51 protein-coding genes and 1 tRNA gene (2 of these 52 only partly in view) are annotated in these 56,612 nt (G+C 66.0%); 28 read left to right on the top strand and 24 right to left on the bottom strand.

Annotation, left to right across the window (positions count from 1 at the left end; translation table 11 throughout):
- Both L6Q67_RS02600 and argJ read left to right on the top strand, forming a co-directional pair.
- On the top strand, positions 1-1,191 hold the 3' portion of the coding sequence (locus L6Q67_RS02600; protein ID WP_296564820.1) for an FtsX-like permease family protein. It extends 27 nt beyond the left edge of the window; the window shows 1,191 of its 1,218 coding nt (coding positions 28-1,218); its start codon lies beyond the left edge, outside the window; its stop codon occupies positions 1,189-1,191.
- Between the two features lie 119 nt (positions 1,192-1,310).
- The gene (gene argJ, locus L6Q67_RS02605) at positions 1,311-2,549 is read left to right on the top strand and encodes a bifunctional glutamate N-acetyltransferase/amino-acid acetyltransferase ArgJ (RefSeq protein ID WP_296564821.1); all 1,239 of its coding nucleotides are present in this window, start codon (positions 1,311-1,313) and stop codon (positions 2,547-2,549) included.
- Between the two features lie 60 nt (positions 2,550-2,609).
- Here argJ and L6Q67_RS02610 read toward each other — a convergent pair whose 3' ends face one another.
- The 6 genes from L6Q67_RS02610 to mshL are packed head-to-tail and all read right to left on the bottom strand — an operon-like array spanning position 2,610 to position 10,365.
- Positions 2,610-3,200, bottom strand: a complete 591-nt coding sequence (locus tag L6Q67_RS02610; protein WP_296564824.1) for a hypothetical protein — start codon at positions 3,198-3,200, stop codon at positions 2,610-2,612.
- Positions 3,197-4,708, bottom strand: a complete 1,512-nt coding sequence (locus L6Q67_RS02615; RefSeq protein ID WP_296564826.1) for a hypothetical protein — start codon at positions 4,706-4,708, stop codon at positions 3,197-3,199. The genes L6Q67_RS02610 and L6Q67_RS02615 overlap by 4 nt, the downstream gene beginning before the upstream one ends.
- A 2-nt stretch (positions 4,709-4,710) precedes the next feature.
- Positions 4,711-5,913, bottom strand: coding sequence for a type II secretion system F family protein (locus L6Q67_RS02620; protein ID WP_296564828.1), 1,203 nt, complete (start codon positions 5,911-5,913; stop codon positions 4,711-4,713).
- Complete coding sequence (locus tag L6Q67_RS02625) at positions 5,910-7,622, bottom strand: GspE/PulE family protein (protein WP_296564834.1); 1,713 nt, start codon at positions 7,620-7,622, stop codon at positions 5,910-5,912. The genes L6Q67_RS02620 and L6Q67_RS02625 overlap by 4 nt, the downstream gene beginning before the upstream one ends.
- A complete protein-coding gene (locus L6Q67_RS02630; protein ID WP_296564837.1) occupies positions 7,619-8,512 on the bottom strand; it encodes a tetratricopeptide repeat protein in 894 nt (297 codons plus the stop codon). Before L6Q67_RS02630 ends, L6Q67_RS02625 begins: the two co-directional genes overlap by 4 nt.
- Positions 8,509-10,365: a pilus (MSHA type) biogenesis protein MshL gene (gene mshL / locus L6Q67_RS02635; protein ID WP_296564840.1), complete on the bottom strand. Its 1,857-nt coding sequence runs from the start codon at positions 10,363-10,365 to the stop codon at positions 8,509-8,511. The genes L6Q67_RS02630 and mshL overlap by 4 nt, the downstream gene beginning before the upstream one ends.
- A gap of 323 nt (positions 10,366-10,688) precedes the next feature.
- Here mshL and acs point away from each other — a divergent pair, with 323 nt between their 5' ends.
- From acs to L6Q67_RS02670, 7 genes are all read left to right on the top strand, one after another.
- A complete protein-coding gene (acs, locus tag L6Q67_RS02640) occupies positions 10,689-12,647 on the top strand; it encodes an acetate--CoA ligase (protein ID WP_296564844.1) in 1,959 nt (652 codons plus the stop codon).
- A 381-nt stretch (positions 12,648-13,028) separates the two neighbouring features.
- Positions 13,029-13,337, top strand: coding sequence for a DUF485 domain-containing protein (locus L6Q67_RS02645; RefSeq protein ID WP_296564846.1), 309 nt, complete (start codon positions 13,029-13,031; stop codon positions 13,335-13,337).
- Positions 13,337-15,106 (top strand): cation acetate symporter, encoded by a 1,770-nt coding sequence (locus L6Q67_RS02650; RefSeq protein WP_296564848.1) that lies wholly within the window; start codon positions 13,337-13,339, stop codon positions 15,104-15,106. The genes L6Q67_RS02645 and L6Q67_RS02650 overlap by 1 nt, the downstream gene beginning before the upstream one ends.
- 449 nt (positions 15,107-15,555) lie before the next feature.
- Entirely contained in the window at positions 15,556-16,230 is a 675-nt protein-coding gene (locus L6Q67_RS02655; protein ID WP_296564851.1) for a response regulator transcription factor, read from the top strand.
- Entirely contained in the window at positions 16,217-17,713 is a 1,497-nt protein-coding gene (locus L6Q67_RS02660) for a sensor histidine kinase (RefSeq protein ID WP_296564853.1), read from the top strand. Before L6Q67_RS02655 ends, L6Q67_RS02660 begins: the two co-directional genes overlap by 14 nt.
- 81 nt (positions 17,714-17,794) lie before the next feature.
- Positions 17,795-17,870 (top strand) — tRNA-Phe (locus tag L6Q67_RS02665).
- Positions 17,871-18,140: 270 nt separating this feature from the next.
- Complete coding sequence (locus L6Q67_RS02670; RefSeq protein WP_296564855.1) at positions 18,141-20,132, top strand: tetratricopeptide repeat protein; 1,992 nt, start codon at positions 18,141-18,143, stop codon at positions 20,130-20,132.
- A gap of 17 nt (positions 20,133-20,149) precedes the next feature.
- Here the strand turns inward: L6Q67_RS02670 and L6Q67_RS02675 are convergent, their stop codons facing one another.
- The 3 genes from L6Q67_RS02675 to L6Q67_RS02685 form a co-directional block, all read right to left on the bottom strand.
- Entirely contained in the window at positions 20,150-21,004 is an 855-nt protein-coding gene (locus tag L6Q67_RS02675) for a 3-keto-5-aminohexanoate cleavage protein (protein WP_296564858.1), read from the bottom strand.
- 1 nt (position 21,005) lies between these two features.
- Positions 21,006-21,674: an acetyltransferase gene (locus L6Q67_RS02680; RefSeq protein ID WP_296564861.1), complete on the bottom strand. Its 669-nt coding sequence runs from the start codon at positions 21,672-21,674 to the stop codon at positions 21,006-21,008.
- Between the two features lie 201 nt (positions 21,675-21,875).
- Positions 21,876-22,022, bottom strand: coding sequence for a hypothetical protein (locus L6Q67_RS02685; protein WP_296564863.1), 147 nt, complete (start codon positions 22,020-22,022; stop codon positions 21,876-21,878).
- A gap of 157 nt (positions 22,023-22,179) precedes the next feature.
- Between L6Q67_RS02685 and L6Q67_RS02690 the strand changes: the two genes are divergently transcribed.
- From L6Q67_RS02690 to grxD, 6 genes are all read left to right on the top strand, one after another.
- A complete protein-coding gene (locus tag L6Q67_RS02690) occupies positions 22,180-22,455 on the top strand; it encodes a LysR family transcriptional regulator (protein WP_296564866.1) in 276 nt (91 codons plus the stop codon).
- Positions 22,452-23,126: a LysR substrate-binding domain-containing protein gene (locus L6Q67_RS02695; RefSeq protein ID WP_296564868.1), complete on the top strand. Its 675-nt coding sequence runs from the start codon at positions 22,452-22,454 to the stop codon at positions 23,124-23,126. The genes L6Q67_RS02690 and L6Q67_RS02695 overlap by 4 nt, the downstream gene beginning before the upstream one ends.
- A gap of 147 nt (positions 23,127-23,273) precedes the next feature.
- Positions 23,274-24,527, top strand: a complete 1,254-nt coding sequence (gene hemA, locus L6Q67_RS02700) for a glutamyl-tRNA reductase (RefSeq protein WP_296564871.1) — start codon at positions 23,274-23,276, stop codon at positions 24,525-24,527.
- A gap of 48 nt (positions 24,528-24,575) precedes the next feature.
- A complete protein-coding gene (prfA, locus tag L6Q67_RS02705; protein ID WP_296564874.1) occupies positions 24,576-25,661 on the top strand; it encodes a peptide chain release factor 1 in 1,086 nt (361 codons plus the stop codon).
- 2 nt (positions 25,662-25,663) lie between these two features.
- Positions 25,664-26,494: a peptide chain release factor N(5)-glutamine methyltransferase gene (gene prmC, locus L6Q67_RS02710; RefSeq protein WP_296564877.1), complete on the top strand. Its 831-nt coding sequence runs from the start codon at positions 25,664-25,666 to the stop codon at positions 26,492-26,494.
- A gap of 61 nt (positions 26,495-26,555) precedes the next feature.
- Complete coding sequence (grxD, locus tag L6Q67_RS02715; protein ID WP_296564880.1) at positions 26,556-26,870, top strand: Grx4 family monothiol glutaredoxin; 315 nt, start codon at positions 26,556-26,558, stop codon at positions 26,868-26,870.
- Positions 26,871-26,896: 26 nt separating this feature from the next.
- Here grxD and L6Q67_RS02720 read toward each other — a convergent pair whose 3' ends face one another.
- From L6Q67_RS02720 to argH, 6 genes are all read right to left on the bottom strand, one after another.
- Complete coding sequence (locus tag L6Q67_RS02720) at positions 26,897-27,997, bottom strand: nucleotidyltransferase family protein (RefSeq protein ID WP_296564882.1); 1,101 nt, start codon at positions 27,995-27,997, stop codon at positions 26,897-26,899.
- On the bottom strand, positions 27,994-28,908 hold the full coding sequence (locus L6Q67_RS02725; RefSeq protein ID WP_296564885.1) for an HprK-related kinase A: 915 nt from the start codon (positions 28,906-28,908) through the stop codon (positions 27,994-27,996). The genes L6Q67_RS02720 and L6Q67_RS02725 overlap by 4 nt, the downstream gene beginning before the upstream one ends.
- Positions 28,905-29,219 carry a hypothetical protein gene (locus L6Q67_RS02730; RefSeq protein WP_296564887.1) on the bottom strand — a complete coding sequence of 105 codons (315 nt, stop codon included), beginning with the start codon at positions 29,217-29,219 and terminating at the stop codon, positions 28,905-28,907. Before L6Q67_RS02730 ends, L6Q67_RS02725 begins: the two co-directional genes overlap by 4 nt.
- A 16-nt stretch (positions 29,220-29,235) precedes the next feature.
- Positions 29,236-29,778 (bottom strand): hypothetical protein, encoded by a 543-nt coding sequence (locus tag L6Q67_RS02735; protein ID WP_296564890.1) that lies wholly within the window; start codon positions 29,776-29,778, stop codon positions 29,236-29,238.
- A gap of 244 nt (positions 29,779-30,022) precedes the next feature.
- Positions 30,023-31,303 (bottom strand): serine/threonine-protein kinase, encoded by a 1,281-nt coding sequence (locus L6Q67_RS02740; RefSeq protein ID WP_296564893.1) that lies wholly within the window; start codon positions 31,301-31,303, stop codon positions 30,023-30,025.
- 10 nt (positions 31,304-31,313) lie between these two features.
- Positions 31,314-32,768, bottom strand: coding sequence for an argininosuccinate lyase (argH, locus tag L6Q67_RS02745; RefSeq protein ID WP_296564895.1), 1,455 nt, complete (start codon positions 32,766-32,768; stop codon positions 31,314-31,316).
- Between the two features lie 84 nt (positions 32,769-32,852).
- On the opposite strand from argH, the gene L6Q67_RS02750 reads away from it, so the two are divergent.
- From L6Q67_RS02750 to L6Q67_RS02785, 8 genes are all read left to right on the top strand, one after another.
- The gene (locus tag L6Q67_RS02750) at positions 32,853-33,872 is read left to right on the top strand and encodes a sensor histidine kinase (RefSeq protein WP_296564898.1); all 1,020 of its coding nucleotides are present in this window, start codon (positions 32,853-32,855) and stop codon (positions 33,870-33,872) included.
- The gene (locus L6Q67_RS02755; RefSeq protein ID WP_296564901.1) at positions 33,869-34,645 is read left to right on the top strand and encodes a LytTR family DNA-binding domain-containing protein; all 777 of its coding nucleotides are present in this window, start codon (positions 33,869-33,871) and stop codon (positions 34,643-34,645) included. Before L6Q67_RS02750 ends, L6Q67_RS02755 begins: the two co-directional genes overlap by 4 nt.
- Before the next feature lie 144 nt (positions 34,646-34,789).
- The gene (locus tag L6Q67_RS02760) at positions 34,790-36,919 is read left to right on the top strand and encodes a YgiQ family radical SAM protein (protein WP_296565197.1); all 2,130 of its coding nucleotides are present in this window, start codon (positions 34,790-34,792) and stop codon (positions 36,917-36,919) included.
- Between the two features lie 222 nt (positions 36,920-37,141).
- On the top strand, positions 37,142-37,753 hold the full coding sequence (locus L6Q67_RS02765; RefSeq protein WP_296564904.1) for a hypothetical protein: 612 nt from the start codon (positions 37,142-37,144) through the stop codon (positions 37,751-37,753).
- On the top strand, positions 37,738-38,712 hold the full coding sequence (locus L6Q67_RS02770) for a hypothetical protein (protein WP_296564909.1): 975 nt from the start codon (positions 37,738-37,740) through the stop codon (positions 38,710-38,712). The genes L6Q67_RS02765 and L6Q67_RS02770 overlap by 16 nt, the downstream gene beginning before the upstream one ends.
- Before the next feature lie 137 nt (positions 38,713-38,849).
- Positions 38,850-39,956 (top strand): acyltransferase, encoded by a 1,107-nt coding sequence (locus L6Q67_RS02775; protein ID WP_296564910.1) that lies wholly within the window; start codon positions 38,850-38,852, stop codon positions 39,954-39,956.
- On the top strand, positions 39,949-41,160 hold the full coding sequence (locus L6Q67_RS02780) for a hypothetical protein (RefSeq protein ID WP_296564922.1): 1,212 nt from the start codon (positions 39,949-39,951) through the stop codon (positions 41,158-41,160). The genes L6Q67_RS02775 and L6Q67_RS02780 overlap by 8 nt, the downstream gene beginning before the upstream one ends.
- Before the next feature lie 74 nt (positions 41,161-41,234).
- Positions 41,235-42,293, top strand: coding sequence for a carboxysome shell carbonic anhydrase domain-containg protein (locus L6Q67_RS02785; RefSeq protein WP_296564926.1), 1,059 nt, complete (start codon positions 41,235-41,237; stop codon positions 42,291-42,293).
- Positions 42,294-42,299: 6 nt separating this feature from the next.
- On the opposite strand, the gene ppc is transcribed toward L6Q67_RS02785, so the two are convergent.
- Positions 42,300-45,062, bottom strand: a complete 2,763-nt coding sequence (ppc, locus tag L6Q67_RS02790) for a phosphoenolpyruvate carboxylase (RefSeq protein WP_296564929.1) — start codon at positions 45,060-45,062, stop codon at positions 42,300-42,302.
- Positions 45,063-45,265: 203 nt separating this feature from the next.
- Between ppc and hemC the strand changes: the two genes are divergently transcribed.
- From hemC to ahpC, 5 genes are all read left to right on the top strand, one after another.
- Positions 45,266-46,195, top strand: a complete 930-nt coding sequence (gene hemC, locus L6Q67_RS02795; RefSeq protein ID WP_296564931.1) for a hydroxymethylbilane synthase — start codon at positions 45,266-45,268, stop codon at positions 46,193-46,195.
- 12 nt (positions 46,196-46,207) lie between these two features.
- On the top strand, positions 46,208-46,999 hold the full coding sequence (locus L6Q67_RS02800; protein ID WP_296564936.1) for a uroporphyrinogen-III synthase: 792 nt from the start codon (positions 46,208-46,210) through the stop codon (positions 46,997-46,999).
- Between the two features lie 10 nt (positions 47,000-47,009).
- Positions 47,010-48,113: a uroporphyrinogen-III C-methyltransferase gene (locus L6Q67_RS02805; protein WP_296564940.1), complete on the top strand. Its 1,104-nt coding sequence runs from the start codon at positions 47,010-47,012 to the stop codon at positions 48,111-48,113.
- Positions 48,114-48,121: 8 nt separating this feature from the next.
- A complete protein-coding gene (locus L6Q67_RS02810) occupies positions 48,122-49,297 on the top strand; it encodes a heme biosynthesis HemY N-terminal domain-containing protein (RefSeq protein ID WP_296564942.1) in 1,176 nt (391 codons plus the stop codon).
- Between the two features lie 194 nt (positions 49,298-49,491).
- Positions 49,492-50,055, top strand: coding sequence for an alkyl hydroperoxide reductase subunit C (gene ahpC, locus L6Q67_RS02815; RefSeq protein ID WP_296564944.1), 564 nt, complete (start codon positions 49,492-49,494; stop codon positions 50,053-50,055).
- A 95-nt stretch (positions 50,056-50,150) separates the two neighbouring features.
- On the opposite strand, the gene hemF is transcribed toward ahpC, so the two are convergent.
- The 8 genes from hemF to aroE all read right to left on the bottom strand — a co-directional run.
- Positions 50,151-51,059 (bottom strand): oxygen-dependent coproporphyrinogen oxidase, encoded by a 909-nt coding sequence (hemF, locus tag L6Q67_RS02820; RefSeq protein ID WP_296564946.1) that lies wholly within the window; start codon positions 51,057-51,059, stop codon positions 50,151-50,153.
- Positions 51,060-51,128: 69 nt separating this feature from the next.
- Positions 51,129-51,494, bottom strand: a complete 366-nt coding sequence (locus tag L6Q67_RS02825) for a 5-carboxymethyl-2-hydroxymuconate Delta-isomerase (protein ID WP_296564949.1) — start codon at positions 51,492-51,494, stop codon at positions 51,129-51,131.
- An 89-nt stretch (positions 51,495-51,583) separates the two neighbouring features.
- Positions 51,584-52,873, bottom strand: a complete 1,290-nt coding sequence (purD, locus tag L6Q67_RS02830) for a phosphoribosylamine--glycine ligase (protein ID WP_296564952.1) — start codon at positions 52,871-52,873, stop codon at positions 51,584-51,586.
- A gap of 13 nt (positions 52,874-52,886) precedes the next feature.
- Positions 52,887-54,467 (bottom strand): bifunctional phosphoribosylaminoimidazolecarboxamide formyltransferase/IMP cyclohydrolase, encoded by a 1,581-nt coding sequence (gene purH, locus L6Q67_RS02835; RefSeq protein ID WP_296564955.1) that lies wholly within the window; start codon positions 54,465-54,467, stop codon positions 52,887-52,889.
- Positions 54,468-54,520: 53 nt separating this feature from the next.
- Entirely contained in the window at positions 54,521-54,760 is a 240-nt protein-coding gene (locus tag L6Q67_RS02840; protein WP_296564958.1) for a helix-turn-helix domain-containing protein, read from the bottom strand.
- Complete coding sequence (gene dusB / locus L6Q67_RS02845) at positions 54,757-55,785, bottom strand: tRNA dihydrouridine synthase DusB (RefSeq protein WP_296564960.1); 1,029 nt, start codon at positions 55,783-55,785, stop codon at positions 54,757-54,759. Before dusB ends, L6Q67_RS02840 begins: the two co-directional genes overlap by 4 nt.
- Positions 55,786-55,897: 112 nt before the next feature.
- Positions 55,898-56,590, bottom strand: coding sequence for a monofunctional biosynthetic peptidoglycan transglycosylase (gene mtgA / locus L6Q67_RS02850; protein WP_296564963.1), 693 nt, complete (start codon positions 56,588-56,590; stop codon positions 55,898-55,900).
- A gap of 11 nt (positions 56,591-56,601) precedes the next feature.
- Positions 56,602-56,612, bottom strand: the end of a protein-coding gene (aroE, locus tag L6Q67_RS02855) for a shikimate dehydrogenase (protein ID WP_296564965.1). It continues 811 nt past the right edge of the window; only the last 11 of its 822 coding nucleotides appear in the window; the start codon falls outside the window, past its right edge; its stop codon occupies positions 56,602-56,604.

Below are 56,612 nucleotides of genomic sequence, written 5' to 3' on the forward strand. Positions count from 1 at the left end.
CGGAATCTGCTCCGCAATCGTATCCGGACGGCCATCACCCTGGGCGCCATCGTTTTCGGGGTGTGCGGGCTGATTGTCTCCGGCGGCTTCGTCAGGGACATCTTCGTGCAGTTGGCGGAGGCTCTCATCCATTCCCAGAGCGGGCATGCCCAGGTGGGGCAGGAGGCCATCTTTGGTGCCGGCTCCCGCTCGCCGGAGCGCTATCTGCTGAAGGACCCCGACACCCTGAGAAAGACGCTGCAGGCCGATCCCGAGGTGAAGGACGTGATGGCCCGGATCACCTTTTCGGGGCTTCTGAACAACGGCAAGACGGATTACGCGATCATCGCCGAGGGGATCGAGCCTGATCGGGAGCTGGCCCTCGGTACCCATCTGCGGGTGCTGTCCGGGCGGATGCTGAAGGATTCGGACCGCTTTGGGGCCATGCTCGGTGAGGGGGTGGCTGCCGCCATGAACCTGGCACCCGGCGATCAGGCGACACTGGTGGTGAGCACTCTGGACGGGGCCACCAACACCCTTGATATCGAGGTGGTGGGGGTCTTCCAGAGCTTTTCCAAGGATTTTGACGCCCGTGCGGTGCGGATTTCCCTTGGGGCGGCCCAGGATCTGCTGCTGACCAAGGGTGTGGGCAAGCTGGTCGTGTCCCTCCGCTCTACCGATGGCACCGATGCGTTCATCGACCGGATGAAGCCCCAGCTTGCCGCGGATCTGCGCATTCTTGACTGGCGGACGCTGAACGACTTCTATCAGAAGACCGTGGATATCTACCAGCAGCAGTTCGGTTTTCTCCAGGCCATGGTCCTGCTGATGGTGTGCCTCAGCGTGATCAATACCCTCAACATGAGCCTGCTCGAGCGTGGCTGGGAGTTTGGCACCATGCGGGCTCTGGGCAACCGGAGCAAGACCATCGTCTCCCTGATCGTGCTGGAGTCTCTGGTGCTCGGGGTGGTGGGGGCCACCCTGGGGTTACTGCTGGGGCTGGCTCTGGCCATGCTGATTTCCGGTGTGGGCATCCCCATGCCGCCGCCACCCAATGCCGAGATCGGCTACGACGCTTACATCCGCATCGTGCCCGCGGTCCTTCTGCAGTCCTGGGTCGTCGGTATTGTTGCGACCCTGCTCGCCTCCCTTTATCCGGCATTCCGCTCTTCGCGGGTGCCGATCATCGATGCCCTGAGAAGCCGCGCCTGAAGGCGCGGCGCCTGCTTTCCCCCGCCCGGAGGGCCTCGCATCCCGAGGGTGCGTCTGAAACACATCCGGGCTTATCATCGTAGCCTTTGCCGACCGGCCTCGTTTCTGGAGTTTTCGTCATGCCCGTTTTGCTTTCCTCCCCCGATGCTGCTGCACTGCTGCCGGTTCCTGGTGTCCGACTCGGGGTGACCGAAGCGGCCATCCGCAAGCTCAACCGCAAGGATCTGACCCTCATCGAGCTCGCACCCGGCGCCCGGGTGGCCGGCGTGTTTACCCAGAACCGCTTCTGCGCCGCCCCGGTCCAGGTGTGCAAGGCACATCTGCCGGAGGGCAAGGTGCGTGCTCTGGTCATCAATACCGGGGTCGCCAATGCGGGCACCGGCGAGCCCGGCCTGGCCACTGCACGGGCCACCTGCGAAGCGGTAGCCGGCCTGTTGGGGATTCAGGCCAGCCAGGTGCTGCCCTTCTCCACTGGGGTCATTCTCGAACCCCTGCCGGTGGACAAATTGATCGCCGGGCTTCCGGCGGCGCGGGATGCCCTCAAGGTCGATGGCTGGTACGAGGCCTGTCACGGCATCATGACCACCGACACGGTGCCCAAGGCGGCGTCCCGCCAGGTGAGCATCGGCGGCAAGACCGTGACGCTGACGGGCATCTCCAAGGGGGCGGGCATGATCAGGCCGAACATGGCGACCATGCTGGGCTTCCTAGCGACCGATGCCGATGTGGCCCAGCCGCTGCTGGATGCCCTGGTCAAGGAGGCGGCGGATCTGTCCTTCAACAGCATCACCGTCGACGGCGACACTTCCACCAACGACAGCTTCATTCTGATGGCGACCGGCCAGGCCGGTAACGCAACCCTCGTCGATGCCCAGTCGGCCGATTACGCCGCTTTCCGGGCCGCCGTCCTGGATCTGTCCATCTGGCTGGCCCAGGCCATCGTCAGGGATGGGGAAGGGGCAACGAAGTTCATTACCCTGCAGATCGAGGGGGGCAAGGATCGGGAGGAGTGTCGCAAGGTGGGCTATGCCGTCGGCCATTCGCCGCTGGTGAAAACAGCCTTCTTTGCTTCCGACCCCAACCTGGGGCGCATTCTGGCTGCCATCGGCTATGCCGGCATCGATGATCTGGATGTGTCCCGTCTGCGTGTCTGGCTGGGGAGCGCCGGTGAAGAGGTGCTGGTGGCCGAGAAGGGCGGACGGGCGGAGTCGTACCGCGAGGATGCAGGCGCCCGCGTCATGCAGGAGGCGGAAATCACCGTGCGCGTCGATCTGGCGCGTGGCGCTGCTGCCGCTACCCTGTGGTCCTGCGATTTTTCCTACGATTACGTGAAGATCAACGCTGACTACCGCTCCTGAGGGCCCCCCGGAAGGGGGCGTAGTCATTGCCAAGGCGCCTCGATGGGCGCCTTTTTTTCGTCATGAGCCAGGGAGGCGGAGGTGTATCCAGTCCATGTCGCAACGGGTGATCAGAGCGGGGGCCCTGCCCGGTTCTTCCTGGCGTGACAGCTGGCAGCGGCTTGGTCTGATGGTGGGGCGGAGCTTGTGGAGCGTGTTGATGAATTCAAGGACGGCATCCTCGTGGGGCAGATCGGCACGCACGTGCAGGGTGTGTGCAAACAGGACGGGGGGCGCATCGGCGGAGGGCGCCGTGGGTTGGAGCGGGTGTTCGGGAGTGATCTCGTAGTCGAGCAGCGGGATCGCCAAGCTCGTCCGGAGGGATTCGAGCTGTTCCATCCAGGCCACCCTGTCTACGGGACTGCTGATGCCGGTGCGCAGAATACTGGCGTGACGGCTCAGGGCTTCCCGGGTCTGGCTGGCGACCTGTTCCGCCTCCTGGAGCCTGTGTTGGGTTTGTGTGAGGCTTTGGGCCGCCATTTGAGCCCTGTTCCGGGCCGTTTGTAGCAGGTGATGACTGCCTGCTGCCAGCCCGATCGCGCTGATGAGCATGAGGGCGCCCAGGAAGATGGGGGTGCGCAGGTGCAGGGCGGGGGTGGTGGAAGGCGTCATGGCGGGGAGACGGGAAGGCTGACACGGACTTCAAGTTGAGGCTCGGTGTCGCCGGGGAGCGATTCTGCGATGCGCATGGGCTCGGATGAGGCCATTTCCGCAGGCTGCCGTAACACCTGGATCTTCGCTCCGGACAGGGTTCCCAGGGCTGCTAGAAGGGTTTGGGCCCGTAAGGCACGCTCCCGGGCTTGCCCGGCGCCGGAGGGGAGATGGAAGCGCATCCGCAAGGTCTGGTTGAGCGGGGCGGGCTCGGCGGGTGGAGGGTTCTGGGGGGCGGCTGTCCACTCCAGCTCCTGCAGCTTGAAACCGGGAGCGGATGCGAGGGCTGCTGTCAGCTGGCGCAATGCGGGCTCGGGCCCGGTGTTGCTGGTGGCAAGGGCGTGGACCCGGTCGAGGGTCTGGTTGAGGCGTTCGAGGGGGAGCGGGGTGGTGGGTGTTGCCGCGATCACGTCTTCAAGACGGGCCTCCTGCAGGGCTGCTTCGCGCAGGCTCGCCTCGGCAAGGCTGCGTTGCTCGCGGGCGGCGAGCAGGTTGAGACTGGTGTAGCTCAGGCAGGCGAGGAAGAGTGCGCCGGCAAGAACGCCGGCGATGCGCCCGATCTGTTGCTGGCGGTGTCCGCTGAGTGCTTCGGCCGGGGCGAACTGGGGGAGTCGGGGTTGGGCGGCAAGTGCCTGAAGCAGGAGGGGCAGGCTGTCGGTGTGGCTGGCGTCGTACTGCAGTTTCAGGGCGAGGGCCGCCTGCTTCAGGTGCATGGGCTGGAGATCGAGCCCTGCGCTGGCGGCCGTGGCCGTGGCGGGGAGAGGGGCTGGGACCTCGTGGGGGCTCAGGAGCAGTACCCGGGTGGATCGGTCGCGGGGCACGACGCGCTGGCTGAGCAGGTAGTCGAAGCTGCGTCGGATCTCGTCGCGCACGAAACCGGGATCAGGGCTGGCATGGGCGCCCTGGCTGGCGGTGAGGCGGCTGAAGCGGAGTTGTCCGTGCTCGAAGCAGGACACCCGCAGGCCTGCGGGCGTGGTGTGTGCGAGGAGAAAGGGCGCTGTGCCTGAATGGAGGGGGGCGGCCAGCGCCTGGGACAGGAAAGAGGCGCTCACCACCTGGGTCAGGATGCACGGCGAGTGCAGGATTCGTTGCAGCCAGGGCTGGATGGCGCCGGGCCGGGTGAGTGCTGCGAAGAGGATCCGCTCGTCCCTTCGGCCGGTGGGCTCCCGGCCGAGGGACAGGTGGCTGCGGAAAGGCGTGTCGCCAAACAGGTGATCCTGGCGGCGGGCCAGCATGGGCCGGCGGTCACGCCCCCTGACAAAGGGCAGGGTTTCGAGGTGATGGGCTTCGTCCGGCAGGTCTGCCAGCAGGCTGATGCGGGTGCCGGCTGCCAGGCCCGCCAGGAAGGCCTCGAAGCGCGGTAACCCGTCGTCCAGGGCGAAGTGCTGATGGAGTTCGACGCCGCTGCGGCCGACGATGAAGGCGGTAAGGCCGGCGGGGTTGAGGTAGAGGATATAGGGAGAGGCCATGCTCACAGCTTCATCCGAGTGATGATGTCGTAGACCGGCATCATGACAGCGCCCATGATGGCGAGGAGCAGCCCCCCCAGCACCAGGGTGAGGGTGGGCTCAATGCTGGCCTGCAGTTTTTCGATGGCCTCCCGTACGTCCCGATCGTAGAAGTAGCTGACGTTGGCGAGGGCCGTGTCGAGGGCGCCGGTGCTTTCGCCCACTCGCAGCATGCGGGTGACCAGGGGCGGGAACAGCTCGACCGTGCGGAAAGCATCCGACACCTTGCTGCCCTGGGTGATTTCACGCCCGACGTGCTGCAGGCCCTGGCGCAGGGCGGTGTTGCCAACCACGTCCTCCGCGGACTGGATGGCGTCGATGACTGTGATGCCCGAGGCGTACATCATGGCGAACAGGCCTGTGAAGCGGGCCATGATGATCTTGCGCCGGACGGCACCGAGCAGGGGCAGGCGGAGGAGGGCGGCATCGAAGCGGAGCCGCAGGCCCGGGCGGATCGAGATAGCGTGACGTACCAGTACTACTCCGACGATGCCTCCGAGCACGAGGAGCCAGCCGTAGTCGATGACAAAGCCGGACAGAGCGATGAGGATGCGTGTCTGCCAAGGCAGGGCTTGCCCGGCGCTCTGGAACAGGCGGGCGAGCTCGGGGACGACGTGGACCAGTGCGACGCCCAGGGCGGCGGTGATCACGAGGGCCACGATGGCCGGGTAGATGGCGATGCGCCGGGCGTAGGCAGCGAGCTCGTCGTCGCGCTTGAGGGTCTCGGTGAGGGCGCCGAGCACTTCGGGCAGCCGACCCGTGTGTTCCCCGGCCCGGACCAGGCTGCAGAACACGCCGTTGAATACGTCCGGGTGGCGCTGCAGGGCCTGGGATAGACCGAGCCCGCCTTCGATGGCCTCGACGACGTCACCGATGACCTGCCTGAAGCGGGCCCGGTGGAGGGAGTCGCGCAGGTCGGTCAGGCTGTCGATGATCGGTACGCCGGCGCGCAGGAACTGCTCGAGGTGAAAGCAGAAGTTGATGAGCTCCCGCCGGCCGATGGGGCGTTGCCGCTGCCAGGTGATCCGCCGGACCGGGTTGGCGTGGAGCAGGTCGAGGCCGAGGCGGCGCAGACGCAGCTCAAGGTCGTCGAGGTTGGCCGCGTCCATGCGGCCGCGCACGGTGTGGCCGCGGGGGTTCATGGCCCGGTAGCTGAAGGTGCTCATGGGAACAGTCGGTCCGTCAGGTCGACGACCCGCGCCAGTTCCTCGAGGGAGGTGTCGCCGGCGATGACACGCCGGGTGCCGTCGTCGGCCAGGCGGGTGAAGCCCCGGGCGGCGGCGGCTTGCTGCAGTTCCCGGGCGGTGGCGCGCCGGGCGATCAGCTCATCCAGGTCGGCGTCCAGGCGCAGCAGTTCCATGATGGCCAGGCGCCCCCGGTAGCCCTGATAGTCGCATTGGGGGCAGCCCACAGGCCGGTACAGGGTGGGGCGTGCGGGCTGGTCGGCGATACCAAGCAGGCGCATTTCGGGGTCGGTTGCCGGGTAGGCCTCGCGGCAGTGGGGGCACAGGCGGCGGACCAGGCGCTGGGCGACGATGCCGATCAGGTTGCCAGCCAGGATGTCGGGCACGATGCCCAGATCGAGCAGGCGTGGGATGGCGCCGATGGCCGAGCTGGTGTGCAGGGTGGAGTAGACCTGGTGGCCGGTCATGGCGGCCTGGAAGGCCATGCGGGCGGTATCTCCGTCGCGGATCTCGCCCACCAGGATCACGTCCGGGTCCTGGCGCAGCATGGCCCGTACGCCATTGGCAAAATCCAGCCGGGCCGCCTCGGAGACGGCTGTCTGGCGGATCTGCGCCATGGGGTACTCCACCGGGTCTTCGAGGGTCATGATGTTGACGCCCTCGGCGTTGATGTGACCGAGGATGGAGTACAGCGTGGTGGTCTTGCCGCTGCCGGTGGGGCCGGTGACGAGGATCAGCCCCTCCGGCCGGGCGATCATCAGTTTGAGCAGGTCCAGCCGGGTGTCACTGAGCCCCAGTTCGTGCAGGCCGACGATGCCTTTCTGGCGGTCCAGCACCCGCAGCACGATGTTCTCGCCATGGATGGTGGGTTGTGTCGAGACGCGGAAGTCCACCGGGCGGCCGCTGACGCTGAGGGAGATCCGGCCATCCTGGGGGGCGCGGGTTTCGGCGATGTTGAGCCCCGCCATGACCTTGATGCGCACGGCCATGGCGGGCCAGTAGGATTTGTGCAGGGCGCGGATCTGGCGCAGCAGGCCATCGATGCGGTAGCGGATGCGCAGGAAGGCGGTTTCCGGTTCGAAGTGCAGGTCGGAAGCCCCCCGTTTGACCGCGTCGGCGAGCAGGGCGTCGATCAGGCGCACGACGGGCTGGGCATAGGTGTCGGCCCGCCCCGTGAGACTGGTGGTGTCGGCCTCTCCGGTTTCGATCTCGTGAAGAATCCCGTCGATGGACAGCTCGTGTCCGTACAGCAGATCGATGGCGCAGGCGATTTCGGAGTCGCCGGCCAGGCGCAGTTCGACCGTGGCGCCACCAGGCAGCAGGCTGCGCAGTTGGTCCTGGGCCACGATGTCGGCCGTGTTGCTGGCGGCGGCGACCAGGTGGCATTGCTGGGCGTCATAGCTGAGGGGGATCAGGCCGAGGCGTCGTGCCGCCTGGCGGGGGACCAGGGCCAGGGCTTCGGCATCGGGCAGCAGGCCGGACAGGTCGGCACTGGCCTGGTCGAGGCTGCGGGCCAGCGCATCGCGCAGCGTGGCCTCGGAGAGAAAGCCCAGGCGCACGAGCTGCCGGCCGATGATCTCCCGGGTCCGGGTCTGTTCGCGCAGGGCGATATGGAGCTGGTCGGTGCTGATCAGGCCCAGGGCGATCAGGGTCTGGCCAAGGGGCTGATGGGCATGGGGGGCACGGTTCATGGTGACGGATCCTGGGCGGTGAGGGTGCGCAGGCGTGAGGCACTTTCGGCCTGGTTGAAGCGTGCGGGACTGCGTGTGGCGAGCGTCAGGGCCTGGCGGTAGTGGTTTGCGGCGGCCCCGGGCTGGCCTGCCCGGTCGAGGGCGACGGCCAGGTTGTAGCTGAGATCGGGGTCGTCGGGCGCGATGCTGCGGGCATGGGAGTAGGTGCGCCCGGCTTCGGCCCAGCGGTGCTGGCGCGCCAGCGTGGTGCCGAGGCCACGCAGGGCGTCAAGGTCGTCTGGCTCGGCCTGAAGGGCCTCCCGGTACAGCATTTCGGCCTGGGAAACCCTGTTGCCGAGATAGGCGGCATGGGCCAGGGACGTGGTGTTGCCGGTGCCTGCGCCAGGCTGCAGGTGGATGGCTGTGTCCGGCTGGGGGGTGGTGGACCGATCTTGGGGTGCGCTCTTGCGAGTCGTGTTCCCGGGAGCCTGGCGGATCGGCGTGTCCGGGCGTTCGGCTGTGTGGGAAGGCGGGAAGGGAGGGGGCTCAGGGGCTGCTTCGGGAGGGCGCGTCACTGCGGCCCGCGCCCTCGGGTGTGGGGGCTCGGGCAGGGCCAGGGGCCGCATCTCGAACCAGATGCCGATGGCCAGTGCGCCAAGGGCCGTGGTGCCGAGGAGGCCGACTGTCAGGGCGTGACGCGGGGGTGGCTCGGTCGGTACTGTTCTGCCAGCGGGCTCGCTTTTTGCCTCTTGGGGGAGCTTGTCTGCGGTGGCGGCAGGGGCCGGTGCGCAAGGTGGCGGAGCGATGAGTGGTTCAAGCTCGAGTCGTGATTCCGGTACCTCGGGTGTGTGAGGCACAGGCCCGTGCGTGCCGTTACCGGTACGGCGCAGGGCATCCATGAGGAGGCTCACGGTTGGGGGCTTTCCGTGGCGGTGCCGGCTCTAGCCTCGGACGGGAAGTTCGGTGCCCCCGGCGACGGTCCCTTACTGAAGAAGCCGGCGTCCGGGAGCCTGTCCCGCAGTGGTGTCAGAGCGCTGACGAGTCGGGTGTCGGTGACGACCACCGGGCGCAGAAAGATGACCAGCTCGGTTTTCTGTATGCCGTTGTCGCGGTTGGTGAAGAGCTCACCGAGCAGCGGGAGTTGCCCGATCAGCGGGACGCGGCCGGTCTTGTAATCGATGCGGTCTTCCATCAGGCCGCCCAGCACCGCGGTTTCGCCGTTCTCGATGCGCAGCACGGATTCGATCTCGCGGGTCCGGATCTGTGGGACCAGATTTGCGATGCTGCTGGGTATGCTCGGGTTCGGGTCGCGGCGAAAATCCGAGATGCTGGAAATGGTGGGGCGGACGTTGAGGATGACTTCGTCGCTGTCGCTGATCTGGGGCGTGACGGTCATCACCAGGCCCACCGAAACCGACTGGGGCGTGGTGGTGACGGTGGTCAGGGCGCCGGCATTGGTGGTCTGGGTGGTGTCGGCCTTGACGCTGAAGTAGACGTACTCCTCGACCACCTTGATGGCTGCGGTCTGGTTGTTGAGTACCGATAGCTTCGGGCTGGACAGGACCTTGACCGTGCCGAAGCTCTCCAGCAGCTTGACGGTGGCGTCAATGCCTTCCTCGCTCTTGTAGGCGACGCTGAAAGGGGTGGTCGCATTGCCGGCCGTGCTGCCAAGCCCGGGACCGCTGATGCCGAAGCGTGTACCGCTGGTCAGGATCCGGCTCCATTCGATGCCCTGCCGGTAGGTGTCCCCCAGGCTGACTTCGACGATGGTGGCTTCTATGAGCACCTGACGTCGGGCGGCAGTTGTTACCCGTTCGATGAACTCGCTTACCTTCTCGTGCTGGCGGGCGGTGGCCCTTACCGTAAGGACCCCCGTCTCGCGGTTGACGATGACCGATGCCGCTTCGCGGAAAGTGGACTTATGCACCGTTGTGGTGGTGTTGTTCTGCATCGAACTGGGGGCGTTGGGAGCGAGGACCTGGGGCTGGGCGCCGGTGCGGCCGCGGGCGCGGGGCTTGTTCGCGGCTGCGGCGCCAAACCCCGTGCCGGGGCCGCTGCTGCTGGCTGTTTCAACGTTCTCGATCACGGTCTCACTGGATCCTTCGGGCAGGATCTTGTCCGTCTCCCGGAGCAGATCCCGTAGGTTTTTCTCGACGGATTCCCACAGCTGGTTGCGGGACGTGTTCTCGATCCGGGTGGCGGAAACATTGCCGCCCGCGGTCAGGGCCCCGGTTCCGGTGCCGGCCCCTCCTGCCATGCTGCTCGTCCCGCTGGTGGCGATCTGCGTGTTGGTCGAGACGGTGCCCGTCATGCTGCGATTGAGGTTGACGTAGTCCAGCCGGTAGCTGCGCAGGAACGGGGAGTCCGGCATCACGGCGAGATTCCTGCCGTTGATCTCGTAGCGCATGTCCACCTGCCGCGCCAGGCGATCCAGGATCTGCGGCAGGGTCTGGTCGATGGCATTGAGGGTGACGGTGCCGCTGAGGCCGGGATGAATGTCGATGTTGATCCGGGCATCCCTGGCCAGGGCGAACAGCAGGTCTTGCACACGTACCGCGGTGACCACTACGGAGTAAGTCTCCAGCCGGGCAGCCGGCTTGGGTGGCGTCAGGGGCAGGACTTCCGGCGGCGGGCTTGAAGCGGGCGGCGCCTGGGGCGACCGGGTGTTGGCGCGGATGTGGCTTGAGGAGGGGAGATCCGGTGGATGGGACGCACAAGCGGCCAGCAGCAGGGGCAGCAACAGGAGGAGGCGGTGAGCTGGCATTGCAGTGGGTTAGGTCTATGTATATGGCATTTATTCTATTGCACTTTTATTGTTTTTGAATAAGTGAGTGAGCCTGGCCTGCGAGGATGCATGTTCTGGGTGCGTTACGGGCTCCGCATGCCCGGAACGGGTGCCCGGCTTCCCGTGTGTAAGTCCTGTGTAAGATTGATCAACTTAAATGCCGGTCGGACCCAGGGCCGGAGCACCAGAAAGCGCCACCATAAGGCGCATGCATCCATGAGGCGTGAGCGGCCGGATTCCCCGCCAGCAAGGTTTCAGAGCTAACAACGTTGCACACTCATAACACGAGGAGAGGTGAAAAAATGACGAGCGAAACCACCCAGAAGTTCTACTATCCGTCTGAAGAGGTGGTGAAGAACGCGGCCGTGTCGGGCATGGATGCGTACAAGGCCTTGTGTGCCGAAGCCGAGAAGGATTACGAAGGCTTCTGGGGCGCCCGTGCCAAAGAGCTTCTCGACTGGCAGACCCCCTTCACCCAGGTCCTGGACGAGAGCAATGCTCCGTTCTTCAAGTGGTTTGCCGACGGCAAGCTGAACGTCTCCTACAACTGCCTTGATCGTCAGGTCAAAAATGGTCTGGGTGACAAAGTCGCCCTGATCTTCGAAGGCGACAAGGGCGACGTCACCAAGGTCACCTACTCCGATCTGCTCGGTCGCGTCAGCAAGTTTGCCAACGCGTTGAAGGCTCAGGGTGTCAAGAAGGGCGATCGCGTCGTCATCTATCTGCCGATGTCCATCGAAGGTGTGGTGGCCATGCAGGCCTGCGCCCGTATCGGCGCCACTCACTCCATCGTGTTCGGCGGCTTCTCCGCCCAGTCCCTGGCTGACCGCATCAATGATGCCGGTGCTGTCCTGCTGATTACCTCCGACGGCCAGAACCGTGGTGGCAAGGCGCTGCCCCTCAAGTCCATCGCCGACGAAGCGCTGGCCAGCGGCTGCCCCACCATCAAGAGCGTGATCGTGGTCAAGCGCACCGGCGCCGAGACCGCCATGGTCGCGGGCCGTGATCTCTGGGCCGACGATCTGGTTGCCCAGCAATCCGACGTCTGCGAACCGGAATGGGTCGAAGCCGAGCATCCCCTGTTCCTGCTCTACACGTCCGGCTCCACCGGCAAGCCGAAGGGCGTGCAGCACTCCACCGGTGGCTACCTGCTGCACGCCATCCTGACCATGAAGTACACCTTCGACATCAAGCCGGATGATGTCTTCTGGTGTACCGCCGACATCGGTTGGGTGACGGGTCACACCTACATCACCTACGGCCCCCTGGCCTGCGGTGCGACCGAAGTCGTCTTCGAAGGCGTGCCCACCTACCCGGACGCCGGCCGCTTTTGGAAGATGATCCAGGATCACAAGGTCACCGTGTTCTACACCGCCCCGACCGCGATCCGTTCGCTGATCAAGTCTGCGGACAACACCCCGGCCGTGCATCCCAAGAACTACGACATGTCCAGCCTGCGCATCCTGGGTTCGGTCGGTGAGCCGATCAATCCGGCGGCCTGGGAGTGGTACTACGAGAACGTCGGCGGCAGCCGCTGCCCGATCGTCGATACCTTCTGGCAGACCGAAACCGGTGGCCACATGATCACCCCGCTGCCCGGCGCGACCCCGCTGATCCCCGGTTCCTGCACGCTGCCCTTCCCGGGCATCCAGGCCGCCGTGGTCGACGAAACCGGCACCGAAGTGCCTTGGGGTCAAGGCGGCATCCTGGTCGTCAAGCGTCCGTGGCCGTCCATGATCCGCACCATCTGGGGCGATCCGGACCGTTTCGTGAAGTCCTACTATCCGGCCGACTTCCAGGGCAAGCTGTACTTGGCGGGCGACGGCGCTATCCGCGACAAGGACACCGGTTACTTCACCATCACCGGGCGTATCGATGACGTGCTGAACGTCTCCGGCCACCGCATGGGTACGATGGAAATCGAATCCGCCCTGGTTGCCCACGAGAAGGTTGCCGAAGCCGCCGTGGTTGGCCGTCCGGATGATCTGACTGGTGAAGCGATCGTGGCCTTCGTGGTGCTCAAGGGTGCCCGCCCCACCGGCGATGAAGCCGCCAAGGTGGTCAAGGAGCTGCAAAACTGGGTGGGTCAGGAAATTGGCCCCATTGCCAAGCCGAAGGACATCCGCTTCGGTGAGAACCTGCCCAAGACCCGTTCCGGCAAGATCATGCGCCGTCTGCTCCGTCAGCTGGCCAAGGGCGAGGAAATCACCCAGGACACCTCGACGCTGGAAAACCCGGCAATCCTGGAACAGCTCAAGTAAGAGACACATGCCCCGACTTTCAGGTCGGGGCGATTTGCAGCCGGCCTTTGCAGGAATGGCCGGAAATAAAAACAGCGCAAATCGAATAAAGAAAAAACAGGGGAGGAACCCGGCGCAGTCAGGCCGGGGGTAGAGGGGGAGAAAAAGGCGCGAAATTCGCGCCTTTTTTTCGTCCTGATTTCTTGCTCATTCGAACGCCTTGTTTTGAATGGTTTTTTTCAGGTTTTCGGATGTTGCAATGCAGTATTTGATTGTCCGCCATCAAGGCGGAAATTTCATTTGTCAGCGTAAGGTCGATGTAAGTGTGTGCCGGTAACTTGCCACTACCCCTAAAGGAGTCCCTTTGGCTCCTGGCAGGTTAATTCGAAGAGGAGGAGAAATATGAAAGACGACCTCGGCGACCGCATCCGGGCAAACCCGAAATACCAGGAGCTGGTCTCGAAACGCAATTCCTATGGCTGGGTCATGACCGCGCTGATGTTGATCGTTTACTACGGTTACATCCTGCTGGTGGCCTTCAACAAGGATTTCCTGGCACAGAAGACTGGTGCCGGTGTCATGTCCGTCGGGATTCCCATCGGCGTGGGTGTGATTCTGTTCACCATCATCATCACCGGTATCTACATTCGTCGTGCCAATACCGAGTTTGACGATCTGAAGGCTCAGGTCATCAAGGAGGCCACCAAGTGATGCGCAATTCCAAACTCTTGCTCGGCCTTGTGGCCATGCTGGCTTCCGGTGTCGCTCTTGCTGCCGGTGCCGACATCGGTCAGGCTGAGAAGCAGGCCACCAACTGGACGGCCATCGTCATGTTCGGCATTTTTGTTGCCGGCACGATGTTCATCACCAAGTGGGCTGCATCCAAGACCAAGTCGGCTGCCGACTTCTATACCGCGGGCGGTGGCATCACCGGCTTCCAGAACGGCCTGGCGATTGCCGGCGACTACATGTCCGCCGCGTCCTTCCTGGGTATTTCCGCTGCGGTGATGGCCAACGGCTACGACGGCCTGATCTTCGCAATCGGCTTCCTCGTGGGCTGGCCCATCATCACCTTCCTGATGGCAGAGCGTCTGCGCAACCTTGGCAAGTTCACCTTCGCCGACGTGGCCGGTTACCGCTTCCAGCAGACCCCGATCCGTGCCTTTGCTGCTTCCGGCACCCTGGTCGTGGTGGCCTTCTACCTCATCGCCCAGATGGTCGGTGCCGGTCAGCTGATCAAGCTGCTCTTCGGTCTCGAGTACTGGATGGCGGTGGTGATCGTGGGCGCGCTGATGATGGTTTACGTGCTCTTCGGCGGCATGACTGCCACCACCTGGGTGCAGATCATCAAGGCCGTGCTGCTGCTGGCCGGTGCTTCCTTCATGGCCTTCATGGTGCTCGTCAAGTTCGGCTTCAGCCCGGAAGCGATGTTCGCCAAGGCTGTCGAGATCAAGAGCGCCCTGGCTGCCAAGGATGCCAAGCTTATCGCCGATGCTGCCACCGCTGCTGCGGCTTCCGGCAAGGATGTGGCGGAAGTGACCGCCGCGATGGCCGCCAAGAAGGGTGACTCCATCATGGGGCCGGGCTCCTTCGTGAAGGACCCGATCTCCGCCATCTCCTTCGGTATGGCGCTGATGTTCGGTACCGCCGGCCTGCCCCACATCCTGATGCGCTTCTTCACCGTGCCGGATGCCAAGGAAGCCCGCAAGTCCGTGGGTTGGGCTACTGTCTGGATCGGCTACTTCTACATCCTGACCTTTGTCATCGGCTTCGGCGCCATCTGCTTCGTGCTGACCGATCCGACCTTCCTGGATGCCAAGGGCACCCTGAAGGGTGGCGGCAACATGGCGGCCATCCACCTGGCCAACGCAGTGGGCGGCAATATCTTCCTCGGCTTCATCTCCGCGGTTGCCTTCGCCACCATTCTGGCCGTGGTTGCTGGTCTGACCCTGTCCGGCGCTTCCGCCGTGTCCCATGACCTGTACGCCACCGTGTTCAAGAACGGCAATGCCGATTCCGCTTCCGAGCTGCGCGTCTCCCGCATCACCACCATCGTTCTGGGTGTGATCGCGGTGGTTCTGGGCATCGCCTTCGAGAAGCAGAACATCGCCTTCATGGTGTCCCTGGCCTTCGCCATCGCCGCGTCCGCCAACTTCCCGGTGCTCTTCATGAGCGTGCTGTGGAAGGACTGCACCACCAAGGGTGCGGTGATCGGTGGCTTCCTCGGCCTGATCAGCGCCGTGGTGATGACTGTGCTGTCGGATTCCGTGTGGGTTGCGACCCTGGGTAATCCGAAGGGCTCCGCTCCGTTCCCCTACACCTCGCCGGCCCTGTTCTCCATGACCATCGGCTTCGTGGGTATCTGGATCTTCTCGCTGCTCGATCGCAGCCCGAACGCCCAGCAGGAGCGTGCCGACTTCGCTGCCCAGCTGATCCGGTCCGAAACCGGTATCGGCGCAGCTGGCGCGTCGGGTCACTAAGCCGTACTCCCGGTTGGGCTCCGGCCCTCCCGGAGGCAAGGATAAAACCCCGGTCTGCCGAGAGGCAGCCGGGGTTTTTCAATGGCTGGCCGGAATGGTCTGCAGGGTGTCGTGCGTCATGCCGCGTTGACGCCAAGGAGCTTGCGGCAGGCTTGCACGAAGCCTGGCCGGCCCTGTGCTAGACTCGAACGGAATTTGTAATGAGAGTTTGCGCCGCTTGCGCCCGGGGTGCCCATGGGAATGCCGGGCACGGACGTTTGCAGCTATCGGTTTGGGGTTTGCCGAAAAAGACGGCGGGGGATGATCCGTCGGGCGGACCAACCCCCGAGGCGGTGTCGCAGCTTGCGCAGCGAACGTGCCCCCAAGACCGAGTAAAAGGAGAACAGCGGGTTGACTGTGCCGTATCCCGCTTACTTCAAACTTACACTTCTGCTTCCCACGAAAACGCCATGCGGATCCTGTTGGCCGAAGACGACCTGATTATTGCCGACGGCCTGTGCCGTGCGCTGAAGAAAGCCGGCTATGCGGTGGACCATGTCCCCAATGGTGCCGATGCCGATGCTGCTCTGCTGGTTCAGACCTTCGACCTCCTCATTCTGGATCTGGGGCTTCCCAAACTGGTCGGTATCGAAGTCCTGCGGCGCCTGCGCTCCCGCAAGTGCGCCATGCCCGTGCTCATCCTCACTGCTCAGGATGGCATCGAGGATCGGGTGCGTGGCCTGGATGCGGGGGCTGACGACTATCTGACCAAGCCCTTTGCGCTGCCCGAACTGGAGGCGCGCGTCCGTGCCCTGACCCGACGCGGAACCGGCCAGGCGAGATGCATCGAATATGCCCGGCTGGCTTATGATCAGGCGGACAGGGTCGTCAAGATTGACGGTCAGGTCGTCGAACTGTCTGCGCGTGAAGTCGGGTTGCTCGAGGTGCTGCTGCTGCGTGCAGGGCGTCTGGTGAGCAAGGAGCAACTGGTCGATCACCTGTGTGGCTGGGGTGAGGAAGTCTCCAACAATGCCATCGAAGTGTATGTGCATCGCCTGCGCAAGAAACTCGAGCAAAGCGGTGTGCAGATCGTGACCGTAAGAGGGCTGGGTTACTGCCTGGAAAAGCCTGATGTGGTCGCCTAGATGGCGTAAGGTGGCAGAAGAGGATGCCACTGATGGCAAGGCCTTCAACTCCCTGTTTGGGGAGATTCTCGACTGGATGCTGGCCCCCCTGCTGTTTCTGTGGCCAATTTCCATCATCGTCACCCACAACGTCGCCAACAGCATCGCCAACCAGCCCTACGACCAGGCCCTGGCGGTTAACGTGCGGGCCATCGCCCGTCTGGTCAAGCTCGAGAACGGGCAGGCCCGGGTGAACTTTCCTGCGCCGGCGCGCCTGATCCTGCGGGCTGACGAGGACGACACCGTGTATTACCAGGTGCTGGGCTTCAAGGGCGAGCTGCTGGCCGGTGACAAGGATATTCCCCCGATCGCCGCGCCGGAGAATGTGGTTCCCGACCTCGTGATGTTTCGCGATGAATCCATTGCAGGTGAAGAAGTGCGGGTGGCCTATCAGTTCGTACAGCCCATGGATAGCGTCCCTTCCAGGCTCGTGCTGCTCCAGGTCGCCGAAACGCGCAACAAGCGCAGCACCCTTGCCTCCCGGGTGGTGACGGGTGTGCTTCTGCCCCAGTTCGCCATCATCCCGATCGCGGTCATCCTGGTCTGGCTCGGCCTGTCCCGCGGCATCGCGCCCCTGAACCAGCTCCAGCGCCTCATCCGTCGCCGCCGCCCTTCCGATTTGTCGCCCATCTCGGTATCGGGGGTTCCGGAGGAGGTCCGGCCGCTGATCATTGCCTTCAACGAGATGATGGCCCGCCTGGAGGAGAATCTTCAGGCTCAGCAACGTTTCATCGCCGATGCGGCGCACCAGATGCGGACCCCGTTGACCGGCCTGCGCATGCAGACAGATCTCGCCCTGATGGAAACCGACCCCGCCCAGGTGCATCGGTCCCTGGTACATATCTCCCAGAGTGCGGAGCGAGCCGGGCATCTGATCAATCAGCTGCTCTCCCTTGCCCGGGCTGAAGCCAGTTACGAGAAAATCTATGCGGTGGAGCGGGTGGATCTGGAGGTGCTGCTGCGGGCAATGCTGAGTGATTTCTTCCCGCGCGCCAGACAGAAGAACATTGATTTTGGCCTGGAAACCACCGGCGAGCCGCTGATGATTGACGGCAACCCGGTTCTGCTTGGCGAACTGGTCAAGAATCTGATCGACAACGCGATCAAGTACACCCCTGGCGGGGGCTGCGTGACGGTTCGTACCATCGCCACGGAGCGCGCCATCCTGGAAGTGGAAGACACGGGTATTGGCGTGCCGGATGTGGACCGGGAGCGGGTTTTCGAGCGTTTCTATCGTGTGCTTGGAAGCACCGAAAGCGGTTCCGGCCTTGGCCTACCCATTGTCCGGGAGATTGCGGAGCTTCATCGCGCCAAGGTCAGCCTCATACCCAATCCCAGCGGCAAGGGTACTATCGCCCAGGTTGTCTTTCCGCGCAGCCGTGCGGGTGAGGACACCTTGACGCCTGAACCCCGTGCCCTCGCAGAACAGTTTCCCCCTGCATGAAGCGTGTCGATCCAGGGCTGCAAGAAATTGCATTTTCCCTTTGACGTGGGGCGATACCTTGCCTATAATGCGTTCCTCGTTGGCCAGTTAGCTCAGTTGGTAGAGCAGCGGATTGAAAATCCGCGTGTCCGTGGTTCGATTCCGCGACTGGCCACCAAGTAATTCAAGTAAAAACGCCGATCCATGTGGTCGGCGTTTTTACGTTCACGTCTTGATTGCCTGCATTTGCCGCTTGCGGCATTGGTCGTCGCTGCTGGTGGGCGCACATCGTGCCGTGCCAGGTATTTCCGCCCTCTATATCGGGGCAGGCTGGTGGAGCGATTGGAGCCCTGCCACCTGTGTGGCTAAACTGTACGCATCGTCAATAGCCCTGCAGGACATGCCCTGGTCCGGGTGTTCGAGCCAGGCGCGGCCCTTGCCAGCGTTCATGAAGCCAACCGTTCCTTTTTCGACCGCTCACCCGGCTTTTCTCCGCTGGCAGCAAGCTTGCGCGTCCGCTCGCCATGCCGACTGCCTGCTCCTCGCAGAGGAGATTGCCGGGCAGTGGGGAAATGATGGACTGGCGCTCCAGTTGCTGGGGGTTTCCCAGATGCTGATGGGGCATTTTCTGAAGGCCGTGCCAATACTCGAGCGGGCCTGCGCGCTGCGGAAGAACGATCCGCTGGTCTGGGATAACTACGGTGCCGCCTTGCAGCATGCGGGTCAGCGGGGCGGTGCGGCTCGCGCATTCCGACGCAGCCTGCAACTGGATCCGCGAGCGGCAGGGGTCTGGTGCAATGCGGCGACCAACGCGGTCCAGGATGGACAGCCGGAGGAGGGGCTGCGCCTGGCGGCACGGGCGCTGTCTCTGGATCCACGTCTGCCGCTCGCGCATGTGGCGCTGGGCACGGCACACGATGCAGCCGGACATCCGGCGGATGCGGAGGTGGCCTACCGCGCCGCCCTGGCTATTGATCCCGCCTGCGTGCCGGCGTTGACCAATCTGGGGCGCGTCTTGCAGGAGCGGGGCGACAATCGGGCTGCCTGCACGGTCCTCGAAAAGGCGGTCGCCTTGTCGCCGGGGTCGGTGGAGGGGAACGCCAATCTTGCTCTGGTTTGCAGCATGATGGGTGAGCTGGGGCGTTCGGCTGAGGCCTATCAGCGGGTGCTCGACAGCAAGCCCGATGCTTTTTTTGCGTGGAGTGGGCTGCTGTATTGCCATGCCCACGATGAGGCGCAGTCGCCGGAGGCCCTGTTCGCCGCCCACCGGGCGTTCGGCGAGGCGCTCGAAGCAAGCAGCTTGGTGGCGGCCGGTCATGAAAACGTGCGCGACCCCGAACGCCGCCTGCGCATCGGGTTCGTTTCTGCGGATCTGTGTGAGCACCCGGTTGCGCGTCTGATCGAGCCGATCTGGCGCACGCTCGACCGCGGAGCCTTTGCCATCCACGCTTACTTCAATCGTCGTGGGGCTGATGAGGTCAGTGTTCGCCTGCGTGGGTATTGCGATGTGTGGCGAGAGGTTGCCGGGATGAGTGATGCCGCCTTGAGCGCGTGCATCCGCTCGGATGCGGTGGATATCCTGGTCGACCTGTCCGGACACACGGCGGGGAATCGCCTTCCCGTTTTTGCCATGAAGCCGGCGCCGGTTCAGGTGGCGTGGATCGGCTATCCCGGAACGACAGGCCTGCGCGCTGTCGATTACCGGCTGGTTGATCCGGTGGTTGCACCGCCGGGGCGACTCGATGCCGGCTTTACCGAGCATCTGGCCTATTTGCCTGCCATGTCGGTGCTGGAGCGGCCGGATGACTTGCCGCCCGTGGCGCCGGCGCCCTTTCTGGCACGGGGCGCCATCACTTTTGGCAGTTTCAACCGTATGAACAAGATTGGCGATGGCTGCCTCCGCATGTGGGCCCGCCTGCTGGATGAGGTACCCGGGGCGCGCCTGCTGGTCGGGGGTGTTTCCGATGGCGACGGGGAGCGGATCGAGGCGCGATGCGTGGCCTGTGGCCTGGATCCGGCCCGGGTCGAGCTGCGGCCGCGGGTGCCGTTGGCGGCCTATCTCGAGCAGCATGCGGAGGTCGACATCCTGCTCGATACCTTTCCGTTCTCGAGTGGTACGACCGCCAATTACGGGCTGTGGATGGGGGTTCCGACGATCACCCTGGCCGGGAACTCCCTTCAGCAGCGCCAGTGTGCCAGCCGCCTGCACCGGGCTGGTCTGGCGGATTTCGTGGCGGAAACGGAGGCGGAGTATCTCCGGATTGCCGTGCGCCGGGCTGGCGATGCTGCGGCACTGGCTGCGCTGCGCCCGACGATCCGGGCGCGCATGCAGGCCGACATGGATGTGCTTCCGGTGGAGATGTCTGCTGCGCTGGGAACGCGTCTGCGCCAGATGTGGGAGCGCTGGTGTGCGGGCGAGCCGCCCTCCGTCCTGCGTTGAGTTGTACCCCTCTGGGTTTATCCGGCCGCACGCAGTCCGAGCCGCTGCCGTAGCCTGGCGGGGCTTTCCAGCGGTCGTTCCAACTCGGCGGCGAGACGCAGCATGCGCTTGATCAAACCGACGTTGCTGGCGGCCTCGCTGCGGCCGCTGTCCATCCACAGATTGTCCTCAAGGCCGATCCGGACCCCATCGGTAAGCAGCAGGCCCAGCGTATTGGCTGTGAGCTGGCTGCGGCCGATACCGGCAAGGGCTGTCACGCTGCCATCCGGCAGATTGGCGAGCAGCGCACCGAGGCTGAGCGGGTCGGCCTGGGCTCCGGCGATGTTGCCGAGCAGCAGGTTGACGTAGGGTGCGCGGGGAATGAGCCCTTCCCGCGAGAGCACCCGGCCGAAGTTCGCCATGCCCAGGTCGAACACTTCCAGCTCGGGCAGGATGCCGCGCGCCTGCATGTGTGCGGCGAGCTGTCGGATGGTGTCCGGCGCATTGATGCTGGCGGACTGAACGAAATTCAGGGAGCTCAGGGTGAGGCTGGCCATGTCCGGCTTTGCGTCGCCGTCGAGATCGAGGACCCGTGCCCGCGACGCAAAGGACGCATCCTTGCGGCCACTGGTCGTGACGCACAGGATGGCTTCACGGCCGCCAGGCAGGGCGCGGATCGATTCGATCAGGCGAGCGTAGGCTTCAGGGTCACCGGTCTGCACGCCTTCCGGGTCGCGGGCGTGGAGGTGCACCATCTGCACACCGAGTTCCAGGCAGCGGGCAACGTCATCGACGATCTCCGCGTGGCTGAGCGGGACATGCGGGTTCATCGCGCGGGTCGGGATGACGCCGGTGCAGGCCAGGTTGAGGATCAGGGGATCACCGCTGCGCATGTCAGCCTCCGGTCACATCGAGGGCGCTGCGGCCCGCTTTTTTGGCCGGATTGCCCACGTAAACACCGTCGGCCTCGGTGTCGCTGACGACGACCGCGCCGGCACCGATGAAGCTGCGTTCGGCAATGGCAAGGCCGTCGCGCAGGACGGCCCCGACACCGATGAAGGATTGCGCACCGATGGAGACATTGCCGCCCAGCGTTACGCCCGCCGCCACGAAGGCGTGGTCGCCGACGACGCAGTGGTGCGAGATATGGGCCGCACTGCGGATGATCGCGTTGTCGCCGATCCGGGCAAAGGGCTGGATGATCGCGTGTTCGTAGATCAGGGTGTTCTCGCCCACTTGAAGATCCGGCCAGACGCTCGCGCGGCTCGAAACGTAGCTTGCGAACCGGTAGCCGCGTGCCTTGCCCTCGAGGTAGCGGTCACGCCGGATGCTGTTGATGGCGTGATAGCCCAGGGGGATGATCAGATGTGCAGCCTCGGGGGGATGGCTTGCCTCGAGGTCCTCGAACGGCAGGACGGGCAGCCCCTCGTGCGTGTCTGCGTTCAGGAATCGTTGATCGACGGTGAAGGCAACGACTTGGTAAGGGCTGTCATGGGTAAGGCAATACCATGCCAGGCTGGCGAACGTGTTGTTGCCGAAGACGACGAGTGGAATGCGGCTCATTGAGGCACGCTCCAGGTGAGTGCCACCAGAATTCTCGAAGTCCAGAGTACAACATGTTGTTTCGCCCGAGGGAAGAGCCCGCAGCCATCATGGGGGCGGGCCCTTGGAGGTTGGCCCTGCTGAACGGCTTGTGGGTGGTGCCCTCGTTTCCCCCTCAGGAAGCGCCTGCCGCTGCCGGCGGTTTCCTTCGGGGGCTGTGGCTCAGAGGATCTGGCCGGCGAAGACTTCCTTGAAATAGGCTTCGAAGTCGAGCAGCCCGGCCGTGCGGGTGGCAAGGGCCTTGCGTTCGTCGGCGACGCGCTCGTTCAGCGGAGTCGTGATGAGTCTGCGGAGGTAGTCGAGGTTCATCTTGTTCTCCTTGTGTCATGGCAGAAAGGGCGCGGTCCGGTTTCCGGCAGAGGGGAGGGTTGTCAGAGACCGGACCTTGCTGTGCGCCTGAGCTAAATGTAGGTTTTGTGTTGCATTGCAGCAAACCACGTTTTCTGATGCTACGATTAAGTTTTACTTGATCGAAAACGTCATGGGCTATCGATTGCCGCCGCTGCCTGCCCTGCGTGCCTTTGAGGCGGCGGCACGCCATCTGAGCTTCAAGCGGGCGGCGGAGGAGTTGTTCGTCACCCCGGCTGCGGTGAGCCTGCAGATCAAGGCGTTGGAGGCTTATGTCGGCGCGCCGCTGTTTCGCCGTCTGCCTCGGGTGCTCGAGCTGTCGGAACACGGGAGGGGCTGGATTGCCTGGCTGCCGCGGTCGAGCTTGTGCGGGATCGGCCTGAGGGGCTATTGACCATCCATGCGCCGCCGTCCTTCGCCCAACGCTGGCTGGTGCCGCGCCTGTCCCGTTTCAACAGCCTGCACCCCGACGTGGAGCTGCGCCTGGCCAGCGATGTGTGCAACATCGACGGCCTGGGACGCAGTGCGGAGGGCTTGCTGACGGATCCACGGGAAGCGGGCAGTGCCGTGGCGGTGCGCTTCGGGCTTGGCGACTATCCGGGCCTCTGTCGTGATGTCTTGCTGGCCCCCGCCTATGTGCTGGTGTGCAGCCCGGCGTTGCTGGCTCGAACGGGGCCATTGGCCACGCCAACAGACTGGGGGCGACAGGTTTTCATCCATGACGAGTCGATCCCCGACGAGGCGATGCGGCCGAGCTGGGCGGAGTGGTTCCGTCTGGCAGGCGTGGCGAACGTGGACGCCAGCCGCGGCCCGCGTTTCTCAAGTGCGGTGCTGGTGCTGGAGGCGGCCATGGGGGGACAGGGTCTGGCCCTTGCCTTGTGGCCGCTGGTTGAGGCGGATGTCCGGTCGGGGCGCCTGGTGATGCCGGTCGCCACGATGCTGCCATCCCGCTATGTGTACAGCCTGGTGGTGCCGGAGGCACTGGCCGGGCGCACGCTGGTAAGAGACTTCCGTGCGTGGCTGCTGGCGGAGGCCGAGGTGCCTGCAGCGCTCACGACGCCATGAGGGGCTGCGTGCCGAAGGCGGGGCCTGCCCCTTTGTTCGATACCGTGGGGTCTTCGTGCGTCTGCCTTGATCCAGCCCCTGCTGTGCGCAAAAGGTCGGGTGATATAATCGCCGGCTGAAAAATTCCGCCCCTGCCTGGCGCCACCCATGCAGCTGTTTGCCCTAGGACTGAACCACCACACCGCGCCGCTTGCCATCCGTGAGCAGGTGGCGTTTCGCCCTGAGCGGCTGGTCCAGGCGCTGGCGGATTTTGTCCAGGCCAAGCCGGTCAAGGAAGCGGCCATCCTGTCCACCTGCAACCGCACCGAGCTGTACTTTGCCACCCAGCAGCCCCGTCATGCGGCCGACTGGTTTGCGGAGTATCACCGGGTGGCCCTGCAGGACTTGTCGCCCTACTTGTATACGTTGCCCCAGCGGGACGCTGTGCGCCACGTTTTCCGGGTGGCCAGCGGGCTCGATTCCATGGTGATCGGTGAGCCCCAGATCCTCGGCCAGATGAAGGACGCCGTGCGTCAGGCGGAAGAGGCCGGCACCCTCGGCGCCACCATGCACAAGCTCTTTCAGCGCACCTTCTCGGTGGCCAAGGAGGTGCGCTCCACCACGGCGATCGGCGCCAACATCGTGTCCATGGCGGCGGCGGCGGTGCATCTTTCCGAGCGGATTTTCGAGCGGGTCAGCGACCAGCGAGTGCTCTTCGTGGGCGCTGGCGAGATGATCGAGCTGTGTGCCGCCCACTTCGGTGGCGAAAAGCCCCGCCGCATCACCATTGCCAACCGTACGCTGGCCCGGGCCGAGGCTGTGGCCCAGCGCTTCGGCGGTGATGTGCTGCGCCTGGACCAGGTGGGCGAAGCCCTGCCGGGTTACGACATCGTTGTCTCCTGCACGGGCAGCCCGCTGCCGGTGATCGGCCTGGGCGTGGTGGAGCGGGCGCTCAAGGCACGCCGCCGCCGCCCCATGGTGATGGTGGATCTGGCCGTGCCGCGGGATATCGAGCCCGAAGTGGCCGAGCTTGACGATGTGTTCCTGTACACCGTCGATGACCTGGCCCAGGTGGTTGATTCGGGTCTTGAATCGCGTCAGGCGGCGGTGGTCGAGGCGGAAGGCATCATTGATGAGCGGGTCGATGGCTTCCTGCACTGGCTTGATAGCCGCGATACCGTTCCGACTATCCGGGCCTTGCGCGAGCATGCCGACCAGCTGCGCCAGGCCGAGCTCGAACGGGCTGTGCGCATGCTCGCCCGGGGCGACGATGCCCACAAGGTTCTGGAGTCCCTCAGCCAGGGGCTCACCAACAAGCTGATGCATGCCCCCACCCGCTTCCTGAGCGACGCGGAAGGCGACCACCGTGGCGATTGCGCCCAGCTGGTCCGGCGTCTCTTCAATCTCTCCAAGGACCACTAGCCCGTCGGGCCAGCGTCCTCATGCCTGCGGCCGCAGGCCGGTATCCCCATGAAACAGCGAATCCGCGACAAGCTGGACAATCTTGCCGACCGTCTCCAGGAGCTCGACCGCCTGCTGGCCACCAGCGAGGCCGCCAGCGACATGGACAACTATCGCAAGCTGACCCGCGAACACGCCGAGATCACGCCGGTTGTGACCCTCTACCAGGCCTTCTGTCAGGCCGTCGCCGATGAAGCCACGGCAAAGGAGCTGATCGGCGATCCGGAGATGAAGGAGCTGGCCGAGCTCGAGCTCGAAGCCGCGCGGGAGGCCCAAGCACGGATCGAGGCCGATCTGCAGACGGCGCTCCTGCCGCGGGACCCGAACGACGAGCGCAATCTCTTCCTTGAAATCCGCGCCGGCACGGGTGGTGACGAGGCGGCGCTCTTTGCGGGCGACCTGCTGCGCATGTACACCCGCTACGCCGAACGCCAGGGCTGGCGGGTGGAGACCATTTCGGCCAGCGATGCCGAACTCGGCGGGTTCAGGGAAGTGATTGTCCGGGTGGCAGGCAACGGTGCCTACTCGCGGCTCAAGTTCGAATCGGGCGGGCACCGGGTGCAGCGCGTACCGGCCACCGAGACCCAGGGGCGCATCCACACTTCGGCTTGCACGGTGGCGGTCATGCCCGAGGCGGATGAGGTCGGGGACGTGGAGCTCAACCCCGCGGACCTGCGCATCGACACCTTCCGGGCGTCCGGCGCCGGTGGCCAGCACATCAACAAGACCGATTCGGCCGTGCGCATCACCCACCTGCCCACCGGTATCGTGGCGGAGTGCCAGGACGGACGCTCCCAGCACCAGAACAAGGCCTCGGCCCTGCGCGTGCTGGCGGCCCGGATCAAGGACATCCAGGTGCGCGAGCAGCAGGCCCGGGAGGCCGCTACCCGCAAGAGCCTGGTGGGCAGCGGTGATCGCTCCGAACGCATCCGTACCTACAACTACCCCCAGGGGCGGCTGACCGACCACCGCATCAACCTGACCCTCTACAAGCTGGATGCGGTCATGCAGGGGGAATTGGACGAAGTGCTGGCGGCCCTGACCGCCGAGCACCAGGCGGAATTGCTGGCGGCGCTGGCGGACGAGGGGCACTGAGGGTGGCATTGGCGAACATCGGTGAGGCCCTGCAGGTGGCACGGGGCCGCATTCCGGCCAGCGAGGCGCGCCTCTTGCTGGGCAAGCTGCTGGGCTGTTCCACCGCCCAGATCGCCGCCTATCCGGAGCGGGGGCTCGCCGAGTCGACGGCGGCCCGTTTTGCCGACCTCCTCGAGCGCCGCGCTGCCGGTGAGCCGGTGGCCTACCTGCTGGGGCTGCGGGAGTTCTTCGGGCGCGATTTCCAGGTGACGCCGGCGGTGCTGATTCCCCGCCCAGAGACCGAGCTCATCGTCGAGCTGGTGCTTGGTCGAGTGGCGGAAGGTGCGGCGCCGAAGCTTCTCGACCTGGGGACCGGTAGCGGCGCACTGGCGGTCACACTGGCCCTCGAGCTGCAACTGGCCCGGGTGATGGCGGTTGATGTTTCGGCTGCGGCCCTCGAGGTGGCAGCGCAGAATGCAGAGACCCTCGGGGCCCGGGTGTGCTTCATCGAGAGCGACTGGTTTGCGGCGGTGGAGGAGACGGGTTTCGATTTCATCGTCAGCAACCCCCCTTACATCGCTGCCGGCGATCCGCATCTGGCGGAGGGGGATGTGCGTTTCGAGCCCGCGGGCGCGCTCGCATCCGGGGTTGCCGGCCTTGACGATCTGGCCCGCATCACGGCGACAGCGCCGGCTTTCCTGGTGCCCGGCGGCTGGTTGATGATGGAGCATGGATACGATCAGGCCGCCGCCGTCCGCGGTTTGCTCCGGGAGGCCGGTTTCGATTCGGTGACTTCGGCTCAGGATCTGGCCGGAATCGAGCGGGTCAGCCTTGGCTGCTGGCCCCGTTCTTGACGCGCCGCTCAAGCAGGCCTAGACTTTTCCGACTGAATTGCTCAACTATTGCGAGACAAAGATGGACGTCCAAAAGATCATTCACGACCAAGTTACCTCCAACCCGGTGGTTCTGTACATGAAGGGCTCCCCGGCCATGCCCCGCTGCGGCTTCTCGGCTAACGCCACGCAGATCCTGCGTGCCTGTGGCGTGACCGAGTTTGTGGCGGTTGACGTGCTGGCCGATGAGGCCATCCGCCAGGGCATCAAGGAATACGCCAGCTGGCCGACCATTCCCCAGCTCTACATCAAGGGCGAGTTTGTCGGCGGGTCGGACATCATGCGCGAGATGTATGAGTCCGGTGAGCTGAAGAAGCTCCTCGACGGCGTGGCCTGAAAGCTCGCACTCCCAAAAAAGGCGGCTCAGGCCGCCTTTTTTTCGTCCATCGGCGGCAACTCTTCCAGCTTGGGGGGAAAAATGGCCTTGTGGGCGAGGTGATAGGCCAGCAGCAGGGGGGGCATGCGCAGCCAGTGGGCCCGGATGTACAGGGCCTTGCGGGCCAGGGGGGTGAGGCGGTCTGCGGTGCTGGGATGCTGGGGGCGCAGCATCCGGCTGTAAAGCAGGTCCAGCAGGCGCTGCCCTGCACTGCCCGTGGTGTCATTGCCCACCTGTTTGCCGATGCGTGCCGGGATCGGGGTGTTCAGCAGACTCTCTGTGTAGCGCAGGGCGAGACCGAGCGGGCCTGAGAGTTGCAGCCGTCCGGCCCGGGCAAGGAGGGCGTCCCAGGCTGTGTCGTCCCGGCCCAGGTGCTGCAGCAGCAGGTCCAGGTCGGTAAGGTCGCGCAGCAGGTTGTCCGGCTCGCCTTCATGGAACAGGTGCGAGGCGCTGTGCAGGATCAGGTCTTCCAGGGCCAGGGTACGGACGCCGGGCAGGTCGGGAATCTCCACGCTGGCTTCGATCAGCAGCCGCGCGTCGGGCTTGAGGCGGGCGGTGGGGGGCAGGATGGTGTGATGCACATCCAGGGTGGTGCCCCGGAAAATGTGGCGCATGGCCGGCAGTTCGTGCATCCAGCGGCGGTAGTAGCGCTGATCGTAGGCGTCGGTCACGCTGCTCTGCCAGCCAGTGAGCATCAGCGCCGATTCGGCCGCGTCGAGGCGTTCGTGGGGAACCAGAATGTCGATGTCGGCAAACAGGCGCCCCTGGGCTGCGGGCAGTTTTCCGGCCACGTAGGCCGCCCCCTTGAGCAGGATCAGGGGGATCTCGTAGGGCGCCAGCGCGTCGCGCAGGAGGCGGGCTTCACGACGGATCGAGTACTGCTGCTGGGTGGCCATGATGGCGCCGGACTGCAGGTGGTTGCGGGGGCGCTGTGGAATGTCTGCTTCCAGCCCGGCGGCGCACAGGCGCTCGTAAAGGCGGCCGAGCAGGTTGGCATGCCGCGTCTGGCGGATGAGCAGATCCCACTGGCTTGGGGAGAGTTGCAGGACGGACTGCGGATCGCGCAGGGCGGCGAGCAGGTGGTTCACGTTTCGTCCCCGGCAAGCTGCTCAAAAACGGCAATGGCGTCGTCCAGCCGGCTGTACTCGAAACTGAAGTTGCGGCACTGATCGACGGTACGGCCGACAGCCTCAAACCCCCGCGCACCAAGGATATGGTAGTTCATGGCGTTATCGGCCAACTGCATGAAGGCGGCACCGTTGCCCATGGGCGTGAGGCGGGCGTCGGAGCCAGCCTGGTAGCGGGGCAGCACCATCCAGGCGGCACGCGTTGGCGTGTCGACGGCCTCGACGCTGGCCTGCGTGGGGGCCATCAGGGCGACGGTGCCCTTGGTGGTGTCGAGCACCGGCTGGGTCAGGAAGGCATCCGGCGCGTAGTTGCGGATGATGTCGATGGAGGCGTTCTTGAGACTGACCGGGCGTGCCAGACCCATCAGCTCGCCGGTGTCCAGGCGGATCAGGGTGAGTTCGTCCGACAGCAGGCGCCAGCCGCGATTGACCAGAGCCGCGCACAGGGTGCTTTTGCCTGAGCCGGGTGGGGCGGGCAGGATGGCTGCCCGGTTGCCACGGGCCACCGACGCGGCGTGGATGACCAGAATGTGCTGGCTGTATGCCGTGATGCACCAGTTCAGCCCCCATTCGAGCATGGGCAGGGATTGATCCCGCGGGAGGGGCGTGAAGGGCTCGATGGAATCGACGATGAAGCGGGCCTGGGGGCGCAGCCAGCGCCGCACGCCGTGACCAGGCTGGATGCCGACGTGGAAATCCACGAATTGGGTGTCGTCGATCAGCGGGTGGTGGGCGTAAAGGCGGGAGAGTTCGCCGGCAATTTCCGGCACGCCGCTCTGCAGCCGGCAGTTGAAGGGGCCGGCGGCCAGTCGAATGCCGTCACCGGCCAGACGTTCGCTGAACTCTGCGGAGGAAAGCTCGCTGACTTTCAATGGGATGTGGCCTGGATTAGGCGGGCGTCGAGCAGGGCGTCGAGGGCAGTCCGGACCTGACTACGGCATTCGGCAGGGTTTGCGTCCGGTTCTTCGTGCAGGACCGCCTGGTTCAATGCGTCTTCGGAGAGCCGTCGTCCCGGGGTCGAGAGCTGGTCGAGGATGAAGCGGGTGATGGGCGCGAGTAGGAGCGTTTCACCCGCGTGGGGGTCGAAACGCACCCAGCCCTCGTCGACACTTTTCCAGAGAATGCTGGGCAGGGCGTCGAAGAGGGCGTCGCAGGCGGCGTAGTGAATGCCGGCAGAGGGCAATGCGCTTGGCCGGATCTCAGGACAGAACGTAGTCCAGGTAGGCTTCGACTTCGGCGGCATCCCAGGAGTCGCCAGCGCTGGCGGGGTAGTTGCCGCCGATCACGCCGAGGTTCCACATGTCCTTGACGGTGGCGGGGGGCAGGAAGCTGCCCGCTTCGGCGCTCAGCAGGGCGGCGACGATCTTGGCGTGGACGTTGGTGTTCCCCTTGGCCAGTGCCTGACCGAAGGTTGTGACGCTGGTGTCGATGGAGGCGTTGAAGTTGGGGGGCGCGAAGGGCCGGTCCTTCTGCTCGACGGTTGCGTTGGTGTTCCAGAAATTCACGCCGTTCAGCTTGGGAGCGCAGGGGGTCGTACCGTTACGGCTGAAGTTGCCGGAAACGGAGAAGCCCGACGGCAGCTTGCAATTGGCGGCCAGCACCGGGGTGCTCTTGAGTGCGAGCAGAACCGGAGCACCAACCAGACCGGTCTGGATGAGTTTGCGGCGCTTGTTCTGGGTAGCGTTGACGCCGGCTTCGGTCGTGCGCTGCTCGGCAGAATTTTCGGGGTGTTCCAGATTCATCCTAAACCTCTTTGGACTTGCGCCGGACACGGCGCGCGTAAACGCAGTATAGGCGGACCAGGCTTTCACTTGTATGACCTATGCCCGCTCTTGGCTGATATTCTTTAAGCAAATCCTGTTCCAAAATGGGATTTTTCCCTTAGGGCAATGATTTTAAAAGAGAATAAAAAAATTGCCGCTGTTCTGCCGCGCCCCGGAAAGGGGGCGTGTCAAAAAAGTCGACACGCATCAGGGGTTTGCTGCGCTAGATGCTGGCGATGCGGCTGTTGGCCAGAGAGAGCCGGGACGACAGGACTTCCAGGAAACCCTTGTAGAAATGCATCTGGCACAGGGCGGAGGCCCGCAGCAGGGCGGGGGCGCGGATGGTGAGAATGCGTGTTTCGGCGGTGGCCTCGACCGAGGCGGTGCGGGCGCCGCGACCCGCGGCAAACAGGGCCATCTCGCCAAAGCAGTCGCCCGCGCTGAGGACGTTGAGCAGGTGCCCCTTCTTGACGATGCGCAGCGACCCTTCGATCACGAAGCAGAAATAGTTGCCCGGTTCGCCTTCCTTCATGACCACCGTGCCGGGCTCGAAGAGCTTCCATTCGGCAAAACGGACGATCTCCCAGATCTCGATGTCGCTGAACTCCCGGAAGAAGCGGAAGGCGCGCAGCCGCTCGAACTTCTCGCTGTCCGGCGGCTCACCCCGATCGGCGGTGAGGCTGCGGTTGCGATAGGCCTGGGCGAGGTCGTGGGAGAACTCCATCCAGGTGCCGTAGCGTTCGGAGATTTCCCGGCGCATGGCGCGGCCGACAATGGCGTTGAGTTCGGCGGGGATCTCCGGGCGGATGCTGACCGGCGGGGGGGCTTCGTGGTGGGCGATCTGGTACGCCATGTTCACGTTGCTGGTGGCATCGAAGGGCAGCCGGCCAGTGAGGAGCTGGTACATCACCACGCCGAGGGAGTAGATGTCGGTGCGGTGATCCACCGGCATCTCGCGCACCTGCTCGGGGGACATGTAGGCAGGCGAGCCGAAGCCTGCCACCTGGGTGGTCTCACTGGCGGTGAACAGTGCGGCGCCGAAGTCGGAGATCTTGATGTCCTGGCCTTCCGGCGTGGTCAGCAGGATGTTGGCGGGTTTGATGTCCCGGTGCGTCACGCCCTGCAGGTAGGCGTGATCGAGGGCCCGGGTGCACTTGAAGATGATCTCGATGAGGCGCTCGAAGGGCTGCAACTGGCCGGCGCGGGTGAAGGCTTCGAGGGTGCCGCCGGGAATGTACTCCATGACCACGTAGGCGTCGTGATCGTCGATCACTGCGTCGTGGATCTGGATGATGTGGGGGTGATGGAGCTTCCCTGCGAGGGCGGCCTCGTTGAGCAGCAGGTGGCGATACAGGGCGCTGCGCTCGCTGCCGCGCAGGGCTTCCGGGTGGAGGCGCTTGATGGCGACTTCCCGCTGGGTGAACGGATCGAAGCCAAGATAGACCTCGCTGGTGGCGCCTTCGCCAATCAGGCGGCTGATCTCGTACTTGCCGATCCGTTCCATGGGGGCGTCCTCAGGCGAGCTGGCCGCGGGCGCGGGCGATGGCGGCCCGGACCTGGGCGGGGGCGGTGCCACCGACGTGGTTGCGGGCAGCGAGGGAGCCCTCGACGGTGAGCACCCCGAAGACGTCTTCGCCCAGACGTTCGATGGCGCCGGGCACGTGGGCCATGGCGGTGCGGAGGTCTTCAAGCGGGATCTGCGGCAGATCGACACCCCGGACATCAGCGGCGCGCACGGCGAGGGCCACGGCTTCGTGGGCGTCGCGGAAGGGCAGGCCCTTCTTGACCAGGTAGTCGGCCAGATCGGTGGCGGTGGCGTAGCCCTGGGTGAGGGCAGCCTTCATGGCCTCGCCCTTGACGCGCACGTTGAAGACTTTCTGGCCGTTCTCGGTGCGGCTGCCCATCATGTCGGCGTAGATGCGCAGGGTGTCGATGGCGGTGTCAGCGGAGTCGAACAGCGGCTCCTTGTCTTCCTGGTTGTCCTTGTTGTAGGCCAGGGGTTGGCCCTTCATCAGGGTGAGCAGGGAGACCAGGTTGCCGTTGGCACGGCCGGTCTTGCCGCGGACGAGTTCGGGCACGTCGGGGTTCTTCTTCTGGGGCATGATCGAGCTGCCGGTGCAGAAGCGGTCGGCCAGGTCGATGAAGCCGACCCGCGGGCTCATCCACAGGATCAGCTCTTCGGACAGGCGCGACAGGTGGGTCATGAGCAGCGACACGGCGGCGCAGAACTCGATGGCGAAGTCGCGATCGGAAACCGCGTCCAGCGAGTTGAAGCACACTTCCTCGAAGCCCAGCAGCTCGGCCACGTATTCCCGGTCGATGGGGAAGGTGGTGCCTGCCAGGGCGGCGGAGCCCAGGGGCAGGCGGTTGACGCGCTTGCGACAGTCGGCAAAGCGCTCGGCGTCGCGGCGGGTCATCTCGTAGTAGGCCATCAGGTGGTGGCCGAAGGTGACGGGCTGGGCCACCTGCAGATGGGTGAAGCCGGGCAGCGGGGTGTCGGCGTGGTGTTCGGCCAGGTCGAGCACGGCCAGCTGGAACTCGCGGATCAGGCCGAGGATGGTGTCGATGGCGTCGCGCAGCCACAGGCGGATGTCGGTGGCGACCTGGTCGTTGCGGCTGCGGCCGGTGTGCAGGCGCTTGCCGGCGTCGCCCACCAGGGCGGTCAGGCGCTTCTCGATGTTGAGATGGACGTCTTCGTCGTCCAGGTTCCAGTTGAACTCGCCGCGCTCGATTTCGCCGACGATCTGGGCCATGCCCCGCTCGATGTCGGCCAGGTCGGTGGCGCCGATGATGCCCTGACGGGCCAGCATCTTCGCGTGGGCCAGGGAGCCGCGGATGTCCTGGGCGGCCATGCGGTTGTCGAAGAACACGCTGGCGGTGTAACGCTTGACCAGGTCGGAAACGGGCTCGGTGAAGCGACCGGACCAGGCCTTGGCGGCGCCGTCCTGGGGTGCGGAGTGATCTGCCATAATTATTGATGCTCTCAGCGATAAGAGGGCCTGCGCCACGGAGAGAAGCCCGTGGATTCAAGGTTTTGGCCCGTTTTTTGACCCATGAGTATAAAGCAAAACCCGCGCCGCGCCGGCCGTGGCCGCTATGAAGGGACCTTGCCGGACTTCCGCAACCTGGGCGTCGTGCTGCGGATCGTGCTGCTGGTCAATGGCCTCGGGCTTGTCGCCACGCTGGTCCGCAACCGGGAGATGGCCTTGCTGGGTGAGGAGGTCCTCGACATGGCGGTGCGCGTCGAATTTCCCCTGATCCTGTCGGTGGCGGCCCTGTTCCTGTTGCGCTCCCCGCTGCAGCGCCTGCCCTATCACGCCGGGCTGTGGGTTGTGGGGGCGGTGGTGATGGGCGTTCAGCTGGGGGTTCAGGGCCTGCTGGAGCCCCTGGGCTACGGTGGCGTGGTGCGCCCGCTGCTGTGGTCGCTGGTGATGACGGGCTGTGTGATGACGTATTTCCACCTGCGGGGGGCTGCCCAGGCGCCCGTGCTGGCGGAAGCTCGCCTGCTGGCGCTGACGGCCCGCATCCGCCCGCACTTCCTGTTCAACAGCCTCAACGGTGTGCTGGGCGTGCTGCGCTCCAATCCGCGCCGTGCGGAGGAGGGGCTGGAGGAGCTCGCCGACCTGTTCCGGGCCCTGATGCAGGACAACCGCGAGCTGGTGCCCCTGGCGGATGAGATCGCCCTGTGCGAGCGCTATCTCAACCTGGAGCGCCTGCGTCTTGGTGACCGGCTGGAGGTGCTGTGGCGGCGGGATGCGGCGGCGGATGCGACCCTGGTGCCGCCGCTGTTCCTTCAGCCCCTGGTCGAGAACGCGGTGTATCACGGCATCGAGCCGGGTGCGGGCCCCGGCACCGTGTCGATTTCCATTGCCCGGCGCGGGCCGGAGGTGATCATCGAGATCGCCAATCCGGTGCTGGATGCCGAACGCCACCATGCTGGCAATCGCATGGCCGTCGATAATATCCGGGAGCGCCTGATGCTGTTCTTCGACCTGGAGGCGGCCCTCGACACCGAGCAGACCCGCGATGCCTACCGGGTGCGCATCCGCCTGCCTTTCCGGAGTGAACGATGAGTGATGACTTGCCCCTGGCCCCCCTGGCCGTGCTCCTGGTCGATGACGAGGCGCCGGCCCGGGAGCGCCTGCGCGATCTGCTGGGGGATCTGGCCGAGCAGCAGCCCACGCGCCTCGTCGGCATGGCGGCCAACGGTGTCGAGGCCCTGGCCCTGCTGGAGGCTCAGCCGGCCGATCTGGTGATCACCGACATCCGCATGCCGGTCATGGATGGCGTCGAGCTGGCGCGCCATCTGGGGCGGCTCGAACCGGCACCGGCGGTGATCTTTTCGACGGCCTACGATGAATATGCGGTGCGCGCCTTCGAGCTGGCGGCGGTGGACTATCTGCTCAAGCCGGTGCGCGCCGCCCGCCTGGCGGAAGCCCTGGCCAAGGCCCGCCGCCTGCGCCCCCAGGCGGACGAAGTGCTGCGCCGCATGGCCCCGGCCACCCGCAGCCATTTCAGCGTCAGCGAGCGCGGGCGCATCCTGCTCGTGCCGGTGTCCGGGGTGCTGTTCCTGAAGGCCGAGCAGAAATACGTGGTGGCGCACACCCGGGAGCGGGAGTACCTCCTGGATGAGTCCCTGGTGCAGCTGGAGGAGGAGTTTCCCCAGCGCTTCCTGCGCATTCATCGCAACTGCCTGATCGCCCGCCCCGCGGTCCGGGGGGTGGCCCGCGCGACCACGGGTGAGGACGGCGAGGCACACTGGGTGATCCTCCTGGAAGGACTGGCCGGGCAGCTGCCCGTCAGCCGGCGTCAGTGGCCAGCGGTGAAGGACGCCCTGGGCCTGTGAGCGGCGGCGGGGAACGTCGGTTTTGACGGGTGTTCCAAGGAGGGCTCCCGTACAATCCGCCCCATGGAAAAACCTGGCCTCACCCCCTCGCTTACCGCCTATCCCCGCCACCGCTCCGTATCGGGGCGGGCGCCCTTTCTGCCCATGTCCCGGGCCGAGATGGACGCCCTGGGCTGGGACGCCTGCGACATCATCATCATCACCGGCGATGCCTACATCGACCACCCCAGTTTCGGCATGGCCCTGATCGGCCGCGCCCTGGAGGCCCAGGGCTTCCGGGTCGGCATCATCAGCCAGCCCGGCTGGCACTCGGCCGAGGCCTTCCGGGCCCTGGGCAAGCCGCGCCTGTTCTACGGCATCACCGCCGGGAACATGGACTCGATGATCAACCGCTACACCGCCGACCGCAAACCCCGCTCCGACGACGCCTACACGCCCGACGCCGAGCCCGACAAGCGGCCGGACCGGGCCGTGGTGGTGTATGCCCAGCGCGCCCGGGAGGCCTACCCGGACGCCAATATCGTGATTGGCTCCATCGAGGCCAGCCTGCGCCGGATTGCCCATTACGACCACTGGTCCGAGAAGGTGCGCCGCTCGGTGCTGCCCGATTCCAAGGCCGATCTGCTGGTGTTCGGCTCGGGAGAGCGGGCGGTCATCGAGCTCGCCCATCGGCTGGCCGCCGGCGAGCCCATCGAGTCCATCCGCGACCTGCGCGGTACCGCCTTCATGGTCAAGCCCGGCTGGCGGCCGGAGGGCTTTGTGGAGGTCGCGTCCACCGACATCGACCGGCCCGGCCCCGTCGAACCGCACAGCGATCCCTACGCTATGGAGCCTGTAGGGGCGACTTCAGTCGCCCAGCCCACCACCCCACCCACCGCCCAACCAATCCGCATCGTCCCCGCCGCCGAGCGTGTCGCCGCGCGCAAGGCCGACCGGGCACGTCAGGTCATCCGCCTGCCCGCCTACGAGGTGGTCAAGGACGACAAGGTGATGTACGCCCACGCCTCGCGCACCTTCCACCTGGAATCCAACCCCGGCAACGCCCGCGCCATGGTCCAGGCCCACGGCGTGGGCCCCGGCTGCCGCGACGTGTGGCTCAATCCGCCGCCCGTGCCGCTCACCACCGAGGAGATGGACTGGGTCTTCGGTCAGCCCTATGCCCGGCAGCCCCACCCGAGCTACGGCGAGGCGCGCATCCCGGCCTGGGACATGATCCGCTTCTCCATCAACATCATGCGTGGCTGCTTTGGCGGCTGCACCTTCTGCTCCATCACCGAGCACGAGGGGCGCATCATCCAGAGCCGCTCGGAGGCCTCCATCCTCAAGGAGATCGAGGAGATCCGCGACAAGACGCCCGGCTTCACCGGCACCATCTCCGACCTGGGCGGCCCCACCGCCAACATGTACCGGATGGCCTGCAAGGACCCGAAGATCGAGGCCTCGTGCCGGCGCCTGTCCTGCGTGTTTCCGGGCATCTGCGAGAACCTCGGCACCGACCACGGCCCCCTGATCCAGCTCTACCGCAAGGCCCGGGCGATCCCGGGGGTCAAGAAAGTGCTCATCGGCTCGGGCCTGCGCTACGACCTGGCGGTGCGCTCGCCCGAATACGTCAAGGAACTGGTCACCCACCACGTGGGCGGGCTGCTCAAGATCGCCCCGGAGCACACCGAGGATGGCCCCCTCGACAAGATGATGAAGCCGGGCATCGGCACTTATGACCGCTTCAAGGAGATGTTCGAGCGATTCTCGAAGGAGGCGGGCAAGAAGCAGCACCTGATCCCCTATTTCATCGCCGCCCACCCGGGCACCACCGATGAGGACATGGTCAACCTGGCCTTGTGGCTGAAGGGCAACAACTTCAGGCTCGACCAGGTGCAGACCTTCATGCCGACCCCCATGGCCATGGCCACCACCATGTACCACACCGGCAAGAACCCGCTGCGCAAGGTGTCGGCCACGTCCGAACAGGTGGATACGCCCAAGTCCGGCCGCCAGCGCCGCCTGCACAAGGCGCTGCTGCGTTACCACGACCCCGAGGGCTGGCCCCTGATCCGCGAGGCCCTGCGGGCCATGGGTCGGGCCGACCTGATCGGCGCCCAGCCCCGGCACCTGGTGCCCCGCGACCAGCCGGTCGTCCTCGACCGCAGCCCGGCCGGCAAGCCGGGAGCCTCGCGCAAGAGCGGCGGCAAGGCCGACAGCCCGGTGGGCGCCCGGCGGGCCCCGCCGCCAGTGCGGCGTGGCAACGGAGGGGTGCGACGCGGGCCTGGAAAGTAAGCCGGGCGGGGCCGCCAACCGACGCCTGAAGCGGACTTGCTCCACGGATGCCGAGGCGGCTTTCCGGTTATTATCAGCGCCCAATGCCGGGCGGGTTTCTTCCGTCTCTCCCGTCGCGACACCTTTCGCAACGCGGCCGGCCCCCGAAATCTGAAATACTGCGGCACGACAATGGGCGGGCGGTAGTGCCTGCCCCCGAACCGTGACCAGGTTGGTGAAAGAGTGGAAAAATTCGTCTATCAATCTAGCCTGGCCGGGCGGATCGCGTCGTTGATCGACGTCGGGTTCGGCACTTTTCGCGGTTTTGTGCGGCTGGTGCTGGGGGAGCTGGCATACGTCGGCGGAAGCCTCCGGCCCTTCGTCCAGATCCAGCCGGAGCGGGTGAATCGCCTGGTTTTCGTGTGTCTTGGCAATATCAACCGGAGTGCCTTTGGCCACGCGGTTGCAGCCGGGCTTGGTGTCCGTGTCGTCTCTATCGGTCTCTCCACCACCACCGGGGCGCCTGCTTTCGAGAAAGCCGTCAGCACGGCGCCCGTCTATGGGGCCGACCTCGCCGGGCATCGCGCCACCGACTTCACCGACTACCGTTATCAGCCCGGCGATCTGCTGCTGGCGATGGAGGTCCGTCATGCCCACGAGCTGGTGCGGCGCGGCATCCCCGCCGAGGCGGTTGCCCTCCTCGGGCATTGGTCGCGCCCTCACCGGATCCACATCCATGATCCGCATCAGCACACCGACCAGTATTTCCGCACCTGCTTCGCGATCATCCATTCGGCGGTGATCAATCTCGTCGATGAACTCCGCCGGGCGGACAGCCCGTGCGTCAAGCCATGAACGTCTATCTGAGCTTCGATATCGAGGTCTGGTGCGGCAGCTGGGACGACCTCGATGGCCGCTTTCCGGCGAGCTTCGAACGTTACGTTTATGGTCGTTCACCGAAGGGTGACTATGCCCTGCCCAAGACCCTCGAAATCCTTGCGAAAAACGGCCTGAAAGGCGTGTTCTTCGTGGAGCCGCTGTTTGCGGCACGCTTCGGTGTCGACAAACTGGCGGTCATCGTCGACCTGATTCGCAGCGGTGGGCACGACATCCAGCTCCATCTCCACCCCGAATGGTCGGATGAGCTGACTCCCCTGCCTTTCCCGGGGGCAAACAGGAAGCGCCAGCACCTTTCCTTCTACACGCTGGACGAGCAGATCACCCTCATCCGCCTGGGGCTGGATCTGATGGCGCAGGTCGGCTGCGACAGGATCACGGCTTTTCGTGCCGGCAGCTTCGCCAGCAACGCGGATACCTACCGGGCACTGCGCACCTGCGGTATCGGCATCGACAGCAGCCTCAACGAGGTGAGTGCGGACAGTGGCCCCGACCTGCGCGGCACCCTCGATTTCACCCGTCCCCAGGCCTTCGAGGGCGTGGGCATCCTGCCGATGACGGTCTTCCGGGATGGCTCCGGGCGCCTGCGGCCGGCCCAGCTGGGGGCCTGCAGCTTCGCCGAGCTGCGCGAGGCCATGGAGTCCGCCTGCGCGGCTGGTACCGAGCACTTCGTCGTGCTGTCCCATAATTTCGAGATGCTGCGGCAGGGCAGCAGCGTGCCCGACGGCATCGTCGCGGGGCGTTTCGAGGCGCTCTGCCAATACCTGGGAACCCATCGGGAGCGCTTCCGGGTGGGGGCCATGGACATCCCGCCCGTGATCCGCCCTGCCGATGCGGGGGCTCGTCTGGCGTCCGTTTCCATGGGGGCAACGCTCAAGCGGCACGCTGAGCAGCTGGCTCGCCGAGTCCTTGGATGAGCCGCGATCTTGATCGCCCTGTCTTCACCCCTCAGGCTGTGGCCGAGCCCGCGCGGCGCCCAAGCGACAGGCCCATCCGGCCTTCGCAAGGGCTGCTGACGGCCTGGCCCGGTCATTGTCCTGGTCATGCATGAACCATGAACCGTTCCTTCTCCGTCTATCTTGACGTGGTCCGCTTCACGGCGGCCTTCCTCGTCTATCTCTACCACTCGAACCAGCGCTTCCTCTCCGAAGCCATGCTGCCCGCCAGCCATTACGGTCACAGCTCGGTGATCGTCTTCTTCGTGCTGTCGGGGTTCGTGATCGCGTTTGTCACGGCAACCAAGGAGTCGGCCTTGCCGGCCTATGCGGCGAGCCGGATCTCCCGGGTGTTCTCCGTCACGGTTCCGGCCATCGTGCTCACCGTGCTCCTTGATGCCATCGGGCGCCAGCTGATGCCGGACATCTACTCGGGCTACCCGTTTGATCAGTTCATTGCGCGCATCGGCGGCAGCTTCCTGCTGCTCAACGAGGTGTGGTTCATCTCCATCACCAGTTTCTCGAATGTCCCGTACTGGTCGATCTGTTTCGAGTTCTGGTACTACGTGACCTTCGCCATGGTGGTCTTCATGCCGAAGCGCATCGGCACCCTCGCCGCGCTGCTAGCCGGCCTGGCGATCGGGCCCAAGTTCATGCTCCTGGCGCCCCTGTGGTGGCTGGGCGTGCTGCTCTACCGCTGGCGTGCCACCGAGGACTGGTCGGGCCCGGTGTCAATGGCGCTGGCCGTGCTGTCCACCGCCGGGATCGTGGCCTTTCACGCCTTCGGTGTCAGTGAGTGGTGCTCCGACTGGCTGATGGGGGTGATCGGCAAGGAGAACCACCGCCAGCTCACCTTCGCCAAGTTCTTTGTCGGCGATTACATCCTCGGCGTGCTGGTCTTCCTCAACTTTGCCAGCATGCGCAACGTGCTGGCGCGCCATGGCCAGTCCCTGCTCCTGATCGAGCGACCGGTGCGGGTGGTGGCCAATTACACCTTCACGCTCTATCTGCTGCACCAGCCCCTGTTCCTGTTCTGGGGGGCGGTCGTCCAGGGCGACCCGGCCGGCCCGGGCTTCTGGCTGACGGTCACGGCGCTGATGCTCGTGACCGTCGGGGTGGTCGGGCATCTCACCGAGAATCGGCGCTACATCCTGCGGGACGCCCTGTTCCGACTGATCTCCCGCTCACCGCTGGCGCGCCCCGTGGGAGCCACCCGCCATGAATGACCTGTCCCGCATGCCGCCCTGCTATGTGCTGGGTATCGAGACGCAGATCGGCCTGAGCCTGATTCGTGAGCTGGGTGAGGCCGGCATCCCGGTGATCGGCATTGCCACCGACGCCGACGCCATCGGCCTGCGATCCCGCCATCTCGCCCACGGCGAGATGCTGCACAAGCCCCGGACCGAAGAAGGTCTGGCGGAGCTGCGGGCCATGGGCAAACGCCATGGGCGCGGCTATCTGTTGACCGTTTCCGAAGCCAATACCAGCTGGCTGATCGACAACCGGGACAGCCTGGGCAACATCACCCCCCTGCTGCCGTCAAAGCAGGCTTTCGAGATCGTGCTGGACAAGGCCCGCACCCTTGAGGCCGCCGAGGCCGTCGGCATCGACGTTCCCCAAAGTGCCAGCCCGACCGATTGGGCGGAGGTTGAAGCCCTGGCCCGGGATTTCCGTTTTCCGGCCGTACTCAAATGGTCGGACCCGAACGCCGTCGCACCGCGCCTGCGCGCCCACGGCATCGAGCTGGTGAAGGCCGAGTACGTCTATACGGCCGAAGAGTTTCTCGCGGTCGCCGAGCGTTACCGGCCCGTCGGAGAGTGGCCGCTGGTCCAGGAGTACTGCGCGGGGATGGGCCTCGGGCAGTTCTTCTTCATGCATCGCGGCAAGGCGGTGCGGCGCTTTCAGCATCTCCGGATTGCCGAGTGGCCGCCGGAGGGGGGTTTCTCCAGTGTCTGTGATGCGGTGCCCCTCGCGCAGTTTGTCGATTTGCAGGAGCAGTCCATCCGCCTGCTGCAGCACATCGGCTGGGAGGGGGTGGCGATGGTCGAGTACCGCTATGACCCGGCCAGCGGTCGCGCGGTGTTGATGGAAGTGAACGGCCGCTTCTGGGGCAGTTTCCCCCTGGCGATGTACTGCGGTGCGGGCTTCGGTCTGCTCTCCTACAGCCTGCAGGGGCAGGAGCGCATGCCCGACCTGCAGCCCCTGCGGGAGAACCTGCGCTGCCGGATGGTTGCAACCGAGGTGAAGCGCCTGAAGCGCATCCTCCTGGAACCCGGGCAGATTCGCGACCGGACCTTCGTAAGGCGTCCTCTCCACGAAATCCTGCGTTTCGCCGGAGACTTCCTGCGCCCCTCGGTGCGCTACTACGTGTGGAACCTGAAGGACATCAAACCCTTCATCCGCGATGTGAGGAACATGCTGGGCGTCTGACAGTCTGGCCGTTGACCGGCCGGCCGGGCTGATGCACCTTCCCCCCACAAACACAAGAATGCGGGGGAGACACCGTGAGCATTCACCAGAAGCCCATCGTCGAGCGCATCGACTGGCTCCATGAAGTGGCGCGCCGCTATTCGGCGGCCTACTGCGATCCCGAGGCGAGCATGGCCCGGGAGCGCCACCGGGCCCGCCATCCCACGGCCATCGCCGTCCTCAAGTGCATGGATGGGCGCATCAACATCCCCATCGCCACCAACACCCCGCCGGGCATCATCCAGCCCTTCCGCAACCTGGGGGGCTTCTTTGACCTGGGCTGGCCGCACCTGGGCGAGGTGCTGGAGCACTATGTGCACGACCGGGTGCGCAGCGGGCAGCGGGTGCTGATGTTCATCACCTACCACTTCTCCCGGGGTGAGCCCCACCGCTGCTGTGCGGGCTTCGACTATCACACCGATGCGGCCATTGCCCATGTGATGGGCGTCAAGACCCAGGTGGAGCACGTCTTCGGGCGGGGGCATGCCACCGTCTATCCGCTGGTGTGTGGTTTCGAGACCGACGAAGATGCCCTGATCCTGCATGGGGCGGGCGGTACCTGTCTGGATGTGTCCGCCCTGGGCGCGGAGGAGGACGAGACAAGCATCCGCGTGCGCCTGCAGCCACTTTTCCCCGACATGCCGGCGGTGATGCTGGCCGATCTGGCCCGCCTGGTGATGGGCAATATCGCCCACGTGGCCGAGGTCCGCCAGACCGACCGGCAGCTCGACATCGAACACCGGGAATGGATGATCTGCATCGGGCGCGGCTTCGACTTTCTGCATGCCCCCAACCTGGCCCTGATCATCGGCCCTTACAGCCCCGATCTGGCTGACCCCATCCGCAAGGCGGGCGGCATCATCGCCGCCAATATGCGCAGCGGGCGCATCCCCGACGACGGCTTTTTGCTGCTGGCCTCGTCACCCTACCAGGAGATCGGCTCCGACCGGGCCCGGGCCGGCCTCAAGGCCCGCTTCATGGCGCACTTTGCGGCGGAGGTGATCCGCCGCGACCTGCCCGAGCTGGCCCCCCGGATGACGGTGCGGGCAGCCGTGCTCAACTGGGCCACCCGGGGGCTGGAGAGCCTGGACTGACGGGCCTCAGCCGCTGTTGCGCAGGCCCGCGGCGATGCCGTTGATGGACAGGTGGATGCCACGCCGCACGCGCTCGTCCTGGTGGCCTTCGCGGTAGCGATGCAGCAGCTCGACCTGCACGTGGTTGAGCGGATCCAGGTAGGGGAAGCGGTTGCGGATGGAGCGCTTGAGCAGGGGGTTGGCGTCCAGCAGTTCGCCCTGGCCGGTAATGGCCAGCAGCATCTCGATGGTGCTGGCGTGTTCCCTGGCGATGCGCGGGAAGATGGCCTCGCGCAGGGCGCCGTCCTTGACCAGCTCGGCGTAGCGGCTGGCGATGGCGATGTCGCTCTTGGCCAGCACCATGTCCATGTTGGAGAGCAGGGTGGCAAAGAAGGACCACTCCTTGTGCATGGCCGAGAGGCGCGCCAGGCCGGCGTCGCCGTGCTTCTTCAGATAGGCGTGGACGGCCGAGCCGAAGCCGTACCAACCCGGCAGCATGATGCGGCACTGGGCCCAGCTGAACACCCACGGGATGGCCCGCAGATCCTCAATGGCGGTGGACTTCTTGCGGGAGGCGGGGCGGCTGCCGATGTTCAGCGCAGCGATCTCGGAGATCACGGTGGATTCCCAGAAGTACTGCTCGAAGCCCTCGGTCTCGTAGACCAGGTTGCGGTAGGCCTTGAAGGCGGCGTCCGACAGCTCGTCCATGGCCTCCAGGTATTCGGGGCGGGGGGCTGGATCGCGGGGGGCGAAGAGCGTGGCTTCCAGGGTGGCGGCGGCCAGCACTTCCAGGTTGCGGCGGCCGACTTCGGGGTTGGCGTATTTGGAGGCGATCACCTCGCCCTGCTCGGTCAGACGAATCTGGCCCTGCACGGCGCCGCCCGGCTGGGCCAGGATGGCCTGGTAGCTGGGGCCGCCGCCGCGGCCGACGGAGCCGCCGCGGCCGTGGAACAGGCGCAGGCGCACCCCATGGTGGGCAAAGGTGTCCACCAGGCCGATCTCGGCCTTGTAGAGCTCCCAGCCCGAGGTCAGGAAGCCGCCGTCCTTGTTGCTGTCGGAGTAGCCGAGCATGACTTCCTGCTCCTTGCTGCGGGACGCCAGCAGGGCCATGTAGGCGGGGATGGAGAACAGCCGGTCCATGACGCCGGCGGCGTTCTGCAGATCGCCGATGGTCTCGAACAGCGGGATGATGTTCACGTCCAGAGCACCTTCCAGGGGGCGCAGCAGGCCGGTCTCCTTGGCCAGCACCGCCACCTCGAGGATGTCGGAGACGTCGTCGGTCTTGGAGATGATGCAGTTGGGCACGGCGGCCTTGCCGTAGCGCAGGTGGGCCGCCCGGGCGGCCCGGAAGATGGCCAGCTCGCCGCGGCTTTCTTCGGAGTAGTCGATCCACGGGGAGGCCAGGGGGCGCGGGGTGGCCAGCTCTTCGAGCAGCATCGCGATGCGCCCGGCTTCGTCCAGGGCCAGGTAGTCGCGGCTCGGGTCGATGGCCTTGATCAGTTCGGCGACGACCCGCTCGTGCACGTCGGAGTTCTGGCGCAGGTCGATGGGGGCCAGGTGGAAGCCGAACACCGACACGGCGCGGCGCAGATGGCGCAGACGCCCCCGGGCCAGGGCGCCCAGGCCGTTGGCGGTGAGGGAGCGGTGCACCACTTCCAGTTCGTCGGCCAGCTCGTCCGGGTTGGGGTAGGGGGCGGCCGGGGCCACTGCGTGGCGCGGCGGCTGGTGGCCGAGGAGCTGGGCGTAGGTGGCGGCCAGGCGCGCGTAAACCCCGGTGAGGGCGCGGCGGTAGGGCTCGTCGCTGCGGTGGGGCGAGCCGTCGGGTGAGGCCTCGGCGAGGCGCAGCAGGGCGTCGGACGCGCTGACCAGGCCTTGGGCCACCGACAGCTGGGAGCCCAGGGTGTGGATCTCGTCCATGTAATAGGTCAGGACCTTCTCGGCCTGGGTGGCCAGGGCCTTCTCGAGGATCTCGGCGGTGACGAAGGGGTTGCCGTCCCGGTCGCCGCCGATCCAGCTGCCCACGCGCATGAAGTTGGGCAGCTCGAGGGCACCCCAGCTGCGGTCATGGCGGGTGAGGCGGTCTTCCAGGCCGGCGTACAGGCGGGGCAGCTCGCGCAGGAAGGTGTAGTCGAAGTAGGACAGGCCGTTGGAAACCTCGTCCATCACCGACAGCTTCTCGGTGCGCAGCATCCGGGTCTGCCACAGGGTCAGCACGGCGCGGCGCAGGGCCTCCTCGTTGGCACCCTGTTCGTCGGGGGTCAGCTGCATGCGGTCGCGCTCGTCGAGCAGGCGGGCGATGACCATCTGACAGTTGAGGATGCTCTTGCGCTGCACCTCGGTGGGGTGGGCCGTGAGCACCGGCACGATGTTGGCCGTGTCGAAGAAGGACACCAGCTCGGGGCTGCCCAGGCCGGCGGCGAAGGCACGCTCCAGGGCGTGGGCCAGGCTGCCCTCCTTGGGGGCCGAGCCGGCGATCTGGTGGGCCCGGGAGCGGCGGATGTGGTGCTGGTCCTCGGCGATGTTGGACAGGTGCGAGAAGTAGCTGAAGGCCCGCACCACGTCGATGGTCTGGTCCCGGGACAGGGAGTCGAGAGTGGCTTCCAGCTCCCGGCGGGCGCCGTGGTCTTCGTGGCGGCGGAAGCGGATGGAGCTCTGGCGGATGGTCTCCACCAGGTCGAACACCGCCTCGCCCTCCTGGGCGCGCACGGTGTCGCCCAGCACGCGGCCGAGCAGGCGGATGTCGTCGCGGAGGGGGAGGTCTTTGTCTTCGCTGGTGTTCTTGTCGCTCATCGTGGCGGATCCTGTCCTGTCGGTTGCTGTCGGCGCGAAAGGCGCATCAGGGCCCCATGCTAGAATCCCGACCCGAATGGCCGCCATAGGTGCCTACCCTGATGCTGCACTGCGGAAGTCCGCAGAGTGCCCCGGTTGGCCCGTGCTTGTCCATATCGCCGCGTCGCCCCGATCATCCTTTCAGCCAGCCGAGCCCGAATACCGTGAGCGCACCTACGCCCGACCGCATCGTCATCGCCACCCGTGAAAGCCGCCTCGCCCTGTGGCAGGCCGAGCACGTCAAGGCCCGCCTCGAAGCCCTCTATCCGTCCTGCTCCGTGGAACTGCTGGGCATGACCACCCGCGGCGACCAGATCCTCGACCGGCCGCTGGCCAAGGTGGGCGGCAAGGGTCTGTTCGTGAAGGAACTGGAAACCGCGCTGCTCGACCGCGCCGCCGACATCGCCGTGCACTCCATGAAGGATGTGCCGATGACCCTGGCGCCCGAGTTCGCGCTGGTGGCCATCGCCGAGCGCGAAGTGCCGCTGGACGCCTTTGTGTCCAACAAGTACGAAAGCCTCGACGACATGCCGCCGGGCGCCGTGGTGGGCACCTCCAGCCTGCGCCGCGAGTCGCAGATCCACGCCCAGTACCCGATGCTGGCGGTGAGCAGCCTGCGCGGCAATCTCGACACCCGCCTGCGCAAGCTCGATGAGGGCCAGTACGACGCGATCATCCTTGCCGCCGCCGGCCTGACCCGCCTGGGCCTGGGCAGCCGCATCCGCTCCACCCTGCCCTCCGGAGTGTCCCTGCCGGCTGCCGGCCAGGGGGCGCTGGGCATCGAAGCCCTGTCCGACCGTCCCGAAGTGGCTGCCTGGGTCGCCCCCCTGGCCGACCCCCGCTCCGCCGCCTGCGTGCTTGCCGAGCGCGCCACCTCCCGGGCTCTGGCCGGCAGCTGTGAAGTGCCCCTGGGGGCCTATGCCGAAGTCCAGGACGGCGAGCTGTGGTTGCGCGGTTTCGTGGCGCTGCCGGACGGCTCGCGCATTGCCCGTGCCGAGCGCCGTGGCCCCATCGACCAGCCGGAAGCCCTGGGTCTGGCCCTGGCCGCCGATCTGCGGGCCGATGGCGCCGACGAGATCCTCGCCAGCTTGTAAGCCGTCACCGGAATGGGTGAGCAGCCCCTCGCCGGGCGTTCCATCGTCATCACCCGCCCTGCCGGGCAGGCCGACAGCCTGTGCGCGGCCCTCGCGGCGCTGGGAGCCGAGCCCCTGCGCTTTCCGCTGCTGACCATCTCGCCGGTGCCCGACCTGGCGTCGATTGAGGCGATGGCGCGGCGCCTGGGGGAGTTCTCCCTGGCCTTCTTCGTCAGTCCCAACGCGGTCAATCTTGGCCTCGATGCCCTGCTGCGGGAGCGCCCATGGCCCGCCGGGCTGGCCGTGTCCACGGTCGGCAAGGGCAGTGAGGCGGCCCTGGCGGCCTGGGGTTTCGGCCGCATCATCGCGCCCGACAGCGGCTTCGACAGCGAATCCGTACTCGCCCTGCCAGCCTTCCAGACCGCGGCGGTGGCGGGGCGGCGGGTGCTGATCCTGCGCGGCGATGGCGGGCGCGACCTGCTTGGCGACACCTTGCGCGCCCGTGGGGCCGAGGTCGAGTACCTGACCTGCTACCACCGTGGCGGCCCCGTCGATGATCCCGCGCCGCTGCTGGCCCGGGCCCGACTGGGCCGTCTCGATGCCCTGACCCTGACCAGCAGCGAAGGTATGGCTTATCTTGAAGCCTTGCCCGGGGTCGAGGCCCTGCGTGGCGTGCCGGTCTTCGCTCCCCATCCGCGTATCGGCGAGCGCGCCAGGGGGGCAGGGTTTGCCCCGGTAATCACCACGGCAGCCGGAGATTCGGGGCTGATCGACGGGCTTGTCGCCCACTTTTCCGCGCCCAACCACAACACCTATCCGGGTTAAACTCACGCCCATGAGCAGCGAAATCCCCAGCCTTCCGCCCCTCGAGGCGGCCCAGCCCGCCGTCCCGGCGCAAGCCGTCCCTTCCACCTGGCTACGTCCCTCCGTCGTCATTGCCGCTCTGGCCCTGGCCCTGTTGGGCTGGCAGTGGATGGAGACCCGTGGGCGGCTCGCGGAATTGCAGGCAGAACTGGCCAAGCGTCTGTCCGATGGTGACTCGGTGGCCCGGGAAGCCCTCACCCTGACCCGGCAGAATCAGGAACACCTGCAGGATCTGCAGAACAAGCTGGGGGTGCTGGACGCCCGCTTCTCCGAAACCCAGGGGCAGCAGGTGGCCCTGGAGGCGATGTACCAGGAGTTCTCACGGACCCGGGACGACCGGGTGCTGTCCGAGGTGGATCAGGCTGTGACCATCGCCGCGCAGCAGCTTCAGCTGGCCGGCAACGTGCATAACGCGCTGGCTGCCCTGCAGACCGCCGACGCCCGCCTGGCCAGCGTCGACCGGCCCCAGTGGCTGTCGGTGCGCAAGGCCCTGGCCGAAGATATCGAAGCCCTCAAGGCTCTGCCCCAGGTGGATTCCGCCGGTGTGGCGCTCAAGCTCGAAACTCTGATGGGCCGCCTCGACGCGCTGCCGCTGGCCTTCGAGGCCCGCCCCAAGGCTCCGCCTCCGCCCCGGGAGAGCGAGCCGGGATGGCTGTCGGCCCTGTGGCTGGAGTTCTGGGGTGAGTTCAGCCAGCTGGTGCGCATCGAGCGCATGGATCGTCCCGATCCGGCCTTGCTGGCCCCCAGCAATGCCGTTTTCCTCCGGGAAAACCTCAAGCTACGCCTCATGAACGCCCGGCTGGCCCTGCTCACCCGCGATGGCAACACCTTCCGCGAGGACATGCGTCTGTCCGCCAGCTGGCTGGAGCGCTATTTCGACCTTCGTAATGCCGGCGTTGCGGCGGCCCGTGACGAGCTGTTGGCCCTGCAGAAATCTCCGGTCGGTGTCGATCTGCCCCCCGTGCTGGCCAGCCAGAACGCCCTGCGCGGCGTGCAGGCCCTCTCCGAGCGCCGGGTTGAGTCCGCCCCGGCCAGTCCGGCGGCCAAGACGGCCCGCCCGGCCAGGAAGAACTGAGGCCGAGCATGCGTGGATTGCTGTGGTTGATCGGCCTGTTTGCCCTGGCTGCCGGACTGGCGGTCGCCGGCCGCTATAACGAGGGTTACGCCCTGCTGGTGTGGCCGCCGTACCGCATCCAGATTTCCATGAACCTGCTGTTCCTGCTCTTCGTGGGCAGTTTTGCAGCGCTTTATGCCCTGTCCCGGCTGGTGGCACGCACCGCTGCCCTGCCGCGCGCGGTGCAGAGCTTCCGCGCCCGCAAGAGCCGGGAGCGTGCCTCCCAGGCCCTCTACGACGCGGCGCGGCTGCGTATCGAGGGGCGCTTCGGGCAAGCCCTCAAACAGGCCAGCCTGGCCTATGAGGCCAAGGAGTCGCCCGGTCTGGCGGCGCTGCTGGCCGCACGGGCAGCCCACTCCCTGCGGGACGAGGCGCGCTACCGGGAGTGGCTGGACAAGGCCGCCCTCCATGACCAGGAGGTCCGTGTCGCGCGCCTGATGACCGAAGCCGAGCTGGCGGTGGAGGGACGCCGTTTCGACGAGGCAGCGGAGCGCATTGGCGATCTGCAGGCGGGGGGGCAGCGCCATATTGCAGCCCTGCGCCTGGCCCTGCGCACGGCCCAGGCCAAGGGCAACTGGGTTGAGGCGGTGCGTCTGGTGCGACAGCTGGTCAAGGTCAAGGCGCTCACCGCCGAGCAGGCCGACCCCGTGAAGCGGCGTGCGCACCAGGAAGGCCTGCGTCAGCGGGCCGGTGATGCCCAGGCCCTGCTGGCCTACTGGCATGATGTTCCGCGGGATGAGCAGCGGGACGCGCGGCTGGTGGGTGAGTTCGCCAGGGCCCTGCTCGCCTCCGGCGAGAGTACCGCGGCCCAGAAGGCCATCGAGTCGCAACTGGCGCTGGGCTGGGATTCGAACCTGGCCGACATCTACGGGCGTTGTGAGGGGGGCGATGTACGCAGCCGTCTGGCCAGCGCCGAAGACTGGCTGAAGCGCCATCCGCGCGACCCGCAGCTCCTGCTCAGCCTCGGCCGCCTGTGCGTGCAGTCCCAGCTGTGGGGCAAGGCCGAGAGCTATCTCGACGCGGCACTGGCCATCGAGCCGGGCTGGGAAGCCCATGTGGAGCTGGCGCGGCTGGCCGAACGCATTGGTCGGACCGATGATGCCAACCGCCATTACCGTGCCGCGGCGGAGCTGTCCCGGCGCTGAGATGCGCGCCCGGCTGTGCCAGGCCCGTCGGGCGAAATGCCCTATGCGTTTTTCGAGCTCGGCAGTCCGTCGCGCCCTGGTAATTTTCGATAGTTTTTGTTAATCCAGACGATTTCATCAATCAATTTGAACGATGGGTCCGACCGGCCTATCATCCAAGGCTCAAAGTCTTCTCAACCTGTGAAGGAAACGCGATGTCCCTGATCAATACCGAAATCAAGCCGTTCAAAGCAACCGCCTTCCACAATGGCAAGTTCGTCCCCGTGACCGACGCCGACCTGAAGGGCAAGTGGTCCGTGTTCTTCTTCTACCCGGCCGACTTCACCTTCGTGTGTCCCACCGAGCTGGGCGACATGGCCGACGTTTACCCGGAATTCCAGAAGCTGGGCGTCGAGGTGTACTCCGTGTCCACCGACACCCACTTCACCCACAAGGCCTGGCACGACGCCTCCGAGACCATCAAGAAGATCACCTACCCGATGCTGGGTGACCCCACCGGTGCCATCACCCGCAACTTCGACGTGATGATCGAGGAAGAGGGCCTGGCCCTGCGCGGTACCTTCGTGGTGAACCCGGAAGGCCAGATCAAGGTCGCCGAGATCCACGACCTGGGCATCGGCCGTGACGCCTCCGAGTTGCTGCGCAAGGTGAAGGCTGCCCAGTACGTGGCCTCCCACCCGGGCGAAGTCTGCCCCGCCAAGTGGCAGGAAGGCGCCGAGACCCTGAAGCCGTCTCTGGACCTCGTCGGCAAGATCTAAGTCCTGCTGGCAGGGCGGCTCCGGCTGCCCTCAAGCAAAAAGCCCGGCCGTCGCAAGACGGGCCGGGCTTTTTGTTTTGTGGGGCAGGGGAGCGATCAGGCCCAGTCGCGGGGGACGAGGAAGTCGGTGTACAGGCGGGCTTCCGGGCTGCCTGCTTCCGGGTGCCAGTCGTAGCGCCACTTCACGATGGGGGGCATGGACATCAGGATGGATTCGGTGCGCCCGCCGGACTGCAGGCCGAACAGGGTGCCCCGGTCGAAGACCAGGTTGAATTCCACGTAGCGGCCACGGCGATAGGCCTGGAAGTCCCGCTCCCGTTCGCCGTAGGGGGTCTCGCGACGGCGCTCGATGATGGGCAGATAGGCGCTGAGGAAGGCATCGCCCACGCTGCGGGTCATGGCAAAGGCGCTGTCGAAGTCCACCTGGCCGTCGGCGCCGTGGTCGTCGAAGAACAGCCCACCCACGCCCCGGGGCTCGTTGCGGTGCTTGAGGAAGAAGTAGCGGTCGCACCAGTCCTTGAGGCGGGTGTATTCGTCCTCGCCCCACGGCAGCACGGCGGCCTTGCAGGTGCTGTGGAAATGGCGCACGTCCTCTTCGAAGGGGTAATAGGGGGTCAGGTCCTTGCCGCCACCGAACCACCACACGTCGGGCTTGCCCGGCGCCGAGGCGATGAAGAAGCGCACGTTCATGTGCACCGTCGGGCAGTAGGGGTTGCGGGGGTGGAGCACCAGGGACACGCCCATGGCCTCGTAGCTGCGCCCGGCCAGTTCGGGGCGGGCGGCGGTGGCGGAGGGGGGGAGGCCCTCGCCCATCACGTGGGAGAAGTTGCAGCCGCCGCGCTCGAAGAAGTTGCCGTCTTCGATCAGACGGGTGAGGCCGCCACCGCCGGCAGGCCGGGTCCAGCTGTCGGTGACGAAGGGCTTGCCGTCAAACTGCTCCAGGGCGGAGACGATGCGGGTCTGCAGGTCGAGGAGGTAGGCTTTGACGGCGTTGCGGTCGGGCATGGCGGGTTCTTTCCGGGGTACAAAAAAAGACGGCTCCATGGGGAGCCGTGGGTTCAGTCCGGTGGCAGCTCAGGCGACGGGCAGCAGGCGCTTGGCGTAGACCTCCCGGTCCATGTCGTGGGCGTCGGCAGTGATCTGCACGATCTGCCCACCCGGGCCGATGAGCCCGCTCATGGCCAGTACCAGGGCTTCGGTGAGGCGTTGCTTGGTGGGCTTGTCGCGGCCCGACAGCATGGCCAGCTCGGCGTGCACGAAGCCGTGGTCGGCACCGCTGCCGACGCGGAAGTGCTGCACCGGAATCAGGCGGACCTTGATGGAATCCGGCGGGTTGAATACGCCGCTCGAAAGGAGGGCGTCACAGGCGGCCTGGGCCAGGCCGGCGCCGTCGAAGCGGCCGGCCATGTTTTCGCTGTATTCGATGCGCAGATGGGGCATGTCAGTAGGTGCCGAGCCGTCTCATGCGCGCTGCCGCCCCCTGGGGGACGGCGAGCGCAGTGAGCGCGGGAGGTGTTTCAAGGTGGTATTCAGCCCTTGCGGCCAACGGCCCGGTAGCCGATGTCACGACGGCACTGCATGCCGTCGAAGTGGATCTGGTCCACCTGCTCGTAGGCCTGCTTCTGGGCGCTCCTGACGTTGTCGCCAAGGGCGGTGACGCACAGCACGCGGCCGCCGCTGGTGACGACCTGGCCGTTCTGTTCGGTGGTGCCTGCATGGAAGACATGCACGTCGGGGTTGGCTTCGGTGGGCAGGCCGTGGATGGCGTCGCCCTTGCGGGGGTTGTCCGGGTAGCCCGCGGCGGCCATCACCACGCCCAGGGCGAAGCGGCGGTCCCATTCGGCCTCAACCTTGTCGAGCTTGCCGGCGATGGCCGCTTCGACCAGGTCCACCAGGTCGGACTTGAGACGCATCATGATGGGCTGGGTTTCCGGGTCGCCCATGCGGCAATTGAACTCCACCACGCGGGGGGCGCCCTTGGCGTCGATCATCAGGCCGGCATACAGGAAGCCGGTGTAGGGCAGGCCCTCGGCCGCCATGCCGACCAGGGTCGGCATGATGATCTCGCGCATGGCGCGGGCATGGACTTCGGGCGTGACCACCGGGGCAGGAGAGTAGGCACCCATGCCGCCGGTGTTGGGGCCCAGGTCGGCGTCCTTGAGGCGCTTGTGATCCTGGGAGGTAGCCAGGGGCAGGGCGTGACGGCCGTCGGCCATCACGATGAAGCTGGCTTCCTCACCTTCCATGAACTCCTCGATCACTACCCGCGGGCCGCGCTCGTCGTACTGCACACCCAGAGTGTTGTGGGTGAGCATGGCGTCGATGGCGGCGTGGGCTTCGTCGAGGGTCATCGCCACGACCACACCCTTGCCGGCGGCGAGGCCGTCGGCCTTGATGACGATGGGGGCGCCTTCGGCGTCCACGTAGGCGTGGGCCGCGGCGGAGTCGGAGAAGGTCTGGTAGCGGGCGGTGGGGATTTTGTGACGCTGCAGGAACTGCTTGGCGAAATCCTTGGAGCTTTCCAGCTGGGCGGCGAGACGGGTGGGCCCGAAGATGGGCAGGCCGGCGGCCCGGAAGGCATCCACCACGCCGGCGGCGAGGGGGGCCTCGGGGCCGACGACGGTCAGGCCGATCTGCTCCTGGCGGACAAAGTCGATCAGCGCCGGAATGGCCGTGATGGCCACGTTCTCAACGCCGGGCTCCCGGGCGGTGCCAGGGTTGCCGGGGGCGACGAAGACTTTATGGACGCGAGCCGAGCGGGACAGTTTCCAGGCCAGCGCGTGTTCGCGACCGCCGGAGCCGATGACGAGGATTTTCATGTGTGAGCCTGGATCAGTGGCGGAAGTGGCGGAAGCCGGTGAGCACCATGGCGATGCCCTGCTCGTCGGCGGCGGCGATCACCTCGGCGTCACGCATGGAGCCGCCGGGCTGGATCACCGCGGTGGCGCCGGCCTGGGCCAGCACGTCGAGACCGTCACGGAAGGGGAAGAAGGCGTCGGAAGCCACCACGCAGCCGGGGATCACCAGGCCGGCGTTCTCGGCCTTGATCTTGGCGATGCGGGCGGAGTCCACGCGGCTCATCTGGCCGGCGCCGACGCCGATGGTCATGCCGTCCTTGCAATAGACGATGGCGTTGGACTTGACGTACTTGGCCACACGCCAGGCGAACAGCAGGTCGCCGAGCTCCTGCTCGGTGGGGGCGCGCTTGGTGACGACCTTCAGGTCGGCAGCCGTGATGGGGGCGAAGTCGGCGCTCTGCACCAGCAGGCCGCCGCCGACGCGCTTGTAGTCGGGCTGCTTGACGGCGCCCAGCGGCACGATCAGCACGCGGACGTTCTGCTTGGCCTTGAGGAGCTCGAGGGCTTCTTCTGTGTAGGCCGGGGCGATCAGCACTTCCAGGAACTGGGCGCTGACGGCTTCGGCGGCAGCGCGATCAACGGTGGTGTTGAAGGCGATGATGCCGCCGAAGGCGGAGGTGGGATCGGTGGAGAAGGCCTTCTTGTAGGCTTCGAGCGGGCTGGCTGCGACGGCCACGCCGCAGGGGTTGGCATGCTTGACGATGACACAGGCGACAGTGTTGGCAACTGAGTCGAAGGCCTTGACGCACTCCCACGCCGCGTCGGAGTCGGCGATGTTGTTGTAGGAGAGCTCCTTGCCCTGCACCTGGGTGTAGGCGGCGATGGCGCCGGCGGGGGCGCTGGACTCGCGGTAGAAGGCGGCGGACTGGTGGGGGTTCTCGCCGTAGCGGAGATCCTGCACCTTGTCGAAGGCCAGCTGGAAGCGCTCGGGGTAGGCCATCTTGCTGCCATCCTCGGCCAGGGCGGTGAGGTGGTTGGAGATGGCCGAGTCGTAGCGTGCGGTGTGGGTGAAGGCCTTGCGGGCCAGGTCGAAGCGGGTCTTGTAGGACAGTGCACCGTTGCCGGCCTTGAGCTCGGCGACGATGGCGGCGTAGTCCTCGGGGTCGGTCACGATACCGACGCCGCCGGCTTCATTGCCGTGGTTCTTGGCCGCGGCACGGACCATGGTGGGGCCGCCGATATCGATGTTCTCGATGGCGTCTTCCAGGCTGCAGTCGGGCTTGGCGACAGTGGCCTGGAAGGGGTAGAGGTTGACCACCACCAGGTCGATGCGGGGAATGCTGTGCTCTTCAAGCTTGGCCAGGTGCTCGGGCAGGTCGCGGCGGGCCAGGATGCCGCCGTGCACCTTGGGGTGCAGGGTCTTGACGCGGCCGTCGAGCATTTCGGGGAAACCGGTGTAGTCGGACACGTCGGTGACCGGCAGGCCTGCGTCGCGCAGGGACTTGGCGGTGCCACCGGTGGACAGCAGGTTCACGCCGAGGGCGGACAGTTCGCGGGCGAATTCGATGACGCCGGTCTTGTCGGAGACGCTGAGCAGGGCTTGGGTGACTTTCATGGGGCTTCTCTGGATGGCCGCGGCAGGGCGCGGCGCTGAATGAGGGGTGACGATTAGAGGAGTGCGTGTTCGGAGAGCTTGCGGCGCAGGGTGTTGCGGTTGATGCCGAGCATCTCTGCGCACAGGGTCTGGTTGCCGCCGGCCTGCCTGAGCACGAACTCGAGCATGGGGCGCTCGACGTTCTTGATCACCATGTCGTACAGGGCATTGGGCTTCTCACCGTCCAGATCCCGGAAATAGGTGTCCAGCGCGCGACAGACGGAGTCGGCGATGTCATTGCTGGTACTGCTCATGCGGCAAGCTCCTGAGGAAATTCTTCGGGGTCTGCATAGACCAGTCGGCTGTCTCTGTCAGCGAGCCGGCCGAAGAACTCGTCAATGGCGGCAATCTGTTCTTGTACTGTCGGCAGGGTGTTCATGGTCTTGCGGAACTGGGCCGAGCCGACCAGGCCCTTGGTGTACCAGCTGATGTGCTTGCGGGCGATCTTCACCCCGGTGTCCTCGCCGTAGAAGGCGTAGAGGTCGGCCAGGTGTTCCTTGCACACCTGCAGGATCTCGGACACCAGGGGCGGGGGCAGCTCTTCGCCGGTCTTCAGGAAGTGTTCGATCTCGCGGAAGATCCACGGGCGGCCCTGGGCGGCGCGGCCCACCATGATGCCGTCGGCACCGGTGTAGTCGAGCACGAACTTGGCCTTCTGGGGCGTGGTGATGTCGCCGTTGGCGATGACCGGGATGCGCACCCGGGTCTTGACGTCGGCGATGGTGTCGTACTCGGCGTCGCCGGTGTACTGGCAGGCGCGGGTGCGGCCATGGATGGCGATCAGCTGGATGCCGGATTCTTCGGCGATACGGGCGATCATCGGGGCGTTCTTGTTGGCCTTGTTCCAGCCGGTGCGGAACTTGAGCGTGACCGGGGTGTTGCCCGCGGCGCCGACGACGGCTTCGAGGATGCGGGACACCAGGGGCTCGTCCTGCATCAGGGCGGAGCCGGCCATCACGTTGCAGACCTTCTTGGCCGGGCAGCCCATGTTGATGTCGATGATCTGGGCGCCCCGGTCGATGTTGTGGCGGGCGGCCTCGGCCATCATGGCCGGATCGGCACCGGCGATCTGTACGGAGATCGGGTCCACTTCGCCATCGTGGTTGGCGCGCCGCTGGGTCTTGGCGCTGCCGTAGAGCAGGGAGTTGGAGGTGACCATCTCGGAGACGGCGACGCCCGCCCCCATCTTCTTGCAAAGCTGGCGGAAAGGACGGTCCGTTACGCCGGCCATGGGCGCGACGAACAGATTGTTTCGCAAGGTGAATCCGGCGAATTGCATCGGGGGAGGCACGACTGGGGAAAAGCAGCGCATTCTACCCCAAGGGCCCTCGGTCTGGCAGGGGCCGACGTACCCCGTGGGTGTGCAGGAATACCGTTCCGGAGGTGAAGCCCTAGGGGACTTCCGAGTAGTGCATGCGCCCCTGGATGCGTGCCGCATGGGCGGCCAGGCGTGGACCGAAGCTGGTTTCGTACTTGCGGGGATTGGGCAGCATCACCGCCATCCGGGCTGCCTGGGCGGGGCTCAGGCGGGCGGCGGAGGTCTTGTAGTAGCGCTGGGCGGCGGCCTCACAGCCGAAGATGCCGTTGCCCCATTCGACTACGTTGAGATACACCTCGAGGATGCGGCGCTTGTCCCACACGGCCTCGATCATCACCGTGATGATGGCCTCCTCGGCCTTGCGGAAGTAGCTGCGGGAGGGCGACAGGAAGAGGTTCTTGGCCAGTTGCTGGCTGATCGTGGAGCCCCCGGCCACGGCCTTGCCCTTCTTCTGGTTCTTCTCGATGGCCTTCTGGATGCCCTCCCAGTCGAAGCCCTCGTGGTCGACGAACTTGTCGTCCTCGGCGGCAATCACCGCACGCTTCAGATGCACGGAGATCTGCTCGTAGGGCACCCAGCGGTAGCGCAGTTCGGCGTCGGGCTTCTTCTGGTTGAGCTCATCGAGGCGCAGGCTCATGAAGCTGGTCTCGGAGGGCGGAACCCACTTCCACCAGACGACGAGCCCAAGCAGCCACAGATGCCAGGCGATGAAGAGCAGGGCGAGGGCCAGCAGCGCCCGTCGGGTCCAGTGCCAGACGGTCTTCATCGCCGTGCGGCTCAGAGGCCGG

The organism is Zoogloea sp., assembly GCF_023150065.1.
GTDB lineage: Bacteria > Pseudomonadota > Gammaproteobacteria > Burkholderiales > Rhodocyclaceae > Zoogloea.

What these genes read in the sequence shown, in the direction of transcription:
- L6Q67_RS02670 (WP_296564855.1), top strand. Translation starts at nt 18,141, where the DNA reads ATGAAGCCAACCGTTCCTTTTTCGACCGCTCACCCGGCTTTTCTCCGC.
- grxD (WP_296564880.1), top strand. Translation starts at nt 26,556, where the DNA reads ATGGACGTCCAAAAGATCATTCACGACCAAGTTACCTCCAACCCGGTG.
- L6Q67_RS02685 (WP_296564863.1), bottom strand. Translation starts at nt 22,022, where the DNA reads ATGAACCTCGACTACCTCCGCAGACTCATCACGACTCCGCTGAACGAG.
- hemA (WP_296564871.1), top strand. Translation starts at nt 23,274, where the DNA reads ATGCAGCTGTTTGCCCTAGGACTGAACCACCACACCGCGCCGCTTGCC.
- hemF (WP_296564946.1), bottom strand. Translation starts at nt 51,059, where the DNA reads ATGCCCGACCGCAACGCCGTCAAAGCCTACCTCCTCGACCTGCAGACC.
- L6Q67_RS02805 (WP_296564940.1), top strand. Translation starts at nt 47,010, where the DNA reads ATGAGCAGCGAAATCCCCAGCCTTCCGCCCCTCGAGGCGGCCCAGCCC.
- L6Q67_RS02655 (WP_296564851.1), top strand. Translation starts at nt 15,556, where the DNA reads ATGCGGATCCTGTTGGCCGAAGACGACCTGATTATTGCCGACGGCCTG.
- L6Q67_RS02615 (WP_296564826.1), bottom strand. Translation starts at nt 4,708, where the DNA reads ATGGCCTCTCCCTATATCCTCTACCTCAACCCCGCCGGCCTTACCGCC.
- mshL (WP_296564840.1), bottom strand. Translation starts at nt 10,365, where the DNA reads ATGCCAGCTCACCGCCTCCTCCTGTTGCTGCCCCTGCTGCTGGCCGCT.
- L6Q67_RS02660 (WP_296564853.1), top strand. Translation starts at nt 16,217, where the DNA reads ATGTGGTCGCCTAGATGGCGTAAGGTGGCAGAAGAGGATGCCACTGAT.
- mtgA (WP_296564963.1), bottom strand. Translation starts at nt 56,590, where the DNA reads ATGAAGACCGTCTGGCACTGGACCCGACGGGCGCTGCTGGCCCTCGCC.
- L6Q67_RS02680 (WP_296564861.1), bottom strand. Translation starts at nt 21,674, where the DNA reads ATGAGCCGCATTCCACTCGTCGTCTTCGGCAACAACACGTTCGCCAGC.
- L6Q67_RS02650 (WP_296564848.1), top strand. Translation starts at nt 13,337, where the DNA reads ATGCGCAATTCCAAACTCTTGCTCGGCCTTGTGGCCATGCTGGCTTCC.
- ahpC (WP_296564944.1), top strand. Translation starts at nt 49,492, where the DNA reads ATGTCCCTGATCAATACCGAAATCAAGCCGTTCAAAGCAACCGCCTTC.
- L6Q67_RS02755 (WP_296564901.1), top strand. Translation starts at nt 33,869, where the DNA reads ATGAGTGATGACTTGCCCCTGGCCCCCCTGGCCGTGCTCCTGGTCGAT.
- argH (WP_296564895.1), bottom strand. Translation starts at nt 32,768, where the DNA reads ATGGCAGATCACTCCGCACCCCAGGACGGCGCCGCCAAGGCCTGGTCC.
- L6Q67_RS02625 (WP_296564834.1), bottom strand. Translation starts at nt 7,622, where the DNA reads ATGAACCGTGCCCCCCATGCCCATCAGCCCCTTGGCCAGACCCTGATC.
- L6Q67_RS02840 (WP_296564958.1), bottom strand. Translation starts at nt 54,760, where the DNA reads ATGAGCAGTACCAGCAATGACATCGCCGACTCCGTCTGTCGCGCGCTG.
- L6Q67_RS02675 (WP_296564858.1), bottom strand. Translation starts at nt 21,004, where the DNA reads ATGCGCAGCGGTGATCCCCTGATCCTCAACCTGGCCTGCACCGGCGTC.
- L6Q67_RS02775 (WP_296564910.1), top strand. Translation starts at nt 38,850, where the DNA reads ATGAACCGTTCCTTCTCCGTCTATCTTGACGTGGTCCGCTTCACGGCG.
- L6Q67_RS02750 (WP_296564898.1), top strand. Translation starts at nt 32,853, where the DNA reads ATGAGTATAAAGCAAAACCCGCGCCGCGCCGGCCGTGGCCGCTATGAA.
- acs (WP_296564844.1), top strand. Translation starts at nt 10,689, where the DNA reads ATGACGAGCGAAACCACCCAGAAGTTCTACTATCCGTCTGAAGAGGTG.
- L6Q67_RS02760 (WP_296565197.1), top strand. Translation starts at nt 34,790, where the DNA reads ATGTCCCGGGCCGAGATGGACGCCCTGGGCTGGGACGCCTGCGACATC.
- ppc (WP_296564929.1), bottom strand. Translation starts at nt 45,062, where the DNA reads ATGAGCGACAAGAACACCAGCGAAGACAAAGACCTCCCCCTCCGCGAC.
- prfA (WP_296564874.1), top strand. Translation starts at nt 24,576, where the DNA reads ATGAAACAGCGAATCCGCGACAAGCTGGACAATCTTGCCGACCGTCTC.
- L6Q67_RS02740 (WP_296564893.1), bottom strand. Translation starts at nt 31,303, where the DNA reads ATGGAACGGATCGGCAAGTACGAGATCAGCCGCCTGATTGGCGAAGGC.
- L6Q67_RS02825 (WP_296564949.1), bottom strand. Translation starts at nt 51,494, where the DNA reads ATGCCCCATCTGCGCATCGAATACAGCGAAAACATGGCCGGCCGCTTC.
- L6Q67_RS02780 (WP_296564922.1), top strand. Translation starts at nt 39,949, where the DNA reads ATGAATGACCTGTCCCGCATGCCGCCCTGCTATGTGCTGGGTATCGAG.
- L6Q67_RS02620 (WP_296564828.1), bottom strand. Translation starts at nt 5,913, where the DNA reads ATGAGCACCTTCAGCTACCGGGCCATGAACCCCCGCGGCCACACCGTG.
- L6Q67_RS02645 (WP_296564846.1), top strand. Translation starts at nt 13,029, where the DNA reads ATGAAAGACGACCTCGGCGACCGCATCCGGGCAAACCCGAAATACCAG.
- L6Q67_RS02800 (WP_296564936.1), top strand. Translation starts at nt 46,208, where the DNA reads ATGGGTGAGCAGCCCCTCGCCGGGCGTTCCATCGTCATCACCCGCCCT.
- L6Q67_RS02810 (WP_296564942.1), top strand. Translation starts at nt 48,122, where the DNA reads ATGCGTGGATTGCTGTGGTTGATCGGCCTGTTTGCCCTGGCTGCCGGA.
- L6Q67_RS02610 (WP_296564824.1), bottom strand. Translation starts at nt 3,200, where the DNA reads ATGACGCCTTCCACCACCCCCGCCCTGCACCTGCGCACCCCCATCTTC.
- L6Q67_RS02735 (WP_296564890.1), bottom strand. Translation starts at nt 29,778, where the DNA reads ATGAATCTGGAACACCCCGAAAATTCTGCCGAGCAGCGCACGACCGAA.
- purD (WP_296564952.1), bottom strand. Translation starts at nt 52,873, where the DNA reads ATGAAAATCCTCGTCATCGGCTCCGGCGGTCGCGAACACGCGCTGGCC.
- argJ (WP_296564821.1), top strand. Translation starts at nt 1,311, where the DNA reads ATGCCCGTTTTGCTTTCCTCCCCCGATGCTGCTGCACTGCTGCCGGTT.
- purH (WP_296564955.1), bottom strand. Translation starts at nt 54,467, where the DNA reads ATGAAAGTCACCCAAGCCCTGCTCAGCGTCTCCGACAAGACCGGCGTC.
- dusB (WP_296564960.1), bottom strand. Translation starts at nt 55,785, where the DNA reads ATGCAATTCGCCGGATTCACCTTGCGAAACAATCTGTTCGTCGCGCCC.